The 57,119-nt window shown below is 62.9% G+C and carries 50 protein-coding genes and 1 tRNA gene (2 of these 51 only partly in view); 25 read left to right on the top strand and 26 right to left on the bottom strand.

Annotated features, from left to right (window positions below):
- From FJ428_RS03260 to FJ428_RS03240, 4 genes are all read left to right on the top strand, one after another.
- On the top strand, positions 1 to 728 hold the final stretch of the coding sequence (locus FJ428_RS03260; RefSeq protein WP_140878929.1) for a penicillin-binding protein 1A. It extends 1,426 nt beyond the left edge of the window; 728 of the gene's 2,154 nt are visible here — the last part of the coding sequence; its start codon lies off the left edge, out of view; it ends in the stop codon at positions 726 to 728.
- Between the two features lie 133 nt (positions 729 to 861).
- Positions 862 to 1,446 carry a DUF1214 domain-containing protein gene (locus FJ428_RS03255; RefSeq protein WP_140662978.1) on the top strand — a complete coding sequence of 195 codons (585 nt, stop codon included), beginning with the start codon at positions 862 to 864 and terminating at the stop codon, positions 1,444 to 1,446.
- Positions 1,439 to 2,008 (top strand): DUF1254 domain-containing protein, encoded by a 570-nt coding sequence (locus tag FJ428_RS03250; protein ID WP_140658007.1) that lies wholly within the window; start codon positions 1,439 to 1,441, stop codon positions 2,006 to 2,008. Before FJ428_RS03255 ends, FJ428_RS03250 begins: the two co-directional genes overlap by 8 nt.
- 450 nt (positions 2,009 to 2,458) lie before the next feature.
- Entirely contained in the window at positions 2,459 to 3,490 is a 1,032-nt protein-coding gene (locus tag FJ428_RS03240; protein ID WP_140878928.1) for a hypothetical protein, read from the top strand.
- Here FJ428_RS03240 and FJ428_RS03235 read toward each other — a convergent pair.
- The 3 genes from FJ428_RS03235 to FJ428_RS03225 form a co-directional block, all read right to left on the bottom strand.
- On the bottom strand, positions 3,468 to 3,815 hold the full coding sequence (locus FJ428_RS03235) for a DUF1491 family protein (RefSeq protein ID WP_140494737.1): 348 nt from the start codon (positions 3,813 to 3,815) through the stop codon (positions 3,468 to 3,470). The two genes, FJ428_RS03240 and FJ428_RS03235, sit on opposite strands and share 23 nt — an antisense overlap.
- A gap of 71 nt (positions 3,816 to 3,886) precedes the next feature.
- Positions 3,887 to 4,651: a peptidoglycan-binding protein gene (locus FJ428_RS03230; RefSeq protein ID WP_140878927.1), complete on the bottom strand. Its 765-nt coding sequence runs from the start codon at positions 4,649 to 4,651 to the stop codon at positions 3,887 to 3,889.
- Positions 4,626 to 6,371, bottom strand: coding sequence for a PAS domain-containing sensor histidine kinase (locus tag FJ428_RS03225; RefSeq protein WP_140517960.1), 1,746 nt, complete (start codon positions 6,369 to 6,371; stop codon positions 4,626 to 4,628). The genes FJ428_RS03230 and FJ428_RS03225 overlap by 26 nt, the downstream gene beginning before the upstream one ends.
- Before the next feature lie 533 nt (positions 6,372 to 6,904).
- Between FJ428_RS03225 and FJ428_RS03220 the strand changes: the two genes are divergently transcribed.
- Positions 6,905 to 7,252 carry a DUF5330 domain-containing protein gene (locus FJ428_RS03220; RefSeq protein ID WP_140580848.1) on the top strand — a complete coding sequence of 116 codons (348 nt, stop codon included), beginning with the start codon at positions 6,905 to 6,907 and terminating at the stop codon, positions 7,250 to 7,252.
- A gap of 98 nt (positions 7,253 to 7,350) precedes the next feature.
- A complete protein-coding gene (locus FJ428_RS03215) occupies positions 7,351 to 7,779 on the top strand; it encodes a SufE family protein (RefSeq protein WP_140495047.1) in 429 nt (142 codons plus the stop codon).
- 187 nt (positions 7,780 to 7,966) lie between these two features.
- Here FJ428_RS03215 and FJ428_RS03210 read toward each other — a convergent pair whose 3' ends face one another.
- Together FJ428_RS03210 and FJ428_RS03205 are read right to left on the bottom strand one after the other, a co-directional pair.
- Positions 7,967 to 8,392, bottom strand: coding sequence for a MucR family transcriptional regulator (locus tag FJ428_RS03210; RefSeq protein ID WP_095089970.1), 426 nt, complete (start codon positions 8,390 to 8,392; stop codon positions 7,967 to 7,969).
- Positions 8,393 to 8,821: 429 nt separating this feature from the next.
- Complete coding sequence (locus FJ428_RS03205) at positions 8,822 to 9,190, bottom strand: SH3 domain-containing protein (protein ID WP_140520957.1); 369 nt, start codon at positions 9,188 to 9,190, stop codon at positions 8,822 to 8,824.
- 116 nt (positions 9,191 to 9,306) lie between these two features.
- Between FJ428_RS03205 and FJ428_RS03200 the strand changes: the two genes are divergently transcribed.
- From FJ428_RS03200 to FJ428_RS03190, 3 genes are all read left to right on the top strand, one after another.
- Positions 9,307 to 11,421, top strand: a complete 2,115-nt coding sequence (locus tag FJ428_RS03200; RefSeq protein WP_140878926.1) for a S9 family peptidase — start codon at positions 9,307 to 9,309, stop codon at positions 11,419 to 11,421.
- A 67-nt stretch (positions 11,422 to 11,488) separates the two neighbouring features.
- Positions 11,489 to 12,115: a LysE family translocator gene (locus FJ428_RS03195; RefSeq protein WP_140517957.1), complete on the top strand. Its 627-nt coding sequence runs from the start codon at positions 11,489 to 11,491 to the stop codon at positions 12,113 to 12,115.
- Positions 12,116 to 12,275: 160 nt separating this feature from the next.
- The gene (locus FJ428_RS03190; protein ID WP_140494748.1) at positions 12,276 to 12,665 is read left to right on the top strand and encodes an SET domain-containing protein-lysine N-methyltransferase; all 390 of its coding nucleotides are present in this window, start codon (positions 12,276 to 12,278) and stop codon (positions 12,663 to 12,665) included.
- Here the strand turns inward: FJ428_RS03190 and FJ428_RS03185 are convergent, their stop codons facing one another.
- The 4 genes from FJ428_RS03185 to FJ428_RS03170 all read right to left on the bottom strand — a co-directional run bounded on the left by FJ428_RS03185 (position 12,666) and on the right by FJ428_RS03170 (position 15,874).
- Positions 12,666 to 13,616, bottom strand: a complete 951-nt coding sequence (locus FJ428_RS03185; RefSeq protein ID WP_140673079.1) for a cytochrome c — start codon at positions 13,614 to 13,616, stop codon at positions 12,666 to 12,668. It abuts the gene before it with no gap.
- 9 nt (positions 13,617 to 13,625) lie between these two features.
- Positions 13,626 to 14,063, bottom strand: a complete 438-nt coding sequence (locus FJ428_RS03180; RefSeq protein ID WP_140728158.1) for a cytochrome c — start codon at positions 14,061 to 14,063, stop codon at positions 13,626 to 13,628.
- Positions 14,064 to 14,220: 157 nt separating this feature from the next.
- Positions 14,221 to 14,823, bottom strand: a complete 603-nt coding sequence (locus FJ428_RS03175) for a superoxide dismutase (protein ID WP_140728157.1) — start codon at positions 14,821 to 14,823, stop codon at positions 14,221 to 14,223.
- 172 nt (positions 14,824 to 14,995) lie between these two features.
- Positions 14,996 to 15,874, bottom strand: a complete 879-nt coding sequence (locus FJ428_RS03170) for a branched-chain amino acid aminotransferase (protein WP_140494756.1) — start codon at positions 15,872 to 15,874, stop codon at positions 14,996 to 14,998.
- Between the two features lie 154 nt (positions 15,875 to 16,028).
- Here FJ428_RS03170 and FJ428_RS03165 point away from each other — a divergent pair, with 154 nt between their 5' ends.
- Positions 16,029 to 16,691: a haloacid dehalogenase type II gene (locus FJ428_RS03165; protein WP_140494758.1), complete on the top strand. Its 663-nt coding sequence runs from the start codon at positions 16,029 to 16,031 to the stop codon at positions 16,689 to 16,691.
- 202 nt (positions 16,692 to 16,893) lie between these two features.
- Positions 16,894 to 17,718 (top strand): L,D-transpeptidase, encoded by an 825-nt coding sequence (locus FJ428_RS03160; RefSeq protein WP_140494760.1) that lies wholly within the window; start codon positions 16,894 to 16,896, stop codon positions 17,716 to 17,718.
- Positions 17,719 to 17,803: 85 nt separating this feature from the next.
- Here FJ428_RS03160 and FJ428_RS03155 read toward each other — a convergent pair whose 3' ends face one another.
- Positions 17,804 to 19,342: a helicase HerA-like C-terminal domain-containing protein gene (locus FJ428_RS03155; protein ID WP_140555863.1), complete on the bottom strand. Its 1,539-nt coding sequence runs from the start codon at positions 19,340 to 19,342 to the stop codon at positions 17,804 to 17,806.
- A 282-nt stretch (positions 19,343 to 19,624) separates the two neighbouring features.
- Between FJ428_RS03155 and FJ428_RS03150 the strand changes: the two genes are divergently transcribed.
- From FJ428_RS03150 to FJ428_RS03135, 4 genes are all read left to right on the top strand, one after another.
- Positions 19,625 to 21,067, top strand: a complete 1,443-nt coding sequence (locus tag FJ428_RS03150) for a methylmalonyl-CoA mutase subunit beta (protein WP_140878925.1) — start codon at positions 19,625 to 19,627, stop codon at positions 21,065 to 21,067.
- A complete protein-coding gene (gene scpA / locus FJ428_RS03145) occupies positions 21,064 to 23,184 on the top strand; it encodes a methylmalonyl-CoA mutase (protein ID WP_140878924.1) in 2,121 nt (706 codons plus the stop codon). The genes FJ428_RS03150 and scpA overlap by 4 nt, the downstream gene beginning before the upstream one ends.
- 111 nt (positions 23,185 to 23,295) lie before the next feature.
- The gene (locus tag FJ428_RS03140) at positions 23,296 to 23,517 is read left to right on the top strand and encodes an AbrB/MazE/SpoVT family DNA-binding domain-containing protein (protein WP_140494768.1); all 222 of its coding nucleotides are present in this window, start codon (positions 23,296 to 23,298) and stop codon (positions 23,515 to 23,517) included.
- A complete protein-coding gene (locus FJ428_RS03135) occupies positions 23,514 to 23,903 on the top strand; it encodes a type II toxin-antitoxin system death-on-curing family toxin (RefSeq protein ID WP_140686660.1) in 390 nt (129 codons plus the stop codon). Before FJ428_RS03140 ends, FJ428_RS03135 begins: the two co-directional genes overlap by 4 nt.
- Positions 23,904 to 23,912: 9 nt before the next feature.
- On the opposite strand, the gene greA is transcribed toward FJ428_RS03135, so the two are convergent.
- Entirely contained in the window at positions 23,913 to 24,389 is a 477-nt protein-coding gene (greA, locus tag FJ428_RS03130; protein WP_140494772.1) for a transcription elongation factor GreA, read from the bottom strand.
- 116 nt (positions 24,390 to 24,505) lie between these two features.
- Between greA and FJ428_RS03125 the strand changes: the two genes are divergently transcribed.
- Positions 24,506 to 25,882 carry a TIGR03808 family TAT-translocated repetitive protein gene (locus FJ428_RS03125; protein WP_140878923.1) on the top strand — a complete coding sequence of 459 codons (1,377 nt, stop codon included), beginning with the start codon at positions 24,506 to 24,508 and terminating at the stop codon, positions 25,880 to 25,882.
- A gap of 12 nt (positions 25,883 to 25,894) precedes the next feature.
- Here FJ428_RS03125 and FJ428_RS03120 read toward each other — a convergent pair whose 3' ends face one another.
- Both FJ428_RS03120 and FJ428_RS03115 read right to left on the bottom strand, forming a co-directional pair.
- A complete protein-coding gene (locus FJ428_RS03120; RefSeq protein ID WP_140878922.1) occupies positions 25,895 to 26,899 on the bottom strand; it encodes an asparaginase in 1,005 nt (334 codons plus the stop codon).
- Positions 26,900 to 26,925: 26 nt separating this feature from the next.
- A complete protein-coding gene (locus tag FJ428_RS03115) occupies positions 26,926 to 28,092 on the bottom strand; it encodes an acetyl-CoA acetyltransferase (RefSeq protein ID WP_140878921.1) in 1,167 nt (388 codons plus the stop codon).
- Positions 28,093 to 28,280: 188 nt separating this feature from the next.
- Here FJ428_RS03115 and betI point away from each other — a divergent pair, with 188 nt between their 5' ends.
- The 5 genes from betI to betB are packed head-to-tail and all read left to right on the top strand — an operon-like array spanning position 28,281 to position 34,577.
- Complete coding sequence (gene betI / locus FJ428_RS03110) at positions 28,281 to 28,871, top strand: transcriptional regulator BetI (protein WP_140624499.1); 591 nt, start codon at positions 28,281 to 28,283, stop codon at positions 28,869 to 28,871.
- Entirely contained in the window at positions 28,868 to 30,397 is a 1,530-nt protein-coding gene (gene betC, locus FJ428_RS03105) for a choline-sulfatase (RefSeq protein WP_140878920.1), read from the top strand. Before betI ends, betC begins: the two co-directional genes overlap by 4 nt.
- Complete coding sequence (locus FJ428_RS03100; protein ID WP_140878919.1) at positions 30,394 to 31,401, top strand: threonine/serine dehydratase; 1,008 nt, start codon at positions 30,394 to 30,396, stop codon at positions 31,399 to 31,401. Before betC ends, FJ428_RS03100 begins: the two co-directional genes overlap by 4 nt.
- A gap of 3 nt (positions 31,402 to 31,404) precedes the next feature.
- Complete coding sequence (gene betA / locus FJ428_RS03095; RefSeq protein ID WP_140878918.1) at positions 31,405 to 33,057, top strand: choline dehydrogenase; 1,653 nt, start codon at positions 31,405 to 31,407, stop codon at positions 33,055 to 33,057.
- Between the two features lie 56 nt (positions 33,058 to 33,113).
- Positions 33,114 to 34,577 carry a betaine-aldehyde dehydrogenase gene (gene betB, locus FJ428_RS03090; RefSeq protein ID WP_140878917.1) on the top strand — a complete coding sequence of 488 codons (1,464 nt, stop codon included), beginning with the start codon at positions 33,114 to 33,116 and terminating at the stop codon, positions 34,575 to 34,577.
- Between the two features lie 30 nt (positions 34,578 to 34,607).
- Here betB and FJ428_RS03085 read toward each other — a convergent pair whose 3' ends face one another.
- Positions 34,608 to 36,848 carry an AGE family epimerase/isomerase gene (locus FJ428_RS03085; protein WP_140878916.1) on the bottom strand — a complete coding sequence of 747 codons (2,241 nt, stop codon included), beginning with the start codon at positions 36,846 to 36,848 and terminating at the stop codon, positions 34,608 to 34,610.
- Between the two features lie 10 nt (positions 36,849 to 36,858).
- Positions 36,859 to 37,020, bottom strand: a complete 162-nt coding sequence (locus FJ428_RS30175) for a hypothetical protein (protein WP_181167211.1) — start codon at positions 37,018 to 37,020, stop codon at positions 36,859 to 36,861.
- 199 nt (positions 37,021 to 37,219) lie between these two features.
- On the opposite strand from FJ428_RS30175, the gene FJ428_RS03080 reads away from it, so the two are divergent.
- Positions 37,220 to 37,296 (top strand) — tRNA-Pro (locus FJ428_RS03080).
- 160 nt (positions 37,297 to 37,456) lie between these two features.
- Here the strand turns inward: FJ428_RS03080 and FJ428_RS03075 are convergent.
- Entirely contained in the window at positions 37,457 to 38,575 is a 1,119-nt protein-coding gene (locus tag FJ428_RS03075; protein ID WP_140520751.1) for a glycosyltransferase family 9 protein, read from the bottom strand.
- A gap of 298 nt (positions 38,576 to 38,873) precedes the next feature.
- On the opposite strand from FJ428_RS03075, the gene FJ428_RS03070 reads away from it, so the two are divergent.
- Positions 38,874 to 39,218: a hypothetical protein gene (locus FJ428_RS03070; RefSeq protein WP_140555952.1), complete on the top strand. Its 345-nt coding sequence runs from the start codon at positions 38,874 to 38,876 to the stop codon at positions 39,216 to 39,218.
- Between the two features lie 27 nt (positions 39,219 to 39,245).
- On the opposite strand, the gene FJ428_RS03065 is transcribed toward FJ428_RS03070, so the two are convergent.
- The 4 genes from FJ428_RS03065 to FJ428_RS03050 form a co-directional block, all read right to left on the bottom strand.
- Complete coding sequence (locus tag FJ428_RS03065) at positions 39,246 to 40,865, bottom strand: ABC transporter ATP-binding protein (protein WP_140878915.1); 1,620 nt, start codon at positions 40,863 to 40,865, stop codon at positions 39,246 to 39,248.
- Position 40,866: 1 nt separating this feature from the next.
- Complete coding sequence (locus FJ428_RS03060) at positions 40,867 to 41,985, bottom strand: ABC transporter permease subunit (RefSeq protein WP_140494797.1); 1,119 nt, start codon at positions 41,983 to 41,985, stop codon at positions 40,867 to 40,869.
- Positions 41,978 to 42,901, bottom strand: coding sequence for an ABC transporter permease subunit (locus tag FJ428_RS03055; RefSeq protein ID WP_140878914.1), 924 nt, complete (start codon positions 42,899 to 42,901; stop codon positions 41,978 to 41,980). The genes FJ428_RS03060 and FJ428_RS03055 overlap by 8 nt, the downstream gene beginning before the upstream one ends.
- Before the next feature lie 171 nt (positions 42,902 to 43,072).
- A complete protein-coding gene (locus FJ428_RS03050) occupies positions 43,073 to 44,665 on the bottom strand; it encodes a peptide ABC transporter substrate-binding protein (RefSeq protein ID WP_140878913.1) in 1,593 nt (530 codons plus the stop codon).
- A gap of 285 nt (positions 44,666 to 44,950) precedes the next feature.
- Here FJ428_RS03050 and FJ428_RS03045 point away from each other — a divergent pair, with 285 nt between their 5' ends.
- Both FJ428_RS03045 and FJ428_RS03040 read left to right on the top strand, forming a co-directional pair.
- Entirely contained in the window at positions 44,951 to 45,397 is a 447-nt protein-coding gene (locus tag FJ428_RS03045) for a TadE/TadG family type IV pilus assembly protein (RefSeq protein ID WP_140555953.1), read from the top strand.
- Positions 45,398 to 47,167, top strand: a complete 1,770-nt coding sequence (locus tag FJ428_RS03040) for a TadG family pilus assembly protein (protein WP_140878912.1) — start codon at positions 45,398 to 45,400, stop codon at positions 47,165 to 47,167.
- A 20-nt stretch (positions 47,168 to 47,187) separates the two neighbouring features.
- On the opposite strand, the gene FJ428_RS03035 is transcribed toward FJ428_RS03040, so the two are convergent.
- The 6 genes from FJ428_RS03035 to glgB all read right to left on the bottom strand — a co-directional run.
- Entirely contained in the window at positions 47,188 to 48,822 is a 1,635-nt protein-coding gene (locus tag FJ428_RS03035; RefSeq protein WP_140494807.1) for an alpha-glucosidase family protein, read from the bottom strand.
- Positions 48,815 to 50,818, bottom strand: coding sequence for a glycogen debranching protein GlgX (gene glgX / locus FJ428_RS03030; protein ID WP_140878911.1), 2,004 nt, complete (start codon positions 50,816 to 50,818; stop codon positions 48,815 to 48,817). Before glgX ends, FJ428_RS03035 begins: the two co-directional genes overlap by 8 nt.
- Before the next feature lie 157 nt (positions 50,819 to 50,975).
- The gene (locus FJ428_RS03025; RefSeq protein ID WP_140494811.1) at positions 50,976 to 52,604 is read right to left on the bottom strand and encodes an alpha-D-glucose phosphate-specific phosphoglucomutase; all 1,629 of its coding nucleotides are present in this window, start codon (positions 52,602 to 52,604) and stop codon (positions 50,976 to 50,978) included.
- A 3-nt stretch (positions 52,605 to 52,607) separates the two neighbouring features.
- Positions 52,608 to 54,053 carry a glycogen synthase GlgA gene (gene glgA / locus FJ428_RS03020; protein ID WP_140494814.1) on the bottom strand — a complete coding sequence of 482 codons (1,446 nt, stop codon included), beginning with the start codon at positions 54,051 to 54,053 and terminating at the stop codon, positions 52,608 to 52,610.
- A gap of 135 nt (positions 54,054 to 54,188) precedes the next feature.
- The gene (gene glgC / locus FJ428_RS03015; protein ID WP_140494816.1) at positions 54,189 to 55,454 is read right to left on the bottom strand and encodes a glucose-1-phosphate adenylyltransferase; all 1,266 of its coding nucleotides are present in this window, start codon (positions 55,452 to 55,454) and stop codon (positions 54,189 to 54,191) included.
- Between the two features lie 3 nt (positions 55,455 to 55,457).
- Positions 55,458 to 57,119 carry the 3' portion of a 1,4-alpha-glucan branching protein GlgB gene (glgB, locus tag FJ428_RS03010; RefSeq protein WP_140494818.1) on the bottom strand. The gene runs 585 nt beyond the window's last position, so 1,662 of the gene's 2,247 nt are visible here — the last part of the coding sequence; its start codon lies beyond the right edge, outside the window; the stop codon is at positions 55,458 to 55,460.

The following is a 57,119-nucleotide window of genomic DNA, read 5'->3' as shown; positions in this document are numbered from 1 at the left end:
CGATGGCGGAATCGTTCGGCGTGGAATCGCCGCTCGAAGCGCACAAGACCATGGTGCTCGGCACCTCGGGCATGACAGTGATGGACCAGGCGACGGGCTACAGCGTGTTCGCGCAGAACGGCTTTGTCGGCTCCAGGCATGGGATCACGCAGCTCGTCACCCGCACCGGCGAGGTGGTCTACGATTTCGCCAAGGATGCGCCGCCGCCGCATCGCGTGCTGTCCGAGCAGGCGCTGAAATCGATGAACACCATGCTTGTCGCGGTACCGGCGATGGGTACCGCCAGGCGCGCGCAGATCCCCAACATCGTCGTCGCCGGCAAGACCGGCACGACGCAATCCTACCGCGATGCCTGGTTCGTCGGCTTCACCGGCAACTACACGGCGGCCGTCTGGCTGGGCAATGACGATTTCACCCCGACCAAGAACATGACAGGCGGCTCGCTGCCGGCGATGGTGTGGCAGCGGCTCATGGTCTATGCGCATCAGAACATCGACCTCAAGCCTATCCCCGGCATCGACAAGCCCTTCGTCGACGAGGAGATCGCGGCCAGGGCCGCGGAAGCGCAGAAGAAGAGCGAGGAACAGGCAGCGGCCGATGCCGCCGCCGAACGGCCGCCGGTGCTGTCCAGCCGGACGACACAGACGCTCAGGGACATGACCCACCTGTTCGAAACGGCGCGCAGGCTCGGTGCATCTGCTCCGCCCGAAACGCTGTCGGCGCTGTGATCGCGGCGCCTCTTCCCTTCTGTCTTCGGGAAGATGGAAAAGCCACACCTTGCGAATCCGCGTCCTGCGGCTTGCCACACGACCCCGCGCCGCGATATCCCCGAGCGGCAATTCTTCATGCGCCCGGCCTTTCATGCTCAAGAACGCCTTCCTGACGCTGCTTTCGCTTGCCATAGCCATCGGCGGCGGCGGCGCCAGCGTCTGGTATGCGCTGAAAATGCAGGACGGCGTCGGGGCGATCAGAATCGGCCAGTGGACCGCCTTTCCCGACATCGGTACACCCGCAGCCGACCCCTATTCCAAGGCCCGCGTGGCGCGCGAGGGCGTGCTCGCGCTTGGCCGCGCCGAAGGGCTGTCCTTTGTCGCCGAGGACGACGCAGCTGGCGGAGAGCTCAGGCGCGAATGTACCTACACGATCGAAGGCGGATTTCCGACCGCCCGATTCTGGACCCTCTATGCCGCCGACCAATCGCTCGGCGTGGTCGAGACCGGCAAATCGCGGCTTGCCGCACTTCAATCCTATGGCGTGCTGCGCCGATCCGACAATTCGGTGCTCATTTCCGTCGGCCATCAACCGATGCCCGGCAATTGGCTGCTGACCGACGGTTCCGGCAGGATGTATTTCGTCTTGACATTCTACGACACGCCGATCGCCAGCAGCACCGGCCTGTCGGATGTTTCGCTGCCCAAGATCACCAAGGTCGGCTGCGATGCGTAGTGTCTACGCCGCGACGCGCAGACTTGTGCATGCCGTCCTTCTCGGCCTCGTCGGTGCCGGTATCGTGCATATCGTCGTGCTGCTTCTGGTGCCTGAATTCTCGGAACGCGATGCCTGGTCGCGGCTGTCGATGGCATCGGATCTGTACCGGATGACCCGGCTCGATGCCGAGGCGGGCGGCGCGCCGGTGGTGAAATCGGTCGACCCGTTGTTTTATGCGACGGCTTGCCGGTTCGACCTCGAGGAGGGAATGGTGAGGATCAGAGCGCCGGGCAATGTGCCCTTCTGGTCGGTGTCGGTCTATGACCGCAACGGCCACAACATCTATTCATTCAACGACCACACGGCGACCGGGAGCAAGCTGGATGCCGTGGTGCTGACGCCGGCGCAGATGATCGACATACGCAGGGACCTTCCCGAGGAGCTTCAGGGAGCGATCTTCGTCGAAGCGCCGATCGACGAGGGCATATTCGTCATCCGCAGCTTCGTGCCGGACGACAGCTGGAAGTCGATCGTGTCGCGCTTTCTGGAGCAGAGTTCGTGCGAGCTGCAGGACTTTTAGACCGCGGCCCGGACAGTCAGCATCACAACAATCAAGGGCGGTGCCGCAGGGATGATTCCCGCCTCGGCCTCAAGAACGTTCAGTGGTGCGGCACTGGCGTGCGTGGCGATCCCGGCTTGTCAGGGCCGGCAGGCCGCGCTTCCCCCGCGGCGGACCGCTCATAGCGGATACCGGGAAAGATGATCACCGCCGCCGGTATTTCGGTGGTTTGCTTTGCTCGATTGGTCGGTGCCGTTCTCGGCACGAAAGACAGTACCATGCCCATGGTTCGCGTATTCCTCTCGGTTGCCCCGGAGCACAACGCAACGCCTCCAAATATCATTAAGGCCGGCAGAGGGTTAACGGAGCGCTAACGGATCCCAGCTAACTTGATCTTTGTTTTTGGCAATCGCGAAACCGACATGGTTCCGAGCATGGTCAAGCGTGTATAGAGTATCGGGCGTATCCCTCGTGTCATCTTCGGACTTCAGGCAAATCGCGGCAAGGACGGAATCAGGAAAGGCCGAAAGGCTGTTCCGCGCAGCGGTGTCTGCGTTCTGCTCGCTCACCCGGCCATCCCGCCGTGAAATTGGCCAGCTCGAAGATCTGACGCTGCCGCTGTTCGACAACGTGTCCGCCGAATCGCGCCGCTACGTTGCGGCGGCCCTCTCTGAATGCGAATATGCTCCGGCCGGGCTGGTGCGGCGCCTGTGCGAGGAGCCGGTGGGCATCGCCGCCCCCTTGCTCATCCGCTCGCGCGCAGTCAGTGACATCGACCTCATTGCGCTAATCGGCCGGCACGGACTGCCGCATGCGCGCGCGATCGCGCGCCGCAAGAACCTTAATCCGACTATCGCCGATCTGATCAGGGCACTGGAAAGGCCGACGCTGGTGCGGGTGCGCGATCCGGAAGCGGAGGCCTCTCCGGCACAAACCGCTCCCTCGAAGGCGCCGGCCGCCGACAGCGCGGCGAAGCAGCAGACGCCGGGCGTTGGTGCCGAAAATGCGCGGCGCAGACTGCGCTCCATGATGCGGACCGGCGAGGAGGCGCAGGCGGCGCAGGTCGATCCGTTCACCGGAGCCGACACCTATGCCAAATTGCGCGAGACGGCGCTGACCGGAAACGCCGCCTTCTTCCAGACCGCGCTCGCCGATGCGCTCGATATCGATTTCTCGACGGCCAGGTTGCTGACGGCGAACCAGAATTACATGCCGCTGCTGGCGGCGCTGCGCTCGCTCGACCTCAGCGAGGACCGGGCATTCCTGATCACGGTTGCCGTCTACTCCCGCGAGTTTCCGCATCCGCAGGCGATCCGCACCTTCCTCGATCGCTACCGGCTCCTGCACCGCGACGCAGCGCTGGACAAGGTGCGGGAATGGAAGGCCGTGACCCTGTCCGATGTGGTTCGCGACGCCGCCCCCACCAACAGCGCCAGCCGCGAGGCGTCGAACAGTGACGATGCAGCGGCCTTCCCTGGCCTCAGGACATCTTCACGGAAATAAGCTCCTCGACAGGAACAGCGCCGGCCTCGATCTCAACCACCCAGATGTCGGGATCGAATTTCTTCTCGCGTTCCAGCCTGGCGTCCAGCACCGAAGCATCGGCGGCGGTGGCGAGAAGGCTAAAGAAACGGTCGTCGGGCTTGGCCGAATCGTAGCTCGTCTGTGGCGCCGGCCCATAGAGAGCGATTTCACCAAGCCGGCTCCGCGTCAGGACGAACACGGCGCCGGCTTCGGTCGCGCCGCGCTTGACCACGGCGGCAAACCCGCCCGCGCCGAAAACCCGACGCAACAGGGCCGATACCCACAGATCCGTGGTCACGCGCATGAGAAAAGTCCGGACAGCATGCGGGCTATCTATCGGTATTTACACCGCTGGGCGAGCCGTTATTTGCGCCGTCAGTTGGTCAGGCCGATCTCGCGCATCTTGACATAGACCAGTTCGTCGGGCTCGCCGGTCTGCGGCAGGCCGAACAGCGACTGGAATTCCTTGATGGCCGCCTTGGTACGGGCGCCGACGACGCCGTCGAGCTGCATGTCGTCATTGCCGAAGGCCTTGAGCCCGGCCTGTATCTTGACAATGCGAGGATCCGGCGCTTGGGAAGCCGTATCGGTCTGCAGCGACACTGGAACCGCCTGCGACACTTCGGGACGCGGTTGCGGTTTCGGCACGGCGGGGGTTTTCGGGGTCGCGCCCAGCTGATCGAGCAGCAGCGCGTCGATCTCGCCGGACGTGTTGAGCCCAACCTTCTGCTGATAGGCCTGGATCGCCTTGCGCGTGTTGGGTCCGGAAATGCCGTCGACCGTGCCGGCGTAGAAATCGAGATCCTTCAATATGCCCTGCACCTGCTCCACCACCGGATCGCCCTTGACCGGCGCCGGCGCGGTACCTGGCCGCACGATGTTGAAGGTGGTCTCCGGCTCATCAGCGGCCGCGTGCGGAACGCCCTGCATGCTGCGGGTCGCGAAGAAGGCGCCGGCATGCGGAAAAGGCTGGTACCACAGCGCATTCGCCGAAACGTAGAACAGCGTCACCAGGAATGCCGTCGACCCTCCCGCCAGGACGGGATTGCGCGAAATCATGCCGCCGATGGCGACGGCTCCGTCCTGAAAGGCGTTGCTGCGGCGCTTGGCCGCCTTAGGCTGTTTTGCGGAGCGCGCCATTTCCGTCCCCTTTCGCCCTGGCCAGCGGCATCGTCAGCACCCCGGCCTTGTCCGCCGGCCGCCCTTTCGGCCCGTTCACCGGCAGGCTGATGGTGACCGTGGTGCCCTCGCCCGGCATGCTTTCGATCGACATGGTGCCTTCGTGCAGCGCCACCAGTCCCTTGACCAGCGACAGGCCAAGGCCGGTCCCCTCGAAACGACGGGTATAGTCGTTCTGGATCTGCATGAACGGCTTGCCGAGATTGGCGAAATCTTCCTCGGCGATGCCGATGCCGGTGTCCCGCACCCAGAAATGCAGGCGCGAACCGATCCGCTTGGCGCCGACGACGACATCGCCGCCATCGGGCGTGAACTTGATCGCATTCGAGACGAGATTGATGAGGATCTGCTGCACGGCGCGCCGGTCGGCGTTGATTTCGCCGGCGTCCGGCGCGATCTGCGCCTTGAGATCGATGTTCTTGGCCTGCGCCTGGAGCCGCATCATCTGCTGACACATGTCGACGGCTTCCATGAAGCGGAATGGCTCCGGTTCGGTCGCATAGACGCCCGATTCGATCCGCGATACGTCGAGAATGGAGGTTACGACGGCAAGCAGATGCTGGCCGGAATCGCGCACCAGACCGACATATTCCTTCTGCCGTGGATCCTTGAAGGCGCCGAACATCTCGTGCAGCAGCATGTCGGAGAATCCGATGATGGCATTGAGCGGCGTGCGCAGTTCGTGGCTCACCACCGCCAGGAAGCGCCCTTTCGCCACTTCGGCGGCGGCCGCGGCGTCAGTGGCGGCGCAGAGGTCTTCGCGCAAGCGGGCGACCTCTTCGTTCTCGCGCAGCACAAGCGTGAAAACGTCGCCCTGCTCCTGAGCGCGCATCAGTTCGAGCGAAAACGGCCGATAGTTGTCTGCCGGGCCATTGCCATTCTGTCCATTGCCGTCCTGCGGCAGCCTGACGCGCAACTCCAGCCTGCGCGACAGCGCCCCGTCTCGCATGTCGGCCAAGGCACTGAGATAGGAGACGCGATCCGAGAGATGCACGCGATCGAAAAGCCCGGTTCCGCAAAGCAGTTGCGGGGGCAGTTTCAACAGCGTACGCGCCTTTGCCGAGGCATCGATAACCTCGCCATGGCGGGCGACGCGCAGGACCACCGCGTCGATCATGTCTTCCAGACGATCGCCGGTGTCCCCTACGTCGGCCGCAGCCGCCGTATTGCGAACCGCCGATATACGCGGCACCAGCGTCAGCGCCCAGGCCAATGGCAGCAGCCAGTGCCACGCGGCGATCGGCACCGCGGCGTGCGGGAGGACGGTTGCCGTCACAGGCTGCAACAGAATGGCGACGACGGCGCAGACGGCTCCCCACAGCGCCGCGCGGCGCGAGGCGCCGATCCACCAGGCTTCGAACGGCAGCGCCACGAAAAGCATCGCGACCGGAGAGCTCAGCCCGCCGGCAGCGGCAACAAGACCGGCGAGCGCAAGTCCCGCGATCGCCAGCGCGGCCCGGCCGGCCAGATCCATCCTGCCGGTCGCGGCCACCAGCAAGGCGATGAACCAGCAAAGACCAAAGGCCGCGAAGATGGCGGCCACGGTGACGGCTGCGCCCATGCCTGACGTGACGAGCGTGACGGCGGCACCGGCGGCAAAGAACGGAGCGGCCAGCATGGCGCCGATAAAGCGACGCTGACGCTCGCGGTCGTCCAGCCCAAGAATGGAGGGATGGACCATACGTTCACAACCGGCGGCCATTGCCCCAGGCAATTCAACGTATCTGGCCTTGATCGGCATCAACTCAACGCACCCGCACTCGTCGTGAACAGCTCTGCTTTTGCAGATCGTTTTGATTGACTCTGAAACTCGCACCCAGCCTTTAAAGAATGGATAAGGCAGGGCCGACCCAAGGCCCGGCCCACGGCGAATATCGGGATGGGAGCGCCCAAAAACGCGGGCAAATGCCACCATAGTAAACGGAGGGTTATCCGCAGGGACCGCCCGCGGCGTGGCCAGCGGCAGTGCACCGACCGCCTGATTTTGTGGAAAACGCAATAGAAACAAAGGGGTGTATGGCTAATGGATGATAAGAAAAATGGTCCCAATCTGAGACAAATCGACAGCAAAACGCTTCGTTTCGAATTTGCCTCAAATTTGAAGAAAATTCTCGGCTAACCCGCAAGCCGTCCTTTGCGCCTGTGTGCCAATATCCCGCCCACAAAAGAGGTCATGCTCATGGATGCATGATCCGGTCACGACAAGAGGCGAGCATGTTCTTCCTGATGAGAATGGCTTTCTGGTTTTCGCTGGTGCTGCTGGCACTGCCGCTGGGCGTCGGTTCCGAGCCGGGTCAAGAAAGCGTGGGCCCGATCCAGGCTTTGTTCGCGGCCCGCGACGCGGTCGGCGACATCGCCGGCATTTGCGAACGCAAGCCCGATGTCTGTGAGACCGGCAAGTCGGCAATGCACACCATCACCGCAAGGGCCAAGGAGACCGCCAAGATCGCGGCCGCCATGCTGGACGACAAGTCCGCCGGCCCCGACATCTCCACAATGACCGGCAGCGTTCCCGAAGAAGTCGTCTTGCCCGAGACAGTCAACCTGCCGGTAAAGAATTAAGCCGTTTCGACGGCGCACCGCGGGCAGTCTGCCTCTCGACGCCCGCGGTGTCCTTGTTTTTCCGTGACGCGGCGACGGTGGATGACTATATCCCTGTCATGACGACCACGATCCAGACGATCCGCGACGACTTCTCATTCCTTGACGAATGGGAGGACCGCTATCGTTATGTCATCGAACTCGGCGAGGCGCTGCCGCCATTCCCGGATGAGGAACGCACCGCCGCCAACAAGGTGCCGGGCTGCGTCAGCCAGGTCTGGCTGACCACCGAACGGGGACCGGGCGGCGATCCGGTCATCACCTTCAGGGGCGATTCGGACGCCCATATCGTACGCGGGCTGGTGGCGATCATGCTGGCGCTGTTCTCCGGCAAGACCGCCAGCGAAATCCAGAAAATCGATGCGGAAGCGACGCTGAAGGCGCTCGGCCTGGACGAGCACCTGTCGCCGCAGCGCGCCAACGGCCTTCGCTCGATGGTCAAGCGCATCAGGCGCGACGCAGAGGCCGCGCTCGAGCAGACGGCCTGATACCGCCTCCGCGATCAGCCGATCGCATCGTACCGCGCACTGTTACCAGCTCTGTCCCGGCCCGGCCGGCAAAGTAAAACGGCGCCCGAAGGCGCCGATATCGATCCGGTTGAACTGTCCGTCCGGCTCTATCTATCGTTTGAGCCGCATTCCGCGATACTAAGTGTACTCACCTGGCAGCAAATGCTTAGCGGGCCTTGCGCTTGCGGCCGAGGCCCATCTTCTTGGCGAGCTGGGAGCGGGCGGCCGCGTAGTTCGGGGCAACCATCGGGTAGCTCGGGTCGAGGTTCCACTTTTCGCGATACTGATCCGGCGTCAGATCATAGTGGGTCATCAGGTGACGCTTGAGCGACTTGAACTTTTTGCCGTCTTCAAGGCAAACGATGTAGTCGTCATGAACCGAGCGCTTCGGGTTCACTGCCGGCTTCTGCTTGTCGGCGGGCGGCTGTTCGGCGGTTCCGCCCACACGCCCGAGAGCAGCATGGACATCGGAGATGAGGTTCGGCAGTTCGCCGACCGGCACGGGATTGTTGCTGACATAGGCGGCCACCACGTCGGCGGTCAGCTCGATCAGCGCGTCGCTGTTTCTGGAAGGTGTTTCGACAATATCCATGGTCTTCAGGCCCCAACGAGAGTTAGTTTAGTGCGCCCTTTTTTACAGGCAAGGCATTGCACGAATTTTGTGCAGACAGAGCTTCTGCGATTCGTGTCGCGGGGGCATCAATGAACCTACCTAGCAAGTAAGTCAATTCGATCCTTGCACTATATTGAACGATGTTGATCAAATATTTTCGGATCAGCTTCAATCTTTCGTGCACGATGTAATTTTTCGATATTTCGCAGGCGAAACCAGCGACCGGTGACGCAGCGTTAGCTAACCGTTACATTCGCGCTAACTCACAAAGCATCTCCGAGTGCTTCGCTTTGCTTGGCGATCGCGCCGGCAATCTTGGTTGCTCACCCCCTTTCACAAAACCATAGGTTGCCCCACCTCGGCCATTGCCGGCCCTCACGCGTCGTGCAGCCGACCAGCTCGGATCACTCAATACGGGGCGATGTATTTGCCATAGGCCCACCCGGTGACAAAACCGCCGTTCTTCGCCGGATCATGCCAGACTTCGCACCAGCGATAGCGAACCGCCTGCTGCTGCTTCCATGCCGGCTGATTGGCGATGTCGAGCAGGTTCGTCCCGCCAGTGCATCGTCCGGTCATCTGCAAAACGGTGCCGTTCGGATATGCGGCCTGTTTCTGGGACGTGCCCGAGGGATATTTGCGCACGTTGAGCGTGTCGCCGAACGGCACGTTGGCCACTTGCCAAGCGGCGAATACGGTCGCATGAGATTGGCCGGCGATGGCCATAGTCGCGGAAACGACGGCGAGAGCCGCGACGGTGCGAGCATAGATATACATTATTTCTCCTCCCGGCCCGCTTTCTGGAGCCCGGCGCAGCAATAAGACCCGGCTCTTGAACCCGCGCTGATCGGCGTGTTCATTGGCCATTCAGGACATTTCCAAAGCGAGACGCAATGACCAAAACTTCTGCATTCCCGGATGTCACCCCGCCAACGCCCGAGAAGCGGCCGGTTTTCGACACGCATCACGGTATCACGCGAACGGACGACTATTCCTGGCTGCGGGCCGACAATTGGCAGGAGATGTTCAGGGACCCCGCATTGCTCGATGCGGGCATCCGCGCCCATCTCGAAGCCGAGAACGCCTACCAGTCGAAACTGATGGCCGACACGGCCGATTTGCGGAAGCGGCTGTTCAAGGAGATGAAGGGTCGCATCAAGGAGGACGATTCTTCCGTGCCGATGAAGGACGGACCCTACGCGTATGGCTCCTCCTTCAAACTCGGCGGCGAGCAGCCGCGCTATTTTCGCATGCCGCGGGACGGCGGCGCGCAGCATATCCTGCTCGACGGCGATGCCGAGGCCGAAGGCAAGGCCTATTTCCGGCTTGGCGGCGTCGATCATTCGGCCGACCATGGCAAGCTTTTATGGGCGTTCGACGACAAGGGCTCCGAATTCTATACGCTTCGGGTGCGCGACCTCTCCGACGGCAAGGAACTCGCGGACACGGTTCCAGACACTGGCGGTTCGGGGGTGTGGAACGCCGCCAATGACGGGTTTTTCTACACCCGGCTCGACCCCAACCACCGTCCCTCCAAGGTGCTGTTCCATGCGCTTGGGCAGGATCCGGCAAGCGACCGGCTGATCTATGAGGAAAATGATCCCGGCTTCTTCATGAATGTCGGCGGCACGCGCTCCAATGAATGGATCATGGTTGCCATCAACGACCACGAGACATCGGAATACCGGCTGCTGAGCGCGGACGAGCCGTTTGGCGAGCCGAAGTTGGTGGCGGCGCGCGAGACCGGTCTTCAATACGAGATGGAGGAAGGCGGCGACATTTTCTTCATCCTGACCAACGCCGATGGGGCCAAGGACTTCAAGATCATGACGGCGCCGGCGAGCGATCCGATCCGCGCCAACTGGCAGGAACTGGTTCCGCACGAGGCCGGCCGGCTGATCCTGTCGGTGATCGGCTTCAAGAACCATATGGTCAGGCTGGAGCGCAAGGAGGGCCTGCCGCGCATCGTCGTGCGCGACCGTGCAACCGGCGAGGAACACCTGATCTCCTTCGACGAGGAGGCGTTTTCGCTCGGCCTGTCGGGATCCCTGGAATACGACACCGAGATCATGCGCTTCACCTATTCATCGATGACGACGCCGGCGCAGGTCTTCGACTACAACATGCGCACCCGCGAGCGCGTGTTGCTCAAGACCCAGGAGGTGCCGTCCGGCCACGACCCGGAGCGCTATGTCACGCGTCGGCTGATGGCGCCCGCGGCTGATGGCGAATTGGTGCCGGTCTCGCTCTTGTACCGCCGCGATACCCCGCTGGACGGCTCCGCGCCTTGCCTGCTTTACGGCTACGGTTCCTATGGCATCACGGTGCCGGCGGCCTTCAACACCAACTGGTTCTCGCTGGTCGACCGCGGCTTTGTCTTTGCAATCGCCCACGTCCGCGGCGGCAAGGACAAGGGCTATGGCTGGTACGATGACGGCAAGCGGGCGCACAAGATGAACACTTTCACCGATTTCATCGCCTGTGCACGCCATCTGGTCGCCGAACGCTACACTGTGCATGACCGCATCGTCGCGCAAGGTGGATCCGCCGGCGGCATGCTGATGGGCGCGGTCGCCAACATGGCGCCGGACTGTTTCGGCGGCATCGTTGCCGAGGTGCCTTTCGTCGACGTGCTCACCACCATGCTCGACGCCAGCCTGCCGCTGACCCCGCCGGAGTGGCCTGAATGGGGCAATCCGATCGCGTCGGCGGACGATTACCGGACGATCGCCGCCTACTCGCCCTATGACAATGTCGCCGCGCTCGGCTATCCACCGATCCTGGCGCTAGCCGGTCTCACTGACCCGCGCGTCACCTATTGGGAACCGGCCAAATGGGTGGCGCGGCTGCGCGAGCGCAAGACGGGCGACAATCCGGTCCTGTTCAAGATCAACATGGAATCGGGCCATGCCGGCGCGTCCGGCCGGTTTTCCCGGCTGGAGGAGATCGCCTACACATATTCATTCGCCTTGAGAGTGACAGGCAAGGCAACAGGGCCGCAGGGCTGAAGCGGTCATTGCCCTTCGGCCCCTGGCGTGACTTGATTGGCGACGAACGCCGAGGAGGATGCGAGCAATGATCGACCTGGCCACATTGACCACCTATGTCGCCGTGGTGCTCGGTTTTGTGTTTATTCCCGGCCCCGCCACGCTGCTGACGGTCGCGCGGGCAACGAGTTCGGGAACCAAAGCCGGCATCGCAACCGGCGCAGGGATCGCGGCCGGCGACGTGTTTCACACCTTCACGGCCATGGTCGGCATCTCGGCGATCGTCGCCGCATCGGCGGTGTTGTTCAGCGCCGTGAAGTATCTCGGTGCGGCATATCTCGTTTATCTCGGCATTCGCGCGATCATGGAAAAGACGCCGGCCGATCTCGCCGCCGGCAGGTTCCCAATCTCAGCGGGCAAGGCGTTTCGGCAAGCCATACTGACTGAGATGCTCAACCCCAAGACGGCGCTTTTCTTCCTCGCGTTCCTGCCACAGTTCGTCCGGCCCGAAAACGGATCGGTCATGCTCCAGCTGGCGGTATTGGGGATCATCTTTGTTCTGCTGGGCCTCTTCAGCACAGTGGTTTTCGCGGTGAGCGCAGGCGGGCTTGGCACTTTCCTGCGTCGAAATCCCACGGTGTTAAAATGGCAGGGCAAGATTGTCGGCGGCATCTATTGCGGCCTGGGCGTGCGGCTGGCGCTTCAGCAGCGCTGACGCGAAACGGTGACCGGCGCGGCCTTCTCGGCGAGCCGGGCAATCATTGGTTTTTGAATTCCGTGTTGCTGGTTTTCGCTCGCAATTGCGATGCCCGCGCGCTACCCAAGGCGCGTTTTGTCCCGGGCCATGACAGCCCACAATCGCACAAGGGCCTGCCATGCTGCTCGTCGACGTCTATCTCGACAAATCCCCCATCCAGGGCATTGGTGTCTTTGCCAAGAATCCCATTTCCCGCGGCACGATGATCTGGAAGCTGGATCCGAGATTCGACCGGCTCATCGAGGTCGAGACCTATGAGAGCCAGACAGGACCGGTGAAGAGCTATCTCGATCGCTATGCCTATCCGGACAGGCGAGATCCGAACTACATCGTCTTCGAGGCCGACGATGCACGCTACATGAACCACGCCGACGAGCCGAATTGCGACGTATCCTCGCCGGAGGAAAGCTTTGCGTTGCGCGACATCGCGGCCGGCGAGGAACTGACCTGCAACTACAATCATTTCTTCGCGGCGGGCTTCGACTTCCTGGGCGATCGCCACCCGTAGTCAGCTCGCCGGTTTTTTGCGCGCCGGATAGCCGTTCGGATGCGGCGGAACCGCCTTGAGATAGGCCGCGATCGCCGCGCGGTCCTCGGGCGCCAGTTCGGCCATGTTCCTCTGCACGTCGACCATGGCCCCGCCAACGGAATCGAAATCGGGCGTGAAGCCGGTTTCGAGATAGTTGGCGATATCGGCCTGCGACCAGTCGCCGATGCCGCCCTCCCCGGAGGTGACATTGGGGACGATGCCGCTGCCTTCGGCGGCTGTGGCTCCAGCCAGCCACTCGCTCTTCTTTGTCCCCCCCGCAAGGTCACGCGGTGTGTGACATTCGCCGCAATGACCCGGTCCCTCGACCAGGTAGCGACCGGCAATCACAGGACCAGGCGCGCCTTCGGGCAGGGACACAACAGGCTGCTCGCTGAGATAGAGCCGTTTCCACAAGCCGATGCCGCGACGGATGTTGAACGGGAAACTCAATGAATTGGCCGGCGCTCGGCCGGCAACCGCCGGCAGCGTCTTCAGGAAGGCATAGAGATCGGCAATGTCGGCGGGCTTCATGCGCGCGTAGGACGTATAGGGAAATGCCGGATAGAAATGCTCGCCCGACGGCGAGACACCCTTCAGCATGGCATTGGCGAGATCCTCGGCCGACCACGCGCCGATGCCGTCCTTCGGGTCTTGCGAAATGTTGGGCGGCACAAACGTGCCAAACGGGGTCTTGAGTTCAAGGCCGCCGACAAGTTCGAGCCGCTCATCGCCTTTCGAACCGGGTTTTGCATGGCAGGAGGTGCAGCCGCCGGCATCAAAAATGCGCTTGCCCCTGGCCGCGTCACCAGGCGCGAGCTTGGCCATAGTTTCCGCATCGAGCTTCACCGGCGCCGAAAGCGTCCACGCGGCAACCGCGCCGACGCCGCCGAGCACGAGTGCGGCGCCGACAAACTTCCTCAGCCATGCCATGGCCGGCGATCAGCCTTTCTTGACCCTGTAGCCCTTGTGGCAGGTGCCGCAGTCGGAGCCGATGACGCCGATTTGCGTCTTCAGGGACTCCACGTCGGCTGGGGCCACGGCGACCGCGGCCTTGACGTCGGCAAGATACTTGTCTTCCGTCGCCTTGAAGCCGGCCATGTCTTGCCAGATCTTCGGCGCCGCCGTGGTGTCGCCCGTGTCGCTGCCCGCCGGGAACAGGACGTCGGCGTCGAATTTTTCCGCGTTCGCCTGGAGCGCCTGCAGCGCAGTCAGTACGGCGGCGGCATCAAAGGGCTCCTCACCCTTGACCACTTTCGACAGGCCGCCGACGATCTTCCCGCGCTCCTTCATCAGGGCCTGGCGGTCGAGGATCGGGTCGGCAAAGGCCGCCGAACCGGCGAACGCGAGCATAGAGATGGCGACGACAAGCTTTCTCATTCAATTGGCTCCGTGATGAAGACATTTCGGGACAGGACGTTAACGGACGTGGCGGGAGGAATATTCCCTTCCCCCGACGATTTTGCAGACCTTTGCTGTGGGATCTCGGCACAGAAAAAGAAAAGCCCCGGGGGTGCCGGGGCTTTCTGAATCTCGATCAGGCCTTCGCTTTTTCGTAGAGTTCGAGAACATGATCCCAGTTGATCAGGCTGTCGACGAAGGCCTCGAGATATTTCGGCCGGGCGTTGCGATAGTCGACGTAATAGGAGTGCTCCCAGACATCGACGCCGAGAATCGGCGCCGCGCCATGGACGAGGGGATTCTCGCCGTTCGGCGTCTTCGAGATCGCCAGCTTGCCATCCTTGACCGAAACCCAGGCCCAGCCGGAACCGAACTGGGTCGTGCCGGCGGCGATGAAGTCGGCCTTGAATTTGTCGTAGCCGCCCAGATCGCTGTCGAAAGCCGTCTGCAACGCGCCCGGCAGCTTGTTGCCGCCGCCGCCCTTTTTCATCCACTTCCAGAAATGGATGTGATTGTAGTGCTGGGCGGCATTGTTGAAGAGGCCGGCATTCTTGCCGAACGACTGCTTGACCACCTCTTCTACCGACAGATCGCCAAGGCCGGCTTCGGCGGCAAGCTTATTGCCGTTGTCGACATAGGCCTTGTGGTGCTTGTCGTGGTGATATTCCAGCGTCTCTTTCGACATGTAGGGCTGCAAGGCCTCATAGTCGTAAGGCAGAGCGGGCAATTCAAAAGCCATGGAAGGTACTCCCTCAAGGAAAATCCGGTGTTGATACCGGACTAAGATAGGTCTGGATTGGGTTCGGACAACTCCGAAAAGTGAAGCGCCGGGTGCTCTTTCTAAGCGGTTCCGGAGAACTGTCACACAGTTTCCGGAAACCGGGCGCATTGCGACGAAAAGCCTGGACGGATCAGCCCGCCGACGTCGAATGCGCCCAATCCCAATAGAGCTCCCGCGCCTTCTTGGCCACCGGTCCGGGCTGCAGGCTGCGGTCCTCGATGCGCGTGATCGGAATGACCTTGGAATGGTTGCCGGTCGAAAAAATCTCATCCGCTTCGAGGAATTCACGCACCGACAGCGCCTTTTCCGTGGTCTTGAACCCGTACTCGCCAAGCAACGTCATCGTGCGCGAGCGGGTGATGCCGGACAGGAAGGTGCCGTTCGGCGCCGGCGTCAGAACGTGGCCGTCCTTGACCAGGAAGATGTTCGAGGTTCCGGTCTCGGCGACGTTGCCCAGCATGTCGAGCACCAGGGCGTTGTCGAAGCCGCGCATCTTGGCTTCGAGGATGGCACGGCCATTGTTGGGATAGAGGCAGCCGGCCTTGGCGTTGGTCGGCATGGTTTCGATAGTCGGGCGCCGGAACGGCGAAACCGTCACGGAAAAGCCGGTCGGCGAGATCATCGGCGATTCGTAGAGGCACAGGCAGAAACGGGTCGAGGCGGGATCGGCCGGCACGCCCATATAGCCGCCGTGCTCGGCCCAATACATCGGCCTGATATAGACAGCCGTCTTGCCATCGAATTTCTTCAATCCGTCCCAGGTCAGCCCGACGATCTTCTCGGCCGTCATCGAAGGCTTGAGACCGAGCGCGATCGCCGAGGCATTTACGCGCGCGGCATGAAGGTCAAGATCGGGAGCGACGCCCTCGAACCAGCGGGCGCCGTCGAACACGCTGGTACCGAGCCACATTGCGTGGCTGCGCGGGCCCAAAACGGCGACATTGCCCTCGTACCAGTCGCCGTCGACGAAAGTCCATGTCGCGGAAAGTGCGGCAGCCGCCAGTGTCATTGCTTTGTCCCGTTCCGATCAATCTCGTGTTGCAGCATTGGATGACGCTTTGGCCGGCGTCGTCAACCAGCATCGGGGAGTTTTGTTGAGGCCACAGACGGCGCGCTGCAATCAAGACTTGCACCTTGCCCCGCCTCGCCTCAAAACTGTTGCCATGCAATACGCCGCTTATGTTTTCGACGCCTACGGCACACTGTTCGATGTTCATGCCGCCGTGCGCCGCCACGCCGACGCCATCGGACCGGACGGCCAGTTGCTGTCCGAGATCTGGCGCGCCAAGCAACTCGAATATTCCTGGGTGCGTACGTTGATGGGCGCCTATGCCGATTTTTGGCAACTCACCGAGCAGGCACTTGATTTCGCGTTGCACAAGGTGCCCTCTGCCGATCCCGGCCTCAAGGCGGCATTGCTGGACGCCTATTGGCGGCTGGACTGCTATGCGGAAGTGCCCGCCGTACTGAAGGCGCTGAAGGCGTCTGGTGCCAAGCTGGCAATCCTGTCCAACGGTTCGCCGGAGATGCTTGAGGCAGCGGTCAAATCCGCGGCGCTCGATCAGGTGCTGGACGATATCTATTCCGTCGATGCGGTGCGGCGCTTCAAGACCGACCCGTCGGTCTACGACATGGTCACGACAGGCTGGCGCCTCTATCCGGGTGCGGTCTCCTTCCAGTCGTCCAACCGCTGGGACATTGCCGGCGCGACCAAGTTCGGCTTCCGCACCGTGTGGATCAACCGCTCCAACCAGCCGGAGGAGTATCGGGATTTTCCACCGGCCCTGATCCTGCCGTCGCTCGATGCCCTTGTCACAGGTGGCTAACGCATGCGGCCCAAAAGTAATCCTGGTTTTCGCTCCTGTGACCGTAGCGCCACAGTGGCGACGCGGTCACAGCTTCGCCTTTGTTTGTCCACCTTGAGGCCAGATTCGGAACCGCCTATCGCGCCCAAGTGTTGATCAGGCACCCTCGCAACGGTCGGCATATTCATGCTTTGTTGCGATTTCAGACTTAAAGAAGGCAACCATGTTCCCAGCCGAAATCGAATCCTATCGCCTGAGCCGTCGCGGCTTTCTCAATGCCGCAGCCCTGGGCGCCGCCTCGATCGCGGTTTCCGCATGCGCCACCACCGGGTCCGGGCCAGTCGAGCCACCGCCACCGGCCTATGTCGAGCCGCCGCTCGCCGACTACGTGACGATGTACGCCGCCGTCAGCGATGGCGGTTTCGAAGTGCCGGCCATTCCCGTCGACAGGATCGATCCGCAATTCCTGCGCCAGATCGTGCCCGACCCGACCGGCCAGAAGCCGGGAACCATCGTCGTCGATACGACCGGCCACTTCCTCTATCTGGTTCGTCCGGGCGGCCAGGCGATCCGCTACGGCGTCGGCCTCGGCCGCGCCGGCTTCGAATGGTCGGGCGATGCCGTCGTCCAGTGGAAACAGAAGTGGCCGAAATGGACGCCGCCGGACGAGATGATCGCCCGGCAGCCGGAACTGAGGCAATACAGCGCTGACAATGGCGGTATGCCGGGCGGGCTGAAAAACCCGCTCGGTGCACGTGCGCTCTATCTCTTCCAGGGCAACGTCGACACGCTCTACCGGCTGCACGGCTCGCCGGAATGGCGTTCGATCGGCAAGTCGGTGTCGTCGGGCTGCGTGCGCCTGATGAACCAGGACATTATAGACCTATATGATCGCGTGCCTTCGAAGACCCCGGTCATCGTGACCAGCGACGCCAGCCAGCCCATGGTGGCGACCGCGAATCACAAAGCCATCCCGATCGATGCCGGCGTGCCGGACGGATCGGTGCTGCTTGGCCCGGTGAAAGCGGTGAGCGACGCGATTTTCTGATGGGAGCGAGGGTGAATGCGGCGACTCGCCGCCTTCACCTCCACATCAGCCTATCCCTGCATGGCCGTTGCGCGATCGCGCTTCCCTATCTGCCCCTCGACAGACTCCCGAGTATCCCGCGCACGATGGCGCGGCCGACCGACGAGCCGACAGAGCGCACCACCGACTTGATCGCGGCTTCCGCCACCGTCTGGCGGTTGGACGGGCGCGGTTGAGGCGGGCGTCTGCCGCCGGGTTGCGGCGGCGGAGCATCATTGCCGAAGCCCGGAATGGTCCAGCGTGAACGGCCGGCGTCGGCCTGCTGTGCCTCGGCATCCGCCGCGTCCTTGGCCTTTTTCTGCAGCATCTCGAAAGCCGATTCGCGATCGACACCCTCATCGTACTGACCGATCACCGGGCTTTCCTGGATCAGCTTCCGCCGCTCGGCTGGGGTTATGGGCCCAAGTCGTGACGATGGCGGACGGATCAGCGTGCGCTGGACCATGGACGGGATGCCCTTGGCTTCCAGCACTGAAACCAGCGCTTCGCCGGTGCCCAGTTGCGTGATCACGGTCGCGCAATCGAAATCCGGATTTGGCCGGAACGTCTCGGCCGCGGTCCTTACCGCCTGCTGCTCGCGCGGCGTGTAGGCGCGCAACGCATGCTGGACCCGGTTGCCGAGCTGGGCCAGAACCTTCTCAGGAATATCCAGAGGGTTCTGCGTGACGAAATAGACGCCGACCCCCTTCGAGCGGATCAGACGCACCACCTGCTCGACGCGGTCGATCAGCACCTTCGGCGCGTCGTCGAAAAGCAGATGTGCCTCGTCGAAGAAGAAGACCAGCTTCGGCTTGTCGGGATCGCCCACTTCGGGCAGCTCCTCGAACAGTTCCGACATCAGCCAAAGCAGGAACGTCGCGTAGAGTCGCGGATTCATCATCAGCTTGTCGGCGGCCAGCACGCTGATGGCGCCGCGGCCGTCGCGGGTGGTGCGCATGATGTCGGCGATGCGCAATGCCGGCTCGCCGAAGAAATTCGCCGCCCCCTGCTGTTCCAGCACCAGCAGCGTACGCTGGATGGCGCCGACCGAGGGTTTCGTCACATTGCCGTAGCGGGCGCTGATCTCTTCGGCGCGCCCGGCGATATTGGCGAGCAGCGCCTGCAGGTCCTTGAGGTCGAGCAGCAGCAGGCCTTCCTCATCGGCGATGCGGAAGGCGATGTTCATGATGCCTTCCTGGGCTTCGGACAAATTCATCAACCGCGACAAGAGCAGCGGGCCCATCTCGGAGATGGTGGCGCGGATGGGGTGGCCCTGTTCGCCGAACAGATCCCAGAAGATGACGGGGAATTCCTGGAAGTCATAGGGGTCGAGCTTGACCTGCTCGGCACGCTTGACCAGGAAATCCTGCGCCGTGCCGATCATGGCTATACCGGAGAGATCGCCCTTGATGTCGGCGCAGAACACCGGCACGCCGGCATTGGAGAATCCCTCGGCCAATATTTGCAAGGTGACCGTCTTGCCGGTGCCGGTGGCACCGGTCACCAAGCCGTGACGGTTGCCATAGTGCAAAAGCAGGTTTTCAGGACGCTGATAGCTGTCGTCGGGCTTGCGGCTGGCGCCGATGAAAATGGTGTCGTCAGCCATATGTCCGGTCTCCGCAACTGCTGTGTATAAAACCAGCCCTTCGCCCGAAGGTATAGTGGGGGCCTTGCACAGCGACAATGGCGATCGGCGAAAATGGCCTTTTTTGGAGCTTGCGGATTGTGCCCATGTTTGGCAATCGTTCATGCTTCGTGCTCGAAGGCTGGTGTACGCTCGAGGGATCGAATTCGAGTCTTGGAAGCGCATTGCATTGCGGTATCGCACCGGGACCCGTAGACTGAAGTGCTCCAGGCTGATGCGGCCGCATAGTGACGAGGACAGTGGATGAGCGCCGGAGCCTTGACCAGGGATAACGAAGTTCCGAATGCCGACCGGCAGCGATGGCTGGCCCTGGCTGAAAAGGCGCTCGCCGGCGCATCTTTCGAGGAAAAACTGGTCTCGCACACCGATGACGGCATCCGCGTGGAACCGCTTTATGAGCGCGCGGCGGCGGCCGAGCCGATCGTGCGCGCCAACCCCGGATCGCCGTGGATCGTCAGCCAGCGCATCGACGATCCCGACATTGGTCGCGCCAAAGCCCAGGCGCTGGAGGACGTCGCGCAGGGCGCGACGGGATTGTCGCTCGTCTTCGAAGGTGCCCCGAACGCCTTCGGCTACGGCCTGCCGAGAACGGCGCAGGCGCTGGAGACGGTTCTGGACGGCATCCCGTTAAACCGCGTCCAGATCCGGATCGACGCCCACCCATGGAGCCGCCCCATGGCCGACTGGCTGGTGGCGTTCCTTGGCAAGCGCCGCTCCGATCCGGCAAAGCTCAACCTCTCCTTCGGCATCGATCCGGCGGCGATCCTGGCCGGAACCGGCCGGTTGCGCATGTCGATCGAGGCGCTGCAGGAATCCATGCCGCAATCGCTGGCACATTTCTTTTCAATGGGCGTGCCCGGCGTGCTGCTCGAGGCGGATGGGCGGGTGTTCCACAATGCCGGCGCCACGGAGGCGCAGGAGCTTGGCATCATGCTCGCTTCGGCCGTCTCCTATCTCAGGATGTTCGAGAAAGCGCGGCAACCGCTCGTCTACGCAGCGCCCCATATCGGGTTTGCGCTGAGCGCCGACCAGGATCAGTTCCTGTCGATGGCCAAGGTCAGGGCCTTGCGCAGGCTGTGGGCTCGCGTCCAAGAAGCCTGCTCGATCCCGACTTCGACGGCCAATATTCACGCCGAGACGTCGTTTCGGATGATGACGGCATTGGACCCGGAGACCAACATCCTGCGCACGACGATCGCCTGCTTCGCCGCGGCGGCGGGCGGAGCCGATTCGATCGCTATCCTGCCGCACACCGTCGCGCATGGCCTGCCGGCGCCTTTCGCACGCCGCGTGGCCCGTAACGCGCAGTTGATCATGGCCAATGAAAGCCACATCGATCAGGTCGCCGATCCCGTCTGCGGCTCCGGTGGCGTCGAAGCGCTCACTGCTGGCCTCTGCGAAGCGGCCTGGGCCGAGTTGCAGGCGATCGAGGCCGAGGGCGGCGTGCTGTCCAGCCTTCAGGAGGGACGCATACAGGAGCGCGTTCGCACCGCCGCCGCCCAGCGCGCTGCCGCCTTCCGATCCCGCGAGCGCGCCATCGTCGGCGCCACGCTCTATCCGCAGAAAACCGAGCGCGCGGTCGAGACGCTGGCCGCGGAGCGGCGACCTGCCTTCACGGAAGGCATCGTCATGTGCGAGCCGCTGTTTCCGGTCCGCATCGATCAATCGATCGGAGCCGCTTCTTGATTCCGGATTTCAGCCAGGTCGGCTGGGCGCCGCCGCGGCGGGCGCCGGTCGAGATCAAGGGCCAGCGGATGACGCCGGAAGGCCTTGCCGTCAAACATCTGTACAATCAGGGCGATCTCAAGGGGCTGCCGCATCTCGACACCTATCCGGGCATGCCGCCCTTCGTGCGCGGACCCTATCCGACCATGTATGTCCAGCAGCCGTGGACGATCCGGCAATATGCCGGTTTCTCGACGGCGGAAGAGTCAAACGCCTTCTACAGGCGCAATCTTGCCGCCGGCCAGAAAGGTCTGTCGGTCGCCTTCGATCTCGCCACGCACCGCGGCTATGACAGCGATCATCCGCGGGTGGCCGGCGATGTCGGAATGGCGGGCGTGGCCATCGATTCCATTCTCGACATGCGCCAGCTCTTCGACGGCATTCCGCTCGGCGAGATGACGGTGTCGATGACCATGAACGGCGCGGTGCTGCCGATCATGGCGCTCTACATCGTGGCTGCCGAGGAACAAGGGGTTGCGCAGAAGGATCTCGCAGGGACCATTCAGAACGACATTCTGAAGGAGTTCATGGTCCGCAACACCTATATCTATCCGCCGAAGCCCTCGATGCGGATCGTGTCGGACATCTTCTCCTACACATCCAGGCACATGCCGAAATTCAACTCGATCTCGATCTCCGGCTACCATATGCAGGAGGCCGGCGCGACGGCGGACCTGGAGCTCGCCTATACGATTGCCGACGGAATCGAATATGCCCGCGCCGGCGTCGCGGCCGGGCTCGACATCGACCGCTTCGCCCCGCGCCTGTCCTTCTTCTGGGCTGTTGGCATGAACTTCTTCATGGAAGTCGCCAAGCTCAGGGCGGCGCGGCTTCTGTGGTCGAGCCTGATGATGAAGAATTTTGCGCCGAAGGACGAGCGTTCGCTGTCCTTGCGCACCCACTGCCAGACCTCCGGCTGGTCGCTGACGGCGCAGGATCCCTACAACAACATCATCCGTACGATGATCGAGGCGATGGCCGCCACACAGGGCCATACACAATCGCTGCACACCAATTCCTTCGACGAGGCCATGGCGCTGCCGACGGATCATTCGGCCCGTATCGCCCGCAACACGCAGCTGATCCTGCAAAATGAATCCGGCACCACGCGCATCATCGATCCGTGGGGCGGTTCGGCTTATCTCGAGAGGCTGACGCATGATCTGGCAGCGCGTGCGCTTGCCCATATCGAGGAGGTCGAGGCGCTCGGCGGCATGGCCGCGGCCACCGAGAAGGGCATTCCCAAGCTGCGCATCGAAGAGGCGGCCGCCCGCACCCAGGCGCGCATCGATTCAGGCGAGCAGGTGCTGGTCGGCGTCAACGCGCACCGGCCCGGTGCGGATATCGAAGTCGACGTCTTGAAGATCGACAATGCCGAGGTAAGAGCCCGGCAGCTATCGAAGCTGCAGCGGCTGAAGGGCACGCGCGACGTCGCGGTGCTCGAGAATGCGCTCGCAGCGCTCTCCCGCGCGGCCGAGAGCGGCGAGAACCTGCTCGAATTCGCCATCCACGCCGCGCGCGCCAATGCGACGGTCGGGGAGATTTCGCTGGCGCTGGAAAAGGTCTTTGGCCGCCACGTCGCGTCGGTGCAGACGATTTCCGGCGTCTACCGCCAGGCGCTCGGCGACAATCCGGCCGTCGACCGGCTGCAGGAGAAGATCGGCGCGTTCGAAAAGAAGACCGGCGGCAAGCCGCGCATCCTGGTCGCCAAAATGGGACAGGACGGACATGACCGCGGCCAGAAGGTGATCGCCACAGCCTTTGCCGACCTCGGCTTCGACGTCACCGTCGGCGCCATGTTCCAGACGCCGGAGGAGATCGCGAAGCTGGCGGTGGAGCACGACGTTCATGTCGTCGGTGCCTCATCGTTGGCAGCAGGACACCTCACGCTCATCCCCGAACTCAGGGATGCGCTGAAGAGGCTCGGCCACAGTGACATGCTGATCGTTGCCGGCGGCGTGATCCCTCCGCAGGACTATGATGCCGTGCTGCAAGCGGGTGCGGCGGAAATCTTCCCGCCCGGTACCGTGATCCCGGAAGCAGCAGAGCGGCTGATCGACCGGCTGCTGGCGTCCTGAGTTATCGGCAACGAGTGTGTCCGGGCCTTCCTCCCATTCGTAAGTTATAATATCTGTTGCAACAACACAGCGATCGAGTTATAATCGGCGTTGCAACAGGGCTGATCCAGCATGAACACCACCATTCGCAAGATCGGCAATTCCGAAGGTGTGATCCTGCCCAAGGAGCTACTCGACCGCCTGAATCTCAAAGCCGGTGATCAGCTTCAGGTTCTCGAAACGGACAAGGACATCGTCCTCAAACCGGTCGACGATAGTTTCGAGCGGCAGATGGAAGCTGCTCGCAAGGTCATGGACAAGTACAAGGTCGCGCTCCAGAAGCTCGCCGAATGAACTGGGAGTTCCTGTCGCGCCGCGCGGTGGAGGCGATGCATGCCGAACAATTGCGCCGGCATGGCGGCGCACAAGGTTTGCGGGATGAAAATGCACTTGAATCGGCACTGGCCCGGGCCGAGAACAAGGCTAATTACGGCACTCCGTCGATTGCAGATCTTGCAGCAGCCTATGTCTTCGGCATTGCCAGAAATCATGCCTTTGTCGACGGCAACAAACGCACGGCTATTGTCGCCGCCGGCGCCTTCCTGATCGTCAACGGTCACGTCCTGACGGCGGACAACGGCACGCTTTATGAATTCGTGATGGCTGTCGCCGCCGGCGAGATCGATGAAGCGGGTGCCGCCGCATTTTTTCGCGACCACATCGTGAAGACCGAGGACTGATGTTGGGGTTCAGCCGCCCGCGCTCAGCTTGACGATTTCCCATTCCTTGCCATTGACGGTGGCGACATCGCCGACCTTCTTGCCAAACAAAGCAATCGCCATTGGCGATACATGGGAAATGCTGCCTTTCGATGGGTCAGCCTCGTCCTCGCCCACGATCTTCCAGTGCACCTTCTTGCCGTCGTCGGCTTCGAGCGTGGCGCCCATGCCGAAGCGGATGACATCGCTCCCGGGCTCGGGCACCGAAAGCTCGGCACTTTCGCGCCGCGCGGTCCAATAGCGCAGGTCGCGAGATACTAGTGCGATGCGCTCGCGGTCTCCCCGCCGCTCGGCTTTGGCCAATATGTCGCGCAGATCGGCCAGATTCTCGTCGATCATTGCCAGGCCACGCTCCGTCACCAAGTTGCGGTGTTGACTGATCGGCCGTTCGCCGACGCCTGCGATGGCGTTTTCGCTGTCTTCCTCGCGGGTAAAGGCTCTGCTCATTCCTTGAACTTATGCCCGCCCTCACGACTTCACAAGTCATTGCCCTCGCCGGGGACGCAGGTGCCTGACTGGCACGAATCCTGCCACTAGATGGGCAAAAGCCAGGACCTGTGCCGATGTTGAACAGACGCAAGCTGCTTGTCCGGACAGCCGGTTTTGCCGTGTTCGGGCTTTCGCTGGGCAAGGCAGCCGCCGCGAGCTTGCCCGGCGTCGAGAAAGCCTCGATGCGCGGATCGATCAACGCCACCGAGCTTGGCGTGCAACCCGGCACCTTTGACGATCAGAGCAAGGCTTTCGCCAAGCTGCTGCGCGAGGCCAGCGATCGCGACATGCCGGTTTTCCTGCAGCCCGGCACCTATGTCGTGTCCAACCTGACGCTGCCCGGCCGGGTGCGCCTTACCGGCGTGCCTGGCGCAACGCGCATCGTCTATGGTGGCGACGGCCACCTGTTCATGGCCGAACAAGCCGATCACATCGAGCTCAGCGGCCTGGTCCTCGACGGCTCAAACCGCTCGATGGGCGACTACGCGCAAGGACTGCTCGATCTGCGCCGCGTGGCGCATCTCATCGTCGATAATTGCCAGATAACCGGCAGCGGCAAGAACGGGCTGGCGCTCGAGCACGCGGCGGGCCGGGTCGAGCGCACGGAAATATCCGGAGCGGCGGACACCGGCATCTATTCGGTCGAGGCCGCAGGGCTGGCGATCACAGGCAACACCGTCTCCGACTGCGCCAATGGCGGCATCCTCGTGCACCGCTGGCAAGCGGCGGAGGACGGCACCATCGTCACCGGCAACCGGGTCGAACGCATCGCGGCGCGCGGCGGCGGCACTGGCCAGAACGGCAATGGCATCAATGCCTTCCGCGCCGCCAACGTGATCGTCTCCGGCAATATTGTTTCGGACTGCGCATTCTCCGCCATCCGCGCCAACAGCGCCAGCAATCTGCAAGTATCGGGCAACACTTGCATGCGTTCCGGCGAAACGGCGGTCTATTCCGAATTCTCGTTCGAGGGCGCCGTTATCAGCAACAACATCGTCGATGGTGCCGCCAACGGCATCTCGATCGTCAATTTCAACGAAGGCGGACGCATGGGTGTTTGCTCGGGCAACATCGTGCGCAACCTGTCGACATCAGGCCCCTACCCCGCCGACCCGCCGGGATTCGGCGTCGGCATCGGCGTCGAGGCCGACACCACCGTGTCCAACAACGTCATCGAGAATGCGCCGCTCTACGGCATGTCGATCGGCTGGGGACCGTATCTGCGCAACGTCGTGGCCACCGGCAACATCATCCGCAAAGCGGGCACCGGCATCGTCGTCAGCGTGGTCGACGGTGCCGGAACCGCCATCATCTCCGACAATGTCATCGACGGCGCACGCAATGGCGCCATTGTCGGGCAGCGCTGGGCCGATCCGGCCACGGGCGATCTCGCCGCGTCAGCCGATACCGGCTTTCCGCATCTGACCGTCGAGCGCAATCACGTCAGTTGAGAAACGTCTGTCTCAGGCCAGTGCCGCCGTCGGCCTGAGCGCACCGACCGTGGCGCCTATCCGGCTTTCGATGGGTGCATTCGCCATTTCGAGCAGCTTCGCCGCCAAAACCTCGTCCGCACGCAGCAGTCGGGCGATGATTGCGGCCACCATGGATTCGGCGGCCCGGCCGGCACCATCATCGCATTTGAGTGCGATGCCGAGGCCAAGCTCGGGAAGCGCCGCGCAATGGACCCCTTCGGCGCCGCCCTTCGCAAATATTCGGCCAGGCGCCGCCTGCATCAGCGCGAGATCGGCGCGGCCTGTGCCGGCGACGAAGAACGGCTCGGCCATGCAAGCCGACAACAATCGCTTTGCCGCCCTGGCGCGCCCGGGCGCGAAGCCCCTGCCGGTCACCATGCGGGCAAAGCCAAGCGCAAAACTCCTGAGCGGCACCGCGTAGGTCGGGATCGAACAGCCATCGGTTGCGCGTTCGTCGGCGCCGTGGCGAGTTCCTGTCACCGCCTGCATGGCGTCGCGCACCATTTCCTGCAAGGCGTGATCCGCCCTGACATAGCCGTGGGGCTCGATGCCTGAATGGACGCAGGTGCAAAGAAAGCCGGAATGCTTGCCGGAGCAATTGTTGTGCAAGGCGTTCGGGGAACCGCCGGCGCGGGCGAGTGCGATCGTCGCGTCGTGGCTCGACGGCCAATGCGCGCCGCATTCAAGCGCCGACCCGTCCAGCCCGGCCCTGGCGAGCATCGACCGCGCCAGTTCGACGTGGGCCGGTTCGCCCGAATGAGAGGCGCAGGCCAGCGCCAGTTCGCGGTTGCCGAAGCCGTAGGCATCGGCAGCACCGCTTTCGACCAGAGGCAGCGCCTGGATTGCCTTGACCGCGGAGCGCGGAAACACCGGCCTCGATGTGTCGCCGATCTCGAGAACCGGCCTGCCATCGGCGTCGAAAACCGCGACCGCGCCTCGGTGCGCGCTCTCGACGATGGCGCCACGCAGAACTTCGATCAGAACCGGATTTGTCATGTTGCCCCCGCGGATGCGGGTCGCTTTTACCGAATCCGATCGAGAATGGAAACGTAGTTCGCGACCGCCGCGCCGCCCATGTTGAAGATGCCGCCAAGCTTGGCGTTGGGCACCTGGATGCCGCCGGCCTCACCGACGAGCTGCATGGCGCTCAGCACATGCATCGACACGCCGGTGGCGCCGATCGGATGACCCTTCGCCTTCAGGCCGCCGGACGGGTTGACCGGCAGCCGTCCGTCCTTTGCGGTCGTGCCGTCCAGCGCCAGCCTCGCGCCCTCCCCGGGTTTCGCCAGGCCCATGGCTTCATATTCGATCAATTCGGCGATGGTGAAGCAGTCATGCGTCTCGACGAAGGAGAGATCATCAAGCGTCACGCCGGCATTCCTGAGCGCCCGGCTCCAGGCCTGCTCGCAGCCTTCGAAGGTCAGGATGTCGCGCTTCGACATCGGCAGGAAATCCTGCACGTGCTCGTTGGCGCGGAAGGTGACGGCGCGGCGCATCTTCAGTGCCGTCGCTGTGTCGGTGAGGACGAGAGCGGCGGCACCGTCGGAGACAAGCGAGCAGTCGGTGCGCTTCAGCGGGCCAGCGACGAAGGGGTTCTTCTCGCTCTCCTGGCGGCAGAATTCGTAGCCGAAATCCTTGCGCATCTGCGCATAGGGATTGTCGACGCCGTTCTTGTGATTCTTGGAGGCGATCATGGCAAGCGCATCCGACTGGTCGCCGTAGCGCTGGAAATAGGCTTGTGCGATCTTGCCGAAGACGCCGGCAAAGCCGGCCGGCGTGTCGCCATCCTCGGGCAAATAGGAGGCTTTCAGCAGGTTCCTGCCGATCTCGGGGCCGGGCGTCGTCGTCATCTGCTCGGCGCCGACCACCAGCACGATGCGGGCGGCATTGGCATCGATGGCGCGGATGCCTTGCCGGACAGCGGCCGAACCGGTGGCGCAGGCGTTCTCGACGCGCGTCGCCGGCTTGAAGCGCAGCCGGTCGTCGGCCTGGAGGACAAGGCTGGCGGTGAAATCCTGTGCGGAAAAGCCGGCGTTGAAATGTCCGAGCACAATCTCGTCGACGTCGTCCGGGCCAATGCCGGCATGGTCGAGCGCCTCGGTTGCCACTTTGACGATCAGGCTCTCCAGCGTTTCGCCTTCAAGCTTGCCGAAGCGCGAATGCGCCCAGCCGACGATGCATGCGGTCATGGCAACCTCCATTTGCCGCGGATCCTAACACGTCATATCGCGGCCTGAGTACTTAATATTGTTCAATAGTGAACCGTTTTCCAATCTGCGGGATGAGCCAGAGCCGACAATCGGTTGTTGTTCGGGCTGGATTTTTGTTGATTGACCCGTCAATAAAAAATAATCTTCGCCGAAACAATGGGAACGGCATGCCGAAAGTCGGAATGGAGCCACTGCGCCGTAAAGCGCTCATCGACGCGACGATCTCGGCGATCGGCGAGCGCGGCTCGCTCGACGTAACGATGTCTGAGATCGCCGGGCGCGCCGGCGTGTCGTCGGCGCTGGCCCATCACTATTTCGGTGCCAAGGATGAGCTGCTGTTCGCGACGATGCGGCATATCCTGGCCGAACTGACCACGGACATGCGGCGCGCGCTTCAATCCACCGGTTCCCCACGCGAACGCGTCTCCGTGGTGGTGGCCGTCAATTTCTCCGAGATCCAGTTCCGGGCCGAAACGATCGCCGCTTGGCTCGCCTTCTATGTCGAGGCGCAGAAATCGGCTGCGTTGCGCCGGCTGCTCAGGATTTATGCGCGGCGGCTGCATTCGAACCTGATGAGCGGGCTGGCCGGCATCCTGTCCCGAGCAGAGGCCGACCGCGTCGCCGAAGCGACGGCGGCGATGATCGACGGGCTCTACATCCGGCGCGCGCTCAAGGACGGCGTGCCCGATGCCGCGACCGCGATCGCATTGGTCGAAGACTATCTCGAAACGAAACTCAGCGGACGGCAGACGCAGTGACACGCAAGCACCCTAACTTCCTGATCGTCATGGTCGATCAGCTCAACGGAACTTTCTTTCCGGACGGGCCGGCTGACTTCCTGCACGCGCCGCATCTGAAGGCGTTGGCCGCCCGCTCAGCGCGCTTCCGCAACAATTACACCGGCTCGCCGCTCTGTGCGCCGGGCCGTGCCTCGTTCATGAGCGGCCAGTTGCCGTCGCGCACCGGAGTCTATGACAACGCCGCCGAGTTCGCCTCGTCGATCCCGACCTTCGCTCATCATCTGCGCGCCGCCGGCTACCATACTTGCCTGTCGGGCAAGATGCACTTCGTCGGGCCGGACCAGTTGCACGGCTTCGAGGAACGGCTGACCACGGACATCTACCCCGCCGATTTCGGTTGGACGCCGGATTATCGTAAGCCCGGCGAGCGCATCGACTGGTGGTATCACAATCTGGGTTCGGTGACCGGGGCCGGCATTGCGGAAACCACCAACCAGATGGAATATGACGACGAGGTCGTGTTCCTCGCCACGCAGAAGCTCTACCAGCTTTCGCGGGAGCAGGATGATGAGGAGCGCCGGCCCTGGTGCCTGACCGTTTCGCTGTCACATCCGCACGACCCCTATGTCGCGCGCAAGCAGTACTGGGATCTCTACGAAAATTGCCAGGCGCTCGACCTGGAAACCAATTTCATTGCGTATGACGAACAGGATACGCATTCGCAGCGGCTGTATGTCGCCAGCGATTATCCGTCGTTCCAGATCACCCCTGAGCAGGTGCGCCGTTCGCGGCGTGGCTATTTCGCCAATATTTCCTATGTCGACGACAAGCTCGGCGAGCTCCTGGACGTCCTCAAGCGGACGCGCATGCTTGACGACACCACCATCCTGTTCTGCTCCGACCATGGCGACATGCTCGGCGAGCGCGGCCTGTGGTTCAAGATGAGCTTCTTCGAGGGCTCGGCGCGGGTGCCGCTGATGATTGCCGGCAGGGGCGTTGCGGCCGGGCTGATCGAAGCGCCGGTTTCCAATCTCGACGTGACTCCGACGCTTTGCGAACTCGCTGGCATCGACATCGATGCCGTCTCGCCATGGACCGATGGCCAATCGCTGCTGCCTCTGATCGACGGTGAGCGGCGCAGCGCGCCTGTGCTGATGGAATATGCGGCTGAGGGTTCATACGCGCCTCTGGTGGCTATCCGCGAGGGCCGATACAAGTTCGTCCATTGCGAGCTCGATGCGCCGCAACTGTTCGATCTCCAATCCGATCCGCTGGAGCGGGAAAACCTCGCGGCCGATCCGGCCAACGAACCGCTGGTCGCGGCGTTCATGGAAAAGGTGCGGGCGCGCTGGGACATGGCCGCTTTCGACGCTGCGGTGCGCGAAAGCCAGGCGCGCCGCTGGGTCGTCTATCGGGCGCTGCGCAACGGCGCCTACTACCCCTGGGATTTCCAGCCGCTGCAGAAAGCGTCCGAGCGCTACATGCGCAACCACATGAACCTCGACACTCTCGAGGAGAGCAAGCGGTATCCGCGAGGCGAATGATGACTACGCTTGTCCCCTCACTCGACCACCTGAAGCAAGCCTATGCGGTCACCGCCAAGGCGACGCAGATCACGCCCCTGCTGGAATCGGCGGCGCTCGCCAGGGAAACCGGCGCCGCTCGCGTCTTCGTCAAGGCGGAATCGCTGCAATGGGCGGGATCGTTCAAGGTTCGGGGCGCCTATTGGCGGCTGAAGCGGCTGTCGCCCGACGAAGCCAAGAAGGGCGTCGTCGCTTATTCTTCCGGCAATTTCGCGCAAGGACTGGCGGCTGCGGGCCAGGCGCTCGGCATTCCCGTCACCATCGTCATGCCGATCGACGCTCCGGCCGCCAAGCGCGACGCCACAGCAGGCTACGGGGCGCGCGTGGTGCTTACCGATCACGGCGAGCGCGCGCGTGAGGAAGTCGCTGCCGCTAAGGCGCGCGAGATCGCCGAGACCGAAGCGCTGACATTGCTGCATCCCTTCGACGATCCGGAAATCGTGGCCGGCCAGGCAGGTGCCGGGCTGGAGGCGCTGGAGCAGCTTTCTGCCAAGGGCGCGAAGGCGGACGTGCTGTTCTGCTCGGTCGGCGGCGGCGGCCTGATCGGCGGCGTTTCGCTCGCTTTCCACTACCTGTCGCCGGCCACAGAAATCATCGGCGTCGAGCCCGAAGGTTTCAACGGCATGGGCGCCTCGTTGGCGCATGGCAGCATCGAGACCATGCCGCTCGCCCCGAATTCGATCTGTGACGGGCTGATGTCGCGGCGGCCCGGCGACGCGCCGTTCGCGGCGGTCAGAACCGCCGGCGTTCGCGGCATCACTGTCGACGACGCCTTGGTGCGGCGGGCAATGAAAATCGCCTTCGAGCGGATGAAGCTGGTGCTTGAGCCGTCCGGAGCTGCCTCGCTGGCGGCACTGCTCGGCGGCAAGGTGGATGTGGCCGGCAAGACCGTCCTTGTGGTGGCTACCGGCGGCAATGTCTCGCTCGCCGATTTCATCACGCATATGAACGATGGGCGCATATGAACAATGCTTGAAGCGGATTTCGTCATCATCGGCTCCGGCTCCGCCGGCTCGGCCATGGCCTATCGCCTGTCGGAGGATGGCAAGCACTCGGTCATCGTTATCGAATTCGGCGGCTCCGATGTCGGGCCGCTGATCCAGATGCCATCGGCGCTGTCGATCCCGCTCAATATGAGCCTCTACGACTGGGGTTTTGCCAGCGAGCCCGAGCCGCATCTCGGCGGCCGCGTGCTGGCGACGCCGCGCGGCAAGGTGATCGGAGGCTCGTCCTCGATCAACGGCATGGTCTATGTGCGCGGCCACGCCCGCGACTTCGACCACTGGGCCGAACAGGGAGCCGCCGGCTGGGGTTTCGCCGACGTGCTTCCCTATTTCAAGCGCATGGAAGATGCGGAGGGCGGCGAGGACGGCTGGCGGGGCCGTGGTGGGCCGCTGCACGTGCGGCGCGGCACGCGGAAAAACCCGCTCTATGGCGCCTTCGTCGAGGCGGGCCGCCAAGCCGGCTTCGAACTGACCGACGACTATAATGGCTCCAGGCAAGAGGGGTTCGGCCCGATGGAGCAGACCATTTTCGGCGGCCGCCGCTGGTCGGCGGCATCAGCCTATCTGAAGCCGGCGCTCAGGCGCAAAAACGTAAGCTTGGTCAAGGGCTTTGCGCGACGGGTGATCATCGAGAATCAACGCGCCATCGGCGTCGAGATCGAAGCTCGCAAACAGATTCAGGTCGTTAAGGCGCGACGTGAGGTGATCGTCGCGGCATCGTCGATCAACTCGCCGAAAATCCTGATGCTGTCGGGAATCGGGCCTGCAGAGCATCTCAGGGAAAACGGCATCGCGGTGGTAGCCGATAGACCCGGCGTCGGCCGCAACCTGCAGGACCATCTGGAACTCTATATCCAGCAGGAATCGACAAAGCCGATCACGCTAAATTCGGTGCTCAATCCGTTCTCCAAGGCGATGATCGGGGCGCAGTGGCTGTTCTTCAAGACCGGCCTTGGCGCCACCAATCATTTCGAGGCGGCTGCCTTCGTGCGCTCGCGCGCCGGCGTCGACTATCCTGATATCCAGTACCACTTCATCCCGGCGGCGGTGCGCTATGACGGCAAGGCGGCGGCGAAGTCGCATGGTTTTCAGGCGCATGTCGGGCCAATGCGCTCGAAGTCGCGCGGCTCGGTGACGCTGCGCTCGCCGGATCCGAATTCGAAACCGGTGATCCACTTCAACTACATGTCGCATCCCGACGACTGGAGCGAGTTCCGCCACTGCATCAGGCTGACGCGCGAGATTTTCGGCCAGAAGGCCTTCGACGGCTTCCGCGGCCAGGAAATTTCGCCCGGCAGCCACGTGCAATCGGACGACGACCTCGACATCTTCATCAGGGATCACGCCGAAAGCGCCTATCATCCCTGCGGCACCTGCCGGATGGGCCGCGCCGACGAGGTCACGAGCGTCGTCGATCCGGAATGCCGCGTGATCGGCGTCGAGGGCCTACGCGTGGCCGACTCTTCTATCTTCCCGCGCGTCACCAACGGCAATCTCAACGCGCCGTCGATCATGACTGGCGAGAAAGCTTCCGACCACATCCTTGGCCGCACGCCGCTGGCGCCTTCCAACCAGGAACCATGGATCAATCCCCGCTGGCAGGCGTCCGACAGATAGAGCATGATCGTGCAACCGCACGATCGGCATGCCGCTAAGACGATTTGGAGAAGCCCATGCGCGCCCAGCCAACGGCATCGCACTATGTCAACGGACGCTACATAGACGACGAGCAAGGCGCGCCACTGCCGGTCATCTATCCGGCAACCGGCGAGACCATCGCCCTGCTGCGCTCGGCGACGCCGAACGTGCTGGAACTCGCCATCGAGGCTGCGCGTGCCGCGCAACCGGCTTGGGCGCGGCTGAAGCCGGTGGAGCGCGGCCGCATCCTGCGCCGCGCCGCCGACATCTTGCGCGCCCGCAACGCCGATCTTGCCCGCCTCGAGACGCTCGACACCGGTAAGGCGATTCAGGAAACGCTGGTGGCGGATGCGCCATCGGCCGCGGATTGCCTGGAATATTTCGGCGGCGCGGTTGCAGCTTACAATGGCGAGGCTGTCGATTTGGGCGGGGCCTTCGCCTACACGCGGCGCGAGGCGCTCGGCGTTTGCGTCGGCATAGGCGCCTGGAACTATCCAATCCAGATCGCCGGCTGGAAATCCGCGCCCGCGCTCGCCATGGGCAACGCCATGGTGTTCAAACCATCGGAAAACACGCCATTGTCGGCATTGGCCCTGGCCGAGATCTACAGCGAGGCAGGCCTGCCCGACGGGCTGTTCAACGTCGTGCAAGGCTATGGCGATGTCGGCGCCAGCCTGGTCAGCCACGATGTCGTGGCCAAGGTGTCGGTGACCGGCTCGGTGCCGACCGGCCGCAAGGTGCTGTCGCTCGCCGGCTCGAAGATGAAGCACGCGACGATGGAACTCGGCGGCAAGTCGCCGCTGATCGTCTTCGACGACGCCGATCTCGAGAATGCCGTCGGCGGCGCCATGCTCGGCAATTTCTATTCGACGGGGCAGATCTGCTCCAACGGCACGCGCGTCTTCGTCCAGAAGGGCATCCATGACCGCTTCGTCGACCGGCTCGTCGAGCGAACCAAGAATATCCGCATCGGCGACCCACTCGATGCCGAAACCCAGATGGGCCCGCTGGTCAGCAAGGCACAGCAGGAGAAGGTCGTCTCCTACATCGCGGCGGGCAAGCAAGAAGGCGCCACGCTCGCCTGCGGCGGCAACGTGCCCTCGCTGCAAGGTTTTGAAGGCGGCTTCTTCGTCGAGCCGACGGTGTTCACCGGGGTGAGCGACAGCATGCGCATCGCGCGCGAGGAAATCTTCGGGCCTGTCATGAGCGTGCTGAAATTCGACGGCGAGGACGAGGTGGTCGAGCGCGCCAACGACACTGAGTTCGGTCTCGCGGCCGGCGTGTTCACGCGCGACCTGTCGCGCGCCCACCGCGTCATCGCCGAGCTGCAGGCCGGCACGTGCTGGATCAACGCCTACAACCTGACCCCGGTCGAAATCCCCTTCGGCGGTGTCAAGCAATCCGGCATTGGGCGAGAAAATTCACTGGCCGCGCTGGCGCTCTATTCGCAGATGAAGGCGGTTTATGTCGAGACCGGGGATGTGGTCAGCCCGTATTGAGCAAAATGTCGTCGGGACAGCGCCTCTTTCTCAGCCGCCCTTCTCGGCAGTCCCATCCAGATACTGCGTCAGCGCGCACACGAGATGATAAAAAATGCTGGCCGGCACATCTGATGCCCGCGAGCGGCCGCGCTCGTCGACGCGGTCGATCCACAGACCCAGCGGCGCCGGGTCGATGTGCCAGCGGAACAGCCGGCCTACGCGTTCCTCGATCTCCGGCTTGAGATCGGGTCCGCCAGAACCGTCCAACGCAATCGCCGCCTTGACCGCTTCGGCCTGTGGCCAACTACGCGAGACCAGGTCCAGCGGCAGACCCTGCCGGGAGACGGCGCCATAGGCAAGGCCTGTGGCGCGGTTGAGGCCATTGGCGATGGCCGAGGCATAGAGTTTCCTGGCGAAGCCACTCAGTTCGGCCTGGCCGCTAAGAGCGGCGAAATCGACAAGCAGCGCGGCCCATTCGAAATGATGGCCGGGCTCGGTCCAGGTACCCTTCTCGCCCGCCACGGGCCTCCAGCCGGCGTCGAAATATTCACCCAGCGTCCAGCTTTCGGGATCGAAGAAGTGGTTGCGGAACAGGTCGATGATGCGTGCCGCGCGGCGCAGATAAGCGCGCTCGCCTGTCGCTTCGTGCCAGGCGAGGAAGGCTTCCAGAAAATGCATATGCGGATTGGAGCGCCGCTCGCCCTGCCCGTCCGAGGTTTCGAGAAAGCCGGTCATGCGGCTATCCTCGAGATGGGCATCGAGGAAGGCGAAGGTCTCCTCGCCGAGCCGCAGCGCATCCGGATGGCCCGACATGTGGGCATGTGCCAGCGCCAGAAGCACGCAGGAATGATCGTAGGCGTCCTCGACCGGGTCGGCGACCGAACCGTCGATGTCGAGGGTGCGCACCCAGCCGCCCCTTGCCGTTCGGCCGCTTCCGGCCATGAAGTCGATGCCGTGGGCGATGAGCCGGTCGGCCGGGCCGTCCCAGCCGCGTTGCTTGGCGACCGCAAAGGCGTAGACTTGGCGGGCCTGCGTGCGCATGCGCTTGGGTTTCATCAGCGGCGTGGCGTCGAAGCCAAGCGCCTCGTGGAAGCCGCCATAGCGTTCGTCGACGCCTGATGTCGACCACAGCGGAAGCGTCTCCTGAAACAGCCAGTGGTGGACGCGACGGCGCCAGGCGCCGCTTTCGATGACCCGGTCGTGGGCAGGCGTGAAACGGGTTTCCAGCCGGCCGGATTTTTCGAGCTGCTCGACGATCTTCTTGACGTGCTGGCTATGGCTGACCGGGGCGACGAAGGTAGCGTCCGATGTCGAGACGATGGCGACATCTCTCATGCCGATGGCCGACAGCAGCCGGCCATCGCTGCGAATGTAGGAATTCTCGCAATCGATGGCGACGACGTCGCCGGCGATGACATTGCCTTGGCTATCGGCAGGCCCGACATCGAGCAGCGACTGCCAGGAGCCGAGATCGTTCCAGCGAAAGCTGGCCGGCACCATGGCGATGTCCTTTGCCCGCTCCATGATGGCATAGTCGATCGAGACCGAAGGAATGGCGCCGTAGAGGTCCAGCGGCATGTAGAAGCCGGAAAGGTCCGATGTCGCAGCCTTGTAGGCAGCTTCGGTCGCCTGCCAGATCTTCGGCTCGAAAGCTGCGAAAGCATCACGCATGGCGCCGGCGCGAAACAGGAAGATGCCGGTGTTCCAGTGGAAATTGCCGGCTTCGAGATAGGCCTGGGCGGTGGCAAGGTCCGGCTTTTCGACGAAGCGCGAGACATCGAACACGCCTGCTCTTTCGGCGGCGACTTCGATGTAGCCATAGCCGGTCTCCGGCTGTGTCGGCTTGAGGCCGAACACCACCAGCCGCCCGGCGCTGGCAGCGGCGATGCCCGCCTCGACGCTCTGCCAGAATTGCCGCGCGGTCGAAATCTCGTGATCGGACGGCACCACCAGCACCAGTTCGTCACCGAATTCGGCGAGCGTGCGCAGGCTTGCCAGCGCCACCGCCGCGGCGGTGTTGCGGCCGGTAGGTTCGAACAGCGGCCCACCGCCGGCAAGGTTTATGCCGGCGAGATCGGCATGGACGCGCTCGGCATGGCGTTCGGAAGCGATCATGAAGATGGGCGTATCGCCGCTGGGCCGTGACGCCAGCCGGCGCAAGGTCTTTGCCAGCATCGAGCCGTCGCCCGAAAGGTCGTGGAACTGCTTGGGATTGTCCTCGCGCGACAGCGGCCAGAGCCGCGAGCCGACGCCGCCGCTCATGACGAAACTGACGATGCGCTGGCTCATGATGCCCTTGTCAAAAGATCTGGTTGTAGGCGCCGACTTCCGGACTACGGCGCAGCACCGCGTCGAACGTCTGCCGGCGCCGCTGCGACGATACCGGGCTCTCCACCACCACGACAAGCTCCGGCAATCCGAAACTGTTGGGCCGTGCTTCGCCAACGATCCTGAGGGTCAAGACTGGAAATCTCCGGGCGGCTGGAAACACAAATCGCGCAAACGTTTGCCGAGGAGTGCCCTACCACGGAAGCCTTTAAGCGGCGTTTATTCGAGGCGCTGAAACAGGCTCGCGAAGAAAGCTGGCGAAATGCGACAGAAGTGCTGCCATTGACGCTTGCAGGAACCAGATGCGGCGGCTATAAGCCCGCGTCTGGTCACGGAGTGTAGCGCAGCCTGGTAGCGCACCTCGTTCGGGACGAGGGGGTCGCAGGTTCAAATCCTGCCACTCCGACCAGAAAAACAAAGCGATACGCGTGTTTGTTGTTCCCGCTGCAGCGGCTCGATGTTTGATCGTCGCCTGCTCCAATTCATCGCTTTACGCAATTCCGGCTCCAATTCATCGCTTTACGCAATTCCGGACGGAAAAACCGCTGCGCAGTTTTCCTGGAATTGGTTTAGCTGACGCGTTCTATGAGTTCGATTGCCGCTTTGGTGACGTCGGCGGCGTCAAGCCGTTGAACGCAATAAACGCCCCCTGCATTGCCCACCTTGCAGAGGCCCGGCGCTATGCACTTGCATGGCATCGGAGGCTGCAGCGTACGGTTAGGAACGCCAAGAGGCCCCCAGATGTCAGGTTGGGTCAGACCGAACAGGCCAACGACGGGCGTTTTCATGGCCGCGGCCAGGTGCATGGGTCCGCTTTCGTTGCCCAGGAAGATCAGGGCCTCGCCCAGCAGGGGCAAAAGGGTGGTCAGGGGTGCCTGGCCAACGAGATTCACGATCGGCGATGTTGCCGCATCCAACACCTTGCCTGCGATACCTGCCTCGTCCGGGCCGCCAACGATGACCGCCCGGAGACCCTTTCGACGGTAAATCTCTCCCAGGACCGATGCGAAACGGTCAGGCTGCCAGCAACGGCCTGGGAAACTGGCGCCGGCATGGACGGCGACAAACGACTTCGTTTCCAATTCGTGTCGGGCAAGCAGCTGCTTTGCCTGACGCGAACCGGATTCGGTTGGCTTGAGGGACGGAATAGGATCGGTCACAGGAATGCCAAGGGCAAACAGCGGCGACAGGTACCGATGCAGATAATGCTCGCCGCCATGGCCGTATGTGGCGGCAAAGATGTTGGCGCTTTGGCGCTCCCAGAATTTCAGGGGCTGCTCCGATGGAACATAGCCTACGCGAAAAGGCGCCTTGACGAAGCGCATCACAAGCCGTGATGTCTTGGAGTCGGACAGATCGATGATAAGATCATAATCCGACTTCCTCAGATCGTGCAGGAGCCTGGTCATTCCGGACATGCGCTCGAAAGGGGAGCCGCGCATTTTGCCGCGATCGAGCGAAACCACGCTGTCGGCGATGCCTTGCTCCAGAACGAATTTCGCCAGCGCCGCCTGGCATAGCATGGTGATCGTCGCGTTCGGAAACTCTGCCCGCAGATGCCTGACCAGAACCGAAGTTAGAACAACATCCCCGATAAACTTCGTCTGATTTATGAGTATTGATTGTACGTTGCCAGCCTTCGGCAGCGCCTTTGCCGGCTCTTTTGAATTCTTGATCCAACTTTTCATGGAATGACTATTCCATTTCAGCCAAAAAGAAATTTTCGACAAACGATCGATGTAGGCAATAGCCGCGCAATGACAAGCTCGTTCTGTCCGCTGATATAGGATATCGCCTCAGCCATCAACCAACCAGGAATATTTGTCAACGCAGATGGGGCTCGCAGGCTCTCTTTCAAGGGTTCCGCCGAGGTCGAACTCGTGTCCGTCGTGAATGTGAATGACCCCGGTTCGTTTCGGCGTCCGCACGGATGCGGACATATCGGAGGGTGGCCATGGTCGCTTACGCTGGAGTAAGGTCGTGGACATGAAATTGCATTCGACCCCCAGCAGGCCGTTCATCCCCGTGCTCCTTCTCGCCCTTGTCGGAGGCTGCGCGTCGACCAGCGGATCGATCGACCCGGCGAATTACGACAAGATGACATGCGCCGAACTGAACAGCGCCATAGGCGAAGCCGCCAAAGGCATCTCGCAGACAGCCATCACGCGGGGCAAGGTCGCCAGCACCAGTGTTCCGAGATGGCTGCTGGGCGGCTCAAGCGTCAAGGCCGCCGTCGCCAATCGCGAAACGACCAGGATCGATCGGCTGAAGCAGCAGCAAGCGGCCATGGCCGCCGCCAGGGCGCGCAAATGCCCAGGGCTGGCGAGTTGAGCTGAGGTGCCGCCGCCCCGGCTCGCCTCACGCACTCAAGCGAAACCGCGTGACATCGATTGCGGCGCTCATCAGCGTCTGCGTGTAGCCGGCCTGCGGATTGCTGAAAATGTCTTCCGTCGGCCCTTCCTCGACGATCTTGCCCTGCTTCATGACGATGATGTAGTCGGCCATGGCGCGCACCACGGCCAGATCGTGGCTGATGAAGAGGTAAGACAGCTCATGGTCGGCCTGCAGCTTGCGCAGCAACTCCACGATCTGCTTCTGCACCGAGCGGTCGAGCGCCGAGGTCGGCTCGTCCAGCACCACCAGCTTGGGCTTGAGGATCATGGCGCGGGCGATTGCGATGCGCTGGCGCTGGCCGCCTGAGAATTCGTGCGGATAGCGATTGCGCGAGTTGGGATCGAGGCCAACTTCGCGCAGCGCCTCGACGGCGCGCTGGTCGCGCTGCTTGCCCGAGAGGTTCGGTTCATGCACCAGCAGCCCTTCGGTGATGACCTGGCCGATGGTCATGCGTGGCGATAGCGAACCGAACGGATCCTGGAAGACCAGCTGCAATTGGCGCCGCAGCGGCCGCATCGTCTGGCGGTCGGCGGTCGAGATGTCGCGGTCGCCGAAGCGGATCACGCCATCGCTCGGCAAGAGCCGCAGCAAAGCGCGGCCAAGCGTCGATTTTCCAGAGCCTGATTCGCCGACGATGCCGATCGTCTGATTGCGCCTCAGCCTGATCGAGATATGGTCGACGGCGCGCAGCATCAGCGGTTCGCCGGCCAGAAAGCCGCCGCCGATGCGGAAGGTGACCTCGACGTTTCTGCCTTCGAGCAGGACGGGCGCATTGGCCGGCGGCGGCGCCTTGGTCCCGGTCGGCTCGGCCGCCAGCAGCATCTTGGTGTAGGCATGCTGAGGACTGGCGAAGATGGCTTGCGCGTCCCCCTCCTCCACCACCTCGCCGGAGCGCATGACATAGACCCGGTCGGCAAAGCGCCGCACGATGCCGAGATCGTGGGTGATGAAGACGATCGCCATGCCGAGCTTGCGCTGCAGCTCGGCAAGTAGCACGAGGATCTGCGCCTGGATGGTGACGTCGAGCGCCGTCGTTGGTTCGTCGGCAATCAGGATATCGGGATCGTTTGCCAAAGCCATGGCGATCATGACGCGCTGGCGCTGGCCACCCGACATTTCGTGCGGATAGGATTTCATGCGCCGTTCGGGATCGGGAATATGCACCAGCCTGAGCAGGTTGAGCGCCTCCTCGCGCGCTTGCGCCGCATTCAAGCCCCGATGCCGGCGAATCGGTTCGATCAGCTGGTTGCCGATCGAATAGAGCGGATCGAGCGAGGTCATCGGCTCCTGGAAGATCATGCTGATCTTGCGGCCGCGGACCTTGTTCAACTCGGATTTGCTTAGCGTCAGAAGATTGCGGCCGCGATAATCGACACTGCCGGTGGCTTCTCCATTGGAGGCCAGCAGGCTCATCGCCGCCATCATCGTTTGGCTCTTGCCGGAGCCGGATTCGCCGACCACGGCGACGGTTTCGCCCGCCTTGACGTGGATGTTGATGCCTTTCACCGCCTCGACCGCGCCGTCGAGGGTGCGGAAGCGCACGCGAAGATCCTTTACGCTGAGAATGGTCTCTGCTGCGTCCATCTTAGCGGTCCTTGGGGTCGAGCGCATCGCGCAGGCCGTCGCCGACGAAGTTCAGGGCGAACAAGGTGGAGACCAGGAAGAAGGCAGGGAACAGAAGCAGCCAGTTTGCAGTGCCGATATTCTTGGCGCCGACCGAGATCAGCACGCCCCAGCTGGTCATCGGCTCCTGGATGCCGAGCCCGAGGAACGACAGAAAGCTCTCCAGGATAATGACCTGCGGCACCAGCAGCGTCATGTAGATCACCACCGGCCCGAGCAGGTTGGGAATGACGTGGCGCAAAAGGATGCCGCGCTGGCCGACGCCCATGGCCTCGGCCGCCTGGACATATTCCTGGCGGCGGATGGACAGCGCCTGGCCGCGCACGATGCGGGCCATGTCGAGCCACAGCACGGCGCCGACCGCCAGGAACATCAGCACGAAGTTGCGGCCGAAGAACACCACCAGCATGATGACGAAGAAGATGAAGGGCAGCGAATAAAGCACGTCGACGATGCGCATCATCACCTCGTCGACCCTGCCTCCGGCAAAACCGGCAGTGGCGCCATAGAGCACGCCGATGGCCACGGCCACGACGCCGGCGAGCAGACCGATGGCCAGCGAAACGCGCCCGGCCATCAGCGTCCGCGACAACAGATCGCGGCCGGTGTTGTCGGTGCCGAAAAGAAAATATTGCTGCTTGACCGAGGCGCTCATCGTCGCTTCGAGGCCGTCAGGCGACTTGCTTTCGATCCTGGTGTCGTCGAAGGCGTCGGACCGGTCGAGATAGCGGATGTTGCGGTCGTCGATCGCCTTGCTGGAGGTGACGGTGACGAAGACGCGATTGCCGTCCTGGCGCCAGTCCTTGATGTCGACACGCATGCGCTTGATCGCCTCATTAAGCGCGGTCTCGATCATGTCCGCCTTCGGATAGGCCGACAGGCTCGGCGGCGTACGCACATAATCACCATAGATGGTGGTGTATTGGTGCGGCACGAACCAGGGCCCGAACACGCTGATCACGGCGATCAGGATCAGATAGTAGAGGCTGAACATGGCAGCGCGGTTGGCCTTGAGGCGCGCCCAGGCATCGCCCCACAGCGAACGGCCGACGACCGGTGCGGCGATCGCGATATCAGTCATAGCGCACCCTCGGATCGACGACGGCATACATGACGTCGACGATCAGGTTGAAGACGATGGTGAAGATGGCGATGACCACCACCGTCCCCATCACCAGCGTGTAGTCGCGGTTGAGCGCGGCATCGACGAAGTAGCGCCCGACGCCGGGAATGGAGAAGATCGTCTCGACGATGATCGAGCCGGTGAGCAGGGCGGCGGCAGCCGGACCGGTGAAGGAGACGATCGGCAGGACGGCGCCGCGCAGCGCGTGCTTGACCACCACCGACCAGTCGGACAGGCCGAGCGCGCGCGCCGTGCGGATGTGATGCGAGCGCAGCGATTCGATCATCGAGCCGCGCATCAGGCGGGCGACGATGGCGATCTGCGGCAGGGCAAGCGTCAGCACGGGACCGATCTTGTTGATAAGCGCGCCATCGCCCCAGCCGCCGATCGGCAACAGCTTCCAGATCAATCCGAACACGAGCTGGATAATCGGCGCGATGACGAAGGTCGGGATGGTGCTGCCCGCGGTTGCCAGCGCAATCACCGTGTAGTCGCCAAGTTTGTTCTGGTTGAGCGCCGCAATGGTACCGAGCACGCTGCCGAGCAGCAGCGCCAAGATCAGCGCGGAGGCGCCGAGCTGAATGGAAATAGGCAAGCCCTTCGCGAAAAGCTCGGTGACGGTAAAGTCCGGCATATTGTAGCTCGGGCCAAAATTGCCGCGCAGGAGATTGCCGAGATAGTGGACATATTGCAGCCAGAGCGGGTCGGCGAGCCCGAACTGGGCTTCAAGATTGGCCCTGATCTCGGGGCTCAGGCCCCGCTCCTGGTTGAACGGGCCGCCCGGTGCGACGCGCATCAGGAAGAACGCCAAGGTCACGATGACGAATAGCGTTGGAATGGCGGTCAGAAGCCGCCTGAAAATGTAGCGTAGCATCGGCGGTGCCCTGCTTCGGCCAGGGTGACGGGCATCCAACCGGACGCCCGCAGCGCTCTGGCACCTCTCATCTTCGCACCATGGCCTGCGAAAATCGATTTCGACTTTCGGGCCCCATGCGACGACAGATCGAACCGCCGTCCTGAACGGGCGGCGGTTCGATCAAGGTTTTCAATCCTTGGAGATGAAGCGGGACGGATGCACGTCCATGACGTTGTCGACGAAGCCGTGCAGCTTCGGGGAAACGATATCGTGGTAGCTATAGTACAGAAGCGGGATCTGGCCGACGTCGTCGACGAGGACACGTTCGGCGGCGGCGAGTTCCTTCATGCGCTCTTCCGGCTTGCCGCCGGCGGCGGCCGCCTTGTCCATGGCCGCCTCATATTGCGGGCTGTCATAGACCGAATAGTTGTTGCCGCTGGCCTTGCGCGAGATGCCCAGGAAGGTTTCGGGATCCTTGTAGTCGGCAATCCAGGCGGCGCGCGCAACGTCATAGTCACCCCTCTGCTCGAGGAAGGAGTAGTGGGTCTTGGTGTCGGTGTTGAGCAGCGTGACGTCGACGCCGAGCGGCTTCAGCTGTTCCTGGATGGCGACCGCGGTATTCTTGTGGTTCTCCGAGGTGTTGTATCGGATCTCCATCTTCAGCGGATGCTCCGGCGTGTAACCGAGTTTCTCGAGTATCTTCTTGGCTGCGTCCTCGCGGTCGATCTGCGACATGTCGGCATATTTGGCCATCGCCGGCGTGTAGCCCTCGATGCCCGGAGGGACCATCGAATAGCCTGGCAGCATTGAATTCTGCCAGACCTTTTCGGCAATGAAATCGCGGTCGATGGCCATCGAGATGGCATTGCGCAGCTCGACATTGTCCCAGGGCTTCTTGTCGGTCTTGATCGCGTAGTAATAGGTGCCGAGATACGGCCCCACCTTGATCTGATCACCGAACTTGGCCTTGAGGTCGGCGAGCTGCTCGGTCGGTAGATCGTCGTAGCTGTCGAGTTCGCCGGCCTCGAAGCGCTTCATCGCCGAGGAGCGATCCTCTGTCGGGATGTAGTTGACGACGTCGATCTTGACGCTTCCGGCATCCCAGAATTTCGGATTCTTGACCAGTTTCATATGATCGTTGGGAACCCACTCGGCCAGCGTATAGGCGCCGTTGGAAACGAGATTGCCCGGCTTGATCCAGTCGGCGCCGAGCTTGTCCATGGACGCCTTGTTGACCGGATAGGTCGCCTGGTGGGTCAGCATTTCGAGGAAATAAGGCGTCGGCGCCTTCAGCGTCACTTCAAGGGTGGTCGCGTCGATCGCCTTGACGCCCATGTTCTCGGGCTTGCCCTTCTTGGTGTTGACTTCCTCGGCGTTCTTGACGGGATAGAGCATCGAGGCATATTCGGCGGCCGTCGCCGGGTCTTCGAGGCGGCGGAAAGCGAAGACGAAGTCTTCGGCCGTCACCGGGCTGCCGTCGGACCACTGGCCGTCCTTCCTGAGCTTGAAGGTGTAAACGGTGCCGTCATCCGACACCGTCCAGCTCTCGGCGGCGCCGGGGATGACGTTGGCCTTCTCGTCCTGCATCACCAGACCTTGGAACAGGTCGCGCAAGACGTTGGCTTCATAAACCGTCGAGGTCTTATGCGGATCAACCGACTCGGATTCGGCAGCAGTGCCTCTGTTGTAGACGACCTCGGCAAAGGCCGGCGTGTAGAATGTTCCGGCGGCCAGCGCCATGGTTGTGGCGAATGCCGTCGCCTTCAGCATGTTTTTCAGCATGAAGTTTCTCCCTGTCGGCGCTGCCAACGGCGCGCCTTTGCGTGTTGACGCCCCGGGACCGATGTCTGGCCCCTTTGAGCGCGCCGCCGGTTCCCTCCGTCGGCTGGTGGCAGGAGACTAGACAGGCGGCAAGCTCTTTTCAACCGAGTACTGATTGACCCTAAGTCAATAGCCAGGAATCAAAGAAGCCGCGGCTAAATTAGCGTAGCTTTTCAATCATACACACTTCCAGGTTGCGCCTAGAGTTTTCGCTTTTTGCATGCGAACTTTGGCATGCTCGGCGGCATGGTTCAGAACGTCATTCGCCGGGTCCAGGGGCGCCGATTCCAGACAGACACTTCGGCAACTTCGGCGGTTGAGTTCGCTCTGCTTTCACCGATATTCATCCTTCTCCTGCTCGGAATGGTTGCATACGGTGTCTATTTCGGCGCGGCCAATTCAATACAGCAGATCGCGGCGGACGCCGCCCGGACGGCCATCTCGGGGCTGAACCAGACCGAGCGGCAGACGCTCGTGGCCTCGTTCCTCGCCAATAATGCCGGTGGATATCCCTTCGTCGACGCCAGCAAGCTGACTTATCAGGCCAATGACAGCACGGCGGACGGCAATCAGTTCGTGGTGTCGATCCAGTACGATGCCCGAAACCTGCCGATCTGGAATCTCTTTCCGGGCATAGCCATGCCGGGTACAACGATCAAACGCCAATCAACGATCAGGGTCGGGGGCATCTGAATGCTGCTCTGCGCGCACTTGAAGGTCGGCAGGCTTGCACGCCTGATGCTTGGTGACCGGCGAGCGAATTTCACGGTGATGACGGCGTTGAGCGCGCCGGTCGCGCTGGCGCTGGCAGCGGTGGCGATCGACGAGGCCTCCATTTACACCGAGCGCCGAGAAGCACAGGCGATGGTCGACCTGGCAGCGATCACCGCGGCTTCGAACATCAACAACGTCCAGACCGCGGTCTTGACCACGCTCACCGACAACGGGATGCCAGGTGTCGTCGTTCAGGGCTCGGGTCAAACCATTCCCGCGGCGGTGGGCAAAACCGTCGTGACGGTCACGCGGGGCCGATATGCAGGGGCATCCTCGGTCAATGTGGATCAACGCTTCCAAGCAGGCGTAACCCCTTACAACGCGGTTCATGTGACCCTACGCAAGATCCCCAACCGCTATTTCGCAAGCTCGCTGATCCCAACGCCCATCATTGGCACAGAAGCCACCGCCAGCATGACGCCACAGGCCACTTTCTCGGTCGGATCGAGGTTGCTCAGCGTCAATACCAGCAACAGCCCCATCCTCAACGCGCTTCTCGGCGGCCTCCTAGGCGGCAACATCTCGCTCAGCGTCATGGACTACAACGGATTGATCTCCGCCGATGTCAGCGTGCTTTCCTTCGTCGATGCCCTGGCGGTGCAATTGAACCTGACGGGCGTGACCTATTCGGACGTTCTGGCCTCAAAGGCTACAGTCGGCCAGATCGCCACCGCCATGGCCAATGTTCCCGGGCTCGGCAACACGGCCAAGGTCGCCTTGCAAACCATGGCAAGCAAATCGACTAACACGGTCAAGATTCCGCTCAGCCATCTCATTGACCTCGGCCCCCTCGGCAGACTTGGCCTCGGGCAGAGGCCAGCCGGCCTTGGCGTTGACGCCAGCGCGATGGGAATGCTGATGGCCGCCGCCGAACTGGCAAACGGTTCGAAGCAGATCGACCTCGGTCTCAGCACCGGCATACCGGGGGTGCTGTCGAGCACGCTCGCCATCGCCGTCGGCGAACCGCCGCAATCCTCGCCATGGCTGAAGGTTGGCGAAGTCGGCACCATTGTGCGGACGGCCCAGACCCGTATCAAGCTGGTGGTGAAGATCGGAGCCGGCAACAGCAATGTCGGAGGCGGTATCACCCTGGTGTCGTTCAGTCTGCCTCTGCATGTCGAAGTCGCCTATGCCGAGGCCAAGCTCACCGACATAAGTTGTCCGACAGGCCCCAGCAGCATCAAGGTGACCATCGCCACCCGTCCCGGTATCGTCGAAGGGCATCTTGGCGACAGCAGCAGCGCCGGCTTTGCCGATTTCACCAACAAGGAGACGTTTTCCAACACGGAAATCGCGAGCGTGAAACTTCTGATCATCCCGGTGCTGTCGGTGGTGGGCTCAGCGGCGTTCGACATGGCCAACAACACGCCAACGACGTTGACTTTCAACAAGGCCGATATCGATGCCAAGACGATAAGGACCGCTTACACCCAAAATTTTACCCAGTCGTTGACTACGTCGCTGGTCAGCGATTTGTCGCTGACGGCGAATTTACTCGGTCTGCCGCTGCTGAATCTGAACACGCTGATCGCAACCGTAAGCCCGCCAGTGGTGGCACTTCTGAACAGCGTAACAGCTCCGGTCGACACGTTGCTTACCAATCTGCTCGGAGCTCTTGGCGTGCGTCTCGGTGAAGCCGACGTCCGGGTCACCGGCGCAACGTGCGGACGTGCCGTGCTTGTCCAGTAAGATGGCCGGCACGCGCTGATCTAGGCAAGGTGTCCAAGAAAGCATCCGAGTGTCGGCAGCAAAAGCACGGCTTCTCCGGCGAGCGAGGCATCGCCGCCAAGTTTCGCAACCGCTCCTAAGTCTTGCGGCAGCGGCCAATTGGCCGGTTCCCCGGCGAAATTGAAGGCACAAAGCAGCCTCTCATCGCCATGCTCGCGGACAAAGGCCAGCACGTCGCCTTCGGCGTCGAGAAAGCGGATCGAACCGCCGACCAGCGCCGGATGCCGCTTGCGCAAAGCGAGTGCCGAACGGTAGGCGGAAAGTACCGATTGCTCATCGCCGCTCTGTACATCGACCGCGCGAGCGCGATGGCTTTCCGGCACCGGCAGCCAGGGTTTACCGGTGGAGAAGCCCGCATTATCGGCGCCGGACTCCCAGACCATGGGCGTGCGGCAGCCATCCCTTCCCTTCACACCGGGCCAGAAGCGGATGCCTACCGGATCGCGCAGGTCCTCATAGGCAAGTTCCGCCTCCGGCAAACCGAGTTCCTCGCCCTGGTAGAGGCAGATCGAGCCACGCAGGCAAGAGAGCAGCATGATCGAGAATTTGGCCACCACGTCAGGATCGCCGCCCGGCCGCGTCCAGCGGCTGACATGACGCATGACGTCATGGTTGGAAAACGCCCAGCAGACCCAGCCATCTACGACAGCGTTTTCGAAAGCCTCGACACAGCCGCGCACATGCGCCGCCGAAAATTGCGGGCCAAGCAGATCGAAGGTGTAGCACATCTGCAGCTTGTCGCCGCCGGAGGTGTAGGCGGCCAGCGTCTGTAGGGAGCGCCCCTCATCACCGATTTCGCCGACGGCGGCGCGATCCCCGTACTCGTCGAGCAGCGCCCGAAAGCGCCGCAGGAACGCTAGATTTTCCGGCTGCGTCTTGTCGAATAGGTGCTCCTGGTAGAGGTAGGTGTTGGTCTCGGTGTTGGTGCCTGCAACGCTCGACGCCAAGGGCGGGTTGCTGCGCAGCCAGCGGTCGTGGACGTAGTAGTTGACGGTGTCCAGCCGGAAGCCGTCGACGCCGCGCTCCAACCAGAACCGCACTGTATCCAGAAGCGCGTCCTGGACCTCCGGGTTGTGAAAGTTGAGATCCGGCTGCGAAGCGAGGAAATTGTGCAGATAGTACTGCCGGCGGGTCGCATCCCATTCCCACGAGGGGCCGCCGAAGACCGACAGCCAGTTGTTGGGCACACCACCATCCGGTCTGGCGTCGGCCCACACGTACCAATCGGCCTTTGGATTGTCGCGGCTGGCGCGGCTTTCGACGAACCATTCGTGCCTGTCGGAGGAGTGCGACAGCACCTGGTCGATGATGATTTTCAGGCCAAGCCGGTGCGCTTCGGCAACCAGTGTATCGAAATCCTCCAACGTGCCGAACATCGGATCGACGTCGCAATAATCCGACACGTCGTAGCCCATATCGGCCATCGGCGACTTGAAGAAAGGCGACAGCCAGACGGCATCGGCGCCGAGCGAGGCAATGTGGGCGAGCCTTGATGTGATGCCGGCGAGATCGCCGCTGCCGTCGCCGGTCGTGTCCTGGAAGGAACGCGGGTAGACCTGGTAAATGACGCAACCGCGCCACCAGTCGGCCGCTCGCTCGGCATTGTCGTCAGTCATCACGACCCTTTCCCTGTCTGGGCCCTTCCGTCCTGCGCTCGATCATGAAATTCACGCTGCGGCCCGGCAGCGCGCGAGAAAGATCAACTGCTTGCGCTTCGATGGCGGGATGCCATCGGAATCCGTCTCGCGCGGGCAATGTGAAGATGCATTGGCGGCGATCGCCATTGACCATGACGGCAAGCCGGCCATCCACGCCGCCGAGCAGCATGACGAGGCGATGCCGGGCGGGATCGTTCCACTCCGCCTCGCCGAGCAGCGCCCCCGTCTCGGTGAGCCAGGCGACGTCGGCAGTGTCCGACCCGGCCAGCGGCTGGCCGGTGAGGAAATCTGTATTAGAGAGCGCCGGCACCGCGCGGCGCAAGGCGGCCAGTGCACGCGCGTAGCCTTCCAGCGCCTGGTCACGCCCCTTCCAGTCGAGCCAGGTGATGTTGTTGTCCTGTGCATAAGCGTTGTTATTGCCTTGCTGGCTGCGGCTGAATTCGTCGCCGGCCGTCAGCATGATCGTGCCGCGCGAGGCGAACAGCGTGGCGAGCAGCGCACACTGGTCGCTGAAGCGCGCCTTCGCGATTGCCGCGTCGTCCGTCGCGCCCTCGACGCCGTTGTTCCAGGACAGGTTCTCGTTGTGGCCATCGCGATTTTGCTCACCATTGGCCTCGTTATGCTTCTCCTCATAAGCAACGATGTCGGCCAGCGTCATGCCGTCATGGGCCGCGATGAAATTCACCGTGCGGCTGGCGGGCTGGCCGCCCTTGGCGAAAATATCGGACGAACCGGCAAGTCGTGTCGCCAGCGTACCAACCATGCCGGCATCGCCGCGCCAGAAGCGCTTGGCATCGTCGCGATAACGATCGTTCCATTCCAGGAAGCGGGAGGGGAAGTTGCCGAGCTGATAGCCATCGAGACCGATGTCCCAGGGCTCGGCGATCAACACACGGCCGGCCAACAGCGCATCCTCGCGCATCGCCTCCAGCAACGGCGCTTGCGCTTCGAATGTGCCGTTGACGCGCCCCAGCACCGGTGCCAGGTCGAAACGAAAACCGTCGACGCCGGCATGGCGGACAAAATGGCGAAGCGTGTCGAGCACCATTTCCCGCACCGCCGGGTGATCGCAGGCAATCGTGTTGCCGGTACCGGTGTCATTGACCAGCCTGCCATCCGGCTGATGCCGGTAATAAGCCTGATTGTCTAGGCCGCGCAGCGACAATGTCGGACCGAGCCTGTCACTTTCGCCCGTGTGGTTGAAGACGAGGTCGAGAATGGTGCCGATGCCGGCCGCACGCAGCGCGGCAACGGTAACGCGCAATTCGGCCAGGCCGCCAGGGGCCAGGCGCGGGTCTAGTGCCATGAAGGTGACAGGGTTATAACCCCAGGCGTTGCTCAACCCGAGCGGCGGCAGATGCCGCTCGTCGATCGATGCGGTCACCGGCATCAGTTCGACGGCGGAGACGCCGAGCCTTTGCAGGTGCTCGACGATAGCCGGATGAGCAAGCGCGGCGGTCGTGCCGCGCTGTTTTTCCGGCACATCCGGATGCAGCTTGGTGAAGGCGCGCACCGGCACTTCGTAGATCAGGCCGCCGGGACGGAACAGCGGCGGCAGCACAGGCACAGCCGTGGACAAGGCTTTCACCACGGCCTTCGGCATCAGCGGCGCGGTATCGGAACCCTCGTTGCGGCGCGCGGCGAGGCGCCAGTGACAGGCATAGGGCCGGTCGATTTCGGCGGCGTAGGGATCGGTCAGCAGCTTGTCCGGATCGAACCAAAATCCGCGTTCGGGCGCGTAGTCGCCATCGGCGCGGAAACCGTAGCGGGTGCCCTCGGCAAGGCCGGAGACGAAGAGTGCATGCACCCCCTCTCCTTCCGGTTTCAGCTCCAGCCGGTCGAGTTCGCGGTTTCCCTGTTCGTCGAAGATCGAGACCCAAAGGCGACGGGCCGACGACGACCAGGCGGCAAAGCGGATGCCGTCCTGGGTGATGGTGGCGCCTAGTGAGGTCATCGGCGCGTCCTCCACCCTCCCCCTTGTGGGAAGGGTCGCGAACGAAGTGAGCGGGGTGGGGGGTGACGCCGGCAAAGCCCTCTACGAGCACCCCCACCCCGACCCGCTACGCGGATCGACCCTCCCCACAAGTGGGAGGGTGAAGCCACCGCCACGCTCAAGTAATCACGCTCGGCTTGTCACGGCCGGTATGGCTCCTGATTCCCGCGATGTCATCCGCTGCTGCGATCAGATCGGCGAGCGCCTTCTGCGTATCGAGATCGTGCCTGGCCTTGTCCGGCTCGTAGCGCTCGATGTAGACGCGCAAGGTGGCGCCCGAGGTGCCCGTGCCGGAAAGCCGGAAGACGACGCGCGAGCCGCCTTCGAACAGCACCCTGATGCCTTGATGCTCGCTCACCGAACCGTCGACCGGATCGTGATAGGTGAAGTCGTCGGCATTGGCGATCTTCAGGCCGCGCACGCTGGTGCCCGGCAGCGAGCCAAGCTTTGCGCGCAGTTCATCGACCAGCGCATTGGCGCGCCCGCTCTCGACTTCCTCGTAATCATGGCGCGAATAATAGTTTCGGCCGTAGGTCGCCCAGTGCTCGGTGACGATCTGCTTACAGCTCTCGCCGCGCGCGGCGAGGATGTTGAGCCACAAAAGCACGGCCCACAGGCCGTCCTTCTCGCGCACATGGTTGGAGCCGGTGCCCGCACTTTCCTCGCCGCAGATCGTCGCCATGCCGGCGTCGAGCAAATTGCCGAAGAATTTCCAGCCGGTCGGCGTCTCATACATGCCAATGCCGAGTTTTTCGGCGACGCGGTCGGCGGCCCCACTGGTCGGCATCGAGCGCGCAATGCCCTTCAGGCCTTCCTTGTAGCCCGGCGCCAGGCGGGCGTTGGCGGCGAGCATGGCGACAGAATCCGACGGGGTGACGAAAATGCCCTTGCCGATGATCAAATTGCGGTCGCCGTCACCGTCGGAAGCGGCACCGAAATCCGGGGCGTCCGGTCCCATCATCTCGTCATAGAGATGTTTGGCATGGACCAGGTTCGGATCCGGATGGTGGCCGCCGAAATCCGGCAGCGGCTTGAAGTTGCGGCAGGTGCCGTCGGGCGCGCCAAGCCGGTGTTCGAGGATCTCCTTGGCGTAGGGGCCGGTCACCGCGTGCATGGCGTCGAAGCGCATGCGAAAGCCCGACTTGAACAGTTTGCGCAGCGCGTCGAAATCGAACAGGCTTTCCATCAGCTCGGCATAGTCGACGACCGGATCGATGATCTCGACCGTCATGCCGGCGGCCTTGACCGTGCCGATCGCGTCGATGTCGATCGGATCGATGTCGACGGTCTTGAAGCTGGAGATCGCCTTGGTCCTGGCGAAGATCGCATCGGTCAGCTTTTCCGGCGCCGGGCCGCCATTGCCGGCATTGTACTTGATGCCGAAATCCTCGTGCGGGCCGCCCGGATTGTGGCTGGCCGACAGGATGATGCCGCCGAACGTCTTGTACTTGCGGATGACATGCGAAGCGGCCGGCGTCGACAAGATGCCGCCCTGCCCGACCATCACCTTGCCGAATCCGTTGGCGGCGGCCATGGCGATGGCCTTCTGGATGACCTCGCGATTGTAGAAGCGGCCGTCGCCGCCGATCACCAGAGTCTTGCCCTTGAACCCGTCCAGCGCGTCGAAGATCGACTGGATGAAGTTCTCGGCATAGTGCTCCTGCTGGAACACAGGCACCTTCTTGCGCAGCCCCGAAGTGCCGGGCTTCTGGTCGGAATAGGGTTTGGTGGGAACGGTGCGTATCATGCTTCAAGCAACCCTTTTCGAAAGCAGCAGGCGATAGAGTTCAACGTATTTGTCAGCGCTTCGGTCCCAGGACAGGTCGGTCTTCATGCCCTGGCGCTGGATGGCCTCGAAGATCGCGGGGCTGGCATGGGCCTCGGCCAGGCGGCGGATGGCATGAAGCAGCGCGCCGCCGTCGCTGGGCGCGAACTGGAACCCGGTCGCCACGCCGGCGGCAATCGCCGCCTCGTTGGCGTCGATGATGGTGTCGGCGAGCCCCCCGGTGCGGGCGACCACCGGCACGCAGCCATAGCGCAGGCCATAAAGCTGCGTCAGTCCACAAGGCTCGAAGCGCGACGGGATAACGATGGCGTCGCAGCCGCCCTGCATGACGTGAGACAGGCCTTCGTCATACCCCACGACGACGCCTATACGGCCGCGGTGGCGTGCGGCGGCGGCGAGCAGCGCGCCTTCGAGGCCGGCATCGCCCGAACCCAGAATAGCCAACCGCGCGCCCGTCGCAACGATGCCGTCGACCGCCGTCGCCAGTATGTCCATGCCCTTCTGCCAGGTCAGGCGGCTGACGACGCAGACGATCGGGCTACCGTCGCGATCGAGGCCGAAACGGCCCTCGACAGCGGCCCTGTTGGGCGCGCGCGCCTTGAGCGAGGCGGCTGTATAGTTCGACACCAGATGCTTGTCGGTCTCCGGGTTCCAGATGGCGGTGTCGATGCCGTTGACGATGCCATAGAGATCGCTGGAGCGCATGTTGATCAGGCCGTCGAGACCCATGCCGAATTCCGGCGAGCGGATTTCTTGCGCATAGGTCGGGCTGACGGTGGTGATTGCCCAGGCAGCCTGCAGGCCGGCCTTGAGGAAGCCGACGCCGCCATAATATTCCACGCCGTCAAGCGCCATCGCCGCCGTCGGCAGTCCGAGTTCGCCGAAGATGCCGGCGCCGAACTGCCCCTGGAAGGCGAGGTTGTGGACAGTCATCATCGACGGCGTGCCGACCGCTTTGCCATAGCGCATATAGGCCAGCGTCATCGCCGACTGCCAGTCATGGGCATGCACGATATCGGGCATGTAACCGGAGATGGCACCGCCGGCGATGTCGGCGCCGGCCTGGCTGAGCGCTGCGAAACGGCGCCAATTGTCCGGCCAATCGGCACCCGCGGCATTGCCATAAGGACCGCCGGGACGATCGAACAGATGCGGCGCATCGAGCACGAAAAGATCGAGCCCGGCAAGCTGGACAGAATGGACCGAAGCCTTGCCGCCCTGCAGCAGCGGATACTTGTAGACAGACTTTTTTTTCTTGAAGGCGTCCATCACCATGGGAAAACCGGGAATAAGCGTGCGCATGGTCACGCCTTTGGCGGCCAGCGCGACGGGCAGCGCGCCGGTCACATCGGCAAGCCCGCCGGTCTTGATCAGCGGAAAGATCTCGGGCGTGACCGACAGAACCTGCATGCGCTTACCGAACCGCTCCTGGTGCATGTAGCCCAAACCGTGCAGCGGTTCTGGGGCAAGGACATGCACAAACCACCCTAAAGTGACAGCTTGTTGATCAACCCGATCGGATTGACAACTTGTTGATCAAACTGATCAGGTTGACAACTTGTTGATCATGTCCTGCGTGATCAGGCAGATGCCCTTTTCCGAAACGCGGAAGCGCTTGGCGTCGAGCACGGGATCCTCACCGACCACCAGCCCTTCCGGTATCCTTACACCGTGGTCGATGACGACGCGCTTCAACGTTGCGTTCCGGCCGACATGAACGTCGGGCAGCATGACGACCTCTTCCAGCGTCGAGTAGGAATTGATGCGCGCGCCGGTGAAGATCAGGCTTTTCCTGAGCGTCGCGCCCGAGACGATGCAGTCGCCCGACACAAGCGAGGACACGGCCGAACCGCGCCGTCCATCCTCGTCATGCACGAACTTCGCCGGCGGCTTCAACTCGGCATAGGTCCAGATCGGCCAGTCGCGATCGTAGAGGTCGAGTTCGGGCGTCACGTCGGTCAGGTCGATATTGGCTTCCCAATAGGCATCGACGGTGCCGACATCGCGCCAGTAGGCCTCATTTTCCGCGGTCGAGCGCACGCAGGACTTGGCGAAGCGGTGGGCGATCGCCTTACCGTGCTCGACGATATAGGGGATGATGTCCTTGCCGAAGTCGCGGCTTGAACCGGGCTCGGCCGCATCGCGGCGCAGCTGCTCCATCAGGAACTTGGTCTTGAACACGTAGATGCCCATCGAGGCCAGGGCAAACTCCGGTTTGTCTGGAATGCCGGGAGGGTCGGCCGGCTTTTCGACGAAGGCGATGATGTTGTCCTTGGCATCGACATGCATGACGCCGAAGCCCGTGGCCTCCATGCGCGGCACTTCGAGGCAGCCGACGGTGACATCGGCGCCGGCGTCGACATGCTGGCGCAGCATCAGCTCGTAGTCCATCTTGTAGATGTGATCGCCGGCGAGGATGACCATGTATTCGGGGCCATAGGCCTCGATGATGTCGATGTTCTGGTAGACCGCGTCGGCCGTGCCTTCATACCACTGGGTTTCCGACACGCGCTGGCTGGCCGGCAGGATATCGAAGCTTTCGTTTCGTTCGGGCCGCAGGAAGTTCCAGCCGCGCTGCAAATGGCGGATCAGCGAATGCGCCTTGTATTGGGTTGCAACCCCAAGGCGGCGGATGCCGGAGTTGAGGGCGTTGGAGAGCGCGAAATCGATGATGCGCGTCTTGCCGCCGAAATAGACCGCCGGCTTGGCGCGCCGGTCGGTCAGTTCCTTGAGGCGGCTGCCGCGCCCGCCGGCCAGCACATAGGCCATGGCGTCGCGGGCCAGCGGCTGGGTTCGTTTCGAGTTTGCCATTTTCTACCCTCCCAAGTTACCCGGTCTCGACATGGCTTGTTCCGCGACCAGTTCAAGCATGATCGTCGACAGCGGCGGCAAGAGCATCGTTGCGGAGATGCCCCCTTCCTCCGCCCGCGCTTCGACGGCGCCGCCATTGCCCTTGCCGGATCCGCCATATTCGGAAGCGTCCGTGTTGATGATCTCGCGCCATGTGCCGGCTTTCGGCAGCGGCACGCGGTAGTTGTCGCGCGGCACCGGCGTGAAATTGGAGATGATCGCGACCGGATTGCCTCCCGGCGCGCTGCGCAGCCAGGCGAAGACGGAATTCTGGCTGTCGTCGACGATCAGCCAGGAAAAGCCTTCCGGCTCGCAGTCGCGGCCGTGCAGGGCCGGTCGCGAGCGGTAGAGATAGTTGAGGTCGCGCACCACCTGCCAGACACCGCGATGCGAGCGGAAATCGAGAAGATTCCAGTCGAGCGCGCGCGCCTCGCTCCATTCGCGGCGCTGCGCGAACTCCTGGCCCATGAACAGCAGCTTCTTGCCGGGGTAGCCCCACATGAAAGCGTAGTAGGCGCGCAAGGTCGCGAATTTCTGCCAGTCGTCGCCGGCCATCTTGCCAAGCAGCGTGCCTTTGCCGTGCACGACCTCGTCATGCGAGAGCGGCAGCACGAAGTTTTCCGAGAAAGCGTAGACCAGGCCGAAGGTGAGGTCGTTGTGGTGGTGTTTGCGGAAGATCGGCTCCTTGGAGAAATACTCCAGCGTGTCGTGCATGAAGCCCATGTTCCACTTGAAGCCGAAGCCCAGCCCGCCTTCATGGACCGGAGCCGAGACCTTCGGCCACGAGGTCGATTCCTCGGCGATGGTCATGACGCCCGGATGGTGGCCGTAGAGCTCCTTGTTCATCTTCTGCAGGAAGCTGACCGCCTCGAGGTTCTCGCGGCCGCCCTTCTCGTTAGGAATCCATTCGCCTGCCTTGCGCGAATAATCGAGGTAGAGCATCGAGGCGACCGCGTCGACGCGCAGGCCGTCGACATGATATTTTTCGGCCCAGAACAACGCGTTGTTGACCAGGAACGACACCACCTCGCGGCGGCCGAAATTGTAGATCGCGGTGTTCCAGTCGGGATGAAAGCCCTGGCGCGGATCGGCATGCTCGTAGAGCGCAGTGCCGTCGAAATGGACAAGGCCGTGCTCGTCGACCGGAAAATGCGCCGGCACCCAGTCGAGGATGACGCCGACGCCGGCACGGTGGGCGCCGTCGACAAAGCGGGCAAAGCCGGCCGGGTCGCCAAAGCGCGCCGATGGCGCATAGAGGCCTGTCGTCTGGTAGCCCCAGGAGGGATCATAGGGATGTTCGGAGATCGGCATGAACTCAATGTGGGTGAAGCCCGTCTCGACGACATAGGGGATCAGCCGGTCGGCCAGTTCATCCCATGACAGAAACGTTCCATCGTCGCGAAGCTGCCAGGAGCCGGCATGGACCTCGTAGATGGAGATGGCCTCGCGCCGGGGATCGGCATTGCGCCAGAAACTGCGATGCGCCTCGTCGCCCCATTGATGGGCGGGCGACGCAGCGGTCACCGACGCGGTCGCCGGGCGCAGTTCGGACTTGAAGGCAAACGGATCGGCCTTCAGCGGCAATCTCACGCCATCGGGGCCGATGATCTCGTACTTGTAGGGCCT

Source organism: Mesorhizobium sp. B2-8-1 (assembly GCF_006440955.1).
Lineage (GTDB): Bacteria > Pseudomonadota > Alphaproteobacteria > Rhizobiales > Rhizobiaceae > Mesorhizobium.
This window is presented reverse-complemented; position numbering and strand designations above follow the sequence as displayed.

Bases quoted from the DNA above. Each gene is read 5' to 3' on its own strand.
- FJ428_RS03160 (WP_140494760.1), top strand. From the start codon at position 16,894: ATGTTCCCAGCCGAAATCGAATCCTATCGCCTGAGCCGTCGCGGCTTT.
- greA (WP_140494772.1), bottom strand. From the start codon at position 24,389: ATGAGCAGAGCCTTTACCCGCGAGGAAGACAGCGAAAACGCCATCGCA.
- FJ428_RS03065 (WP_140878915.1), bottom strand. From the start codon at position 40,865: ATGGACGCAGCAGAGACCATTCTCAGCGTAAAGGATCTTCGCGTGCGC.
- FJ428_RS03060 (WP_140494797.1), bottom strand. From the start codon at position 41,985: ATGACTGATATCGCGATCGCCGCACCGGTCGTCGGCCGTTCGCTGTGG.
- betB (WP_140878917.1), top strand. From the start codon at position 33,114: ATGCGCGCCCAGCCAACGGCATCGCACTATGTCAACGGACGCTACATA.
- FJ428_RS03255 (WP_140662978.1), top strand. From the start codon at position 862: ATGCTCAAGAACGCCTTCCTGACGCTGCTTTCGCTTGCCATAGCCATC.
- FJ428_RS03225 (WP_140517960.1), bottom strand. From the start codon at position 6,371: ATGGTCCATCCCTCCATTCTTGGGCTGGACGACCGCGAGCGTCAGCGT.
- FJ428_RS03045 (WP_140555953.1), top strand. From the start codon at position 44,951: ATGGTTCAGAACGTCATTCGCCGGGTCCAGGGGCGCCGATTCCAGACA.
- FJ428_RS03100 (WP_140878919.1), top strand. From the start codon at position 30,394: ATGATGACTACGCTTGTCCCCTCACTCGACCACCTGAAGCAAGCCTAT.
- FJ428_RS03155 (WP_140555863.1), bottom strand. From the start codon at position 19,342: ATGGCTGACGACACCATTTTCATCGGCGCCAGCCGCAAGCCCGACGAC.
- FJ428_RS03085 (WP_140878916.1), bottom strand. From the start codon at position 36,848: ATGAGCCAGCGCATCGTCAGTTTCGTCATGAGCGGCGGCGTCGGCTCG.
- glgC (WP_140494816.1), bottom strand. From the start codon at position 55,454: ATGGCAAACTCGAAACGAACCCAGCCGCTGGCCCGCGACGCCATGGCC.
- betI (WP_140624499.1), top strand. From the start codon at position 28,281: ATGCCGAAAGTCGGAATGGAGCCACTGCGCCGTAAAGCGCTCATCGAC.
- FJ428_RS03140 (WP_140494768.1), top strand. From the start codon at position 23,296: ATGAACACCACCATTCGCAAGATCGGCAATTCCGAAGGTGTGATCCTG.
- FJ428_RS03200 (WP_140878926.1), top strand. From the start codon at position 9,307: ATGACCAAAACTTCTGCATTCCCGGATGTCACCCCGCCAACGCCCGAG.
- FJ428_RS03055 (WP_140878914.1), bottom strand. From the start codon at position 42,901: ATGCTACGCTACATTTTCAGGCGGCTTCTGACCGCCATTCCAACGCTA.
- FJ428_RS03025 (WP_140494811.1), bottom strand. From the start codon at position 52,604: ATGATACGCACCGTTCCCACCAAACCCTATTCCGACCAGAAGCCCGGC.
- FJ428_RS03165 (WP_140494758.1), top strand. From the start codon at position 16,029: ATGCAATACGCCGCTTATGTTTTCGACGCCTACGGCACACTGTTCGAT.
- FJ428_RS03120 (WP_140878922.1), bottom strand. From the start codon at position 26,899: ATGACAAATCCGGTTCTGATCGAAGTTCTGCGTGGCGCCATCGTCGAG.
- FJ428_RS03175 (WP_140728157.1), bottom strand. From the start codon at position 14,823: ATGGCTTTTGAATTGCCCGCTCTGCCTTACGACTATGAGGCCTTGCAG.
- FJ428_RS03230 (WP_140878927.1), bottom strand. From the start codon at position 4,651: ATGGCGCGCTCCGCAAAACAGCCTAAGGCGGCCAAGCGCCGCAGCAAC.
- FJ428_RS03150 (WP_140878925.1), top strand. From the start codon at position 19,625: ATGAGCGCCGGAGCCTTGACCAGGGATAACGAAGTTCCGAATGCCGAC.
- FJ428_RS03040 (WP_140878912.1), top strand. From the start codon at position 45,398: ATGCTGCTCTGCGCGCACTTGAAGGTCGGCAGGCTTGCACGCCTGATG.
- FJ428_RS03195 (WP_140517957.1), top strand. From the start codon at position 11,489: ATGATCGACCTGGCCACATTGACCACCTATGTCGCCGTGGTGCTCGGT.
- FJ428_RS03050 (WP_140878913.1), bottom strand. From the start codon at position 44,665: ATGCTGAAAAACATGCTGAAGGCGACGGCATTCGCCACAACCATGGCG.
- FJ428_RS03215 (WP_140495047.1), top strand. From the start codon at position 7,351: ATGACGACCACGATCCAGACGATCCGCGACGACTTCTCATTCCTTGAC.
- FJ428_RS03035 (WP_140494807.1), bottom strand. From the start codon at position 48,822: ATGACTGACGACAATGCCGAGCGAGCGGCCGACTGGTGGCGCGGTTGC.
- glgA (WP_140494814.1), bottom strand. From the start codon at position 54,053: ATGCAGGTTCTGTCGGTCACGCCCGAGATCTTTCCGCTGATCAAGACC.
- betA (WP_140878918.1), top strand. From the start codon at position 31,405: ATGCTTGAAGCGGATTTCGTCATCATCGGCTCCGGCTCCGCCGGCTCG.
- FJ428_RS03170 (WP_140494756.1), bottom strand. From the start codon at position 15,874: ATGACACTGGCGGCTGCCGCACTTTCCGCGACATGGACTTTCGTCGAC.
- FJ428_RS03210 (WP_095089970.1), bottom strand. From the start codon at position 8,392: ATGGATATTGTCGAAACACCTTCCAGAAACAGCGACGCGCTGATCGAG.
- FJ428_RS03075 (WP_140520751.1), bottom strand. From the start codon at position 38,575: ATGAAAAGTTGGATCAAGAATTCAAAAGAGCCGGCAAAGGCGCTGCCG.
- FJ428_RS03125 (WP_140878923.1), top strand. From the start codon at position 24,506: ATGTTGAACAGACGCAAGCTGCTTGTCCGGACAGCCGGTTTTGCCGTG.
- FJ428_RS03220 (WP_140580848.1), top strand. From the start codon at position 6,905: ATGTTCTTCCTGATGAGAATGGCTTTCTGGTTTTCGCTGGTGCTGCTG.
- FJ428_RS03205 (WP_140520957.1), bottom strand. From the start codon at position 9,190: ATGTATATCTATGCTCGCACCGTCGCGGCTCTCGCCGTCGTTTCCGCG.
- glgX (WP_140878911.1), bottom strand. From the start codon at position 50,818: ATGACCTCACTAGGCGCCACCATCACCCAGGACGGCATCCGCTTTGCC.
- FJ428_RS03250 (WP_140658007.1), top strand. From the start codon at position 1,439: ATGCGTAGTGTCTACGCCGCGACGCGCAGACTTGTGCATGCCGTCCTT.
- FJ428_RS03180 (WP_140728158.1), bottom strand. From the start codon at position 14,063: ATGAGAAAGCTTGTCGTCGCCATCTCTATGCTCGCGTTCGCCGGTTCG.
- FJ428_RS03185 (WP_140673079.1), bottom strand. From the start codon at position 13,616: ATGGCATGGCTGAGGAAGTTTGTCGGCGCCGCACTCGTGCTCGGCGGC.
- FJ428_RS03115 (WP_140878921.1), bottom strand. From the start codon at position 28,092: ATGACCGCATGCATCGTCGGCTGGGCGCATTCGCGCTTCGGCAAGCTT.
- FJ428_RS03190 (WP_140494748.1), top strand. From the start codon at position 12,276: ATGCTGCTCGTCGACGTCTATCTCGACAAATCCCCCATCCAGGGCATT.
- FJ428_RS03235 (WP_140494737.1), bottom strand. From the start codon at position 3,815: ATGCGCGTGACCACGGATCTGTGGGTATCGGCCCTGTTGCGTCGGGTT.
- FJ428_RS03135 (WP_140686660.1), top strand. From the start codon at position 23,514: ATGAACTGGGAGTTCCTGTCGCGCCGCGCGGTGGAGGCGATGCATGCC.
- FJ428_RS03070 (WP_140555952.1), top strand. From the start codon at position 38,874: ATGAAATTGCATTCGACCCCCAGCAGGCCGTTCATCCCCGTGCTCCTT.